This is a genomic window from Microbacterium azadirachtae (assembly GCF_000956545.1).
Taxonomy (GTDB): Bacteria; Actinomycetota; Actinomycetes; order Actinomycetales; family Microbacteriaceae; genus Microbacterium; species Microbacterium azadirachtae.
Genome location: NZ_JYIT01000084.1, coordinates 167,676 through 218,047 on the forward strand (window position 1 = coordinate 167,676; position 50,372 = coordinate 218,047).

Annotated in this window: 45 protein-coding genes, 1 tRNA gene and 1 pseudogene (1 of these 47 only partly in view); 29 read left to right on the plus strand and 18 right to left on the minus strand. The window is 69.7% G+C overall.

Going from position 1 to position 50,372, the window contains the following annotated elements; genetic code table 11:
* From RL72_RS15845 to ilvC, 5 genes are all read left to right on the plus strand, one after another.
* On the plus strand, positions 1-1,254 hold the 3' portion of the coding sequence (locus RL72_RS15845; RefSeq protein WP_045251836.1) for an alpha,alpha-trehalose-phosphate synthase (UDP-forming). Its footprint begins 165 nt before the window's first position; the window shows 1,254 of its 1,419 coding nt (coding positions 166-1,419); the start codon falls outside the window, past its left edge; the stop codon is at positions 1,252-1,254.
* Positions 1,251-2,042: a trehalose-phosphatase gene (otsB, locus tag RL72_RS15850; RefSeq protein WP_045251837.1), complete on the plus strand. Its 792-nt coding sequence runs from the start codon at positions 1,251-1,253 to the stop codon at positions 2,040-2,042. Before RL72_RS15845 ends, otsB begins: the two co-directional genes overlap by 4 nt.
* 424 nt (positions 2,043-2,466) lie before the next feature.
* The gene (locus RL72_RS15855) at positions 2,467-4,269 is read left to right on the plus strand and encodes an acetolactate synthase large subunit (RefSeq protein ID WP_045251838.1); all 1,803 of its coding nucleotides are present in this window, start codon (positions 2,467-2,469) and stop codon (positions 4,267-4,269) included.
* Positions 4,270-4,272: 3 nt separating this feature from the next.
* Positions 4,273-4,782 carry an acetolactate synthase small subunit gene (gene ilvN, locus RL72_RS15860; RefSeq protein WP_045251839.1) on the plus strand — a complete coding sequence of 170 codons (510 nt, stop codon included), beginning with the start codon at positions 4,273-4,275 and terminating at the stop codon, positions 4,780-4,782.
* A gap of 84 nt (positions 4,783-4,866) precedes the next feature.
* The gene (ilvC, locus tag RL72_RS15865) at positions 4,867-5,895 is read left to right on the plus strand and encodes a ketol-acid reductoisomerase (RefSeq protein WP_045251840.1); all 1,029 of its coding nucleotides are present in this window, start codon (positions 4,867-4,869) and stop codon (positions 5,893-5,895) included.
* A gap of 135 nt (positions 5,896-6,030) precedes the next feature.
* Here ilvC and RL72_RS15870 read toward each other — a convergent pair whose 3' ends face one another.
* The 4 genes from RL72_RS15870 to RL72_RS15885 form a co-directional block, all read right to left on the minus strand.
* Entirely contained in the window at positions 6,031-7,155 is a 1,125-nt protein-coding gene (locus RL72_RS15870; protein WP_082072449.1) for an ABC transporter ATP-binding protein, read from the minus strand.
* Positions 7,152-8,804 carry an ABC transporter permease gene (locus tag RL72_RS15875; RefSeq protein WP_082072450.1) on the minus strand — a complete coding sequence of 551 codons (1,653 nt, stop codon included), beginning with the start codon at positions 8,802-8,804 and terminating at the stop codon, positions 7,152-7,154. Before RL72_RS15875 ends, RL72_RS15870 begins: the two co-directional genes overlap by 4 nt.
* A 9-nt stretch (positions 8,805-8,813) precedes the next feature.
* Entirely contained in the window at positions 8,814-9,866 is a 1,053-nt protein-coding gene (locus tag RL72_RS15880) for an iron ABC transporter substrate-binding protein (RefSeq protein ID WP_045251841.1), read from the minus strand.
* Between the two features lie 131 nt (positions 9,867-9,997).
* Positions 9,998-10,861 carry an amidohydrolase family protein gene (locus RL72_RS15885; protein ID WP_045251842.1) on the minus strand — a complete coding sequence of 288 codons (864 nt, stop codon included), beginning with the start codon at positions 10,859-10,861 and terminating at the stop codon, positions 9,998-10,000.
* Between the two features lie 77 nt (positions 10,862-10,938).
* Here RL72_RS15885 and RL72_RS15890 point away from each other — a divergent pair, with 77 nt between their 5' ends.
* Positions 10,939-11,616: a FadR/GntR family transcriptional regulator gene (locus RL72_RS15890; RefSeq protein ID WP_045251843.1), complete on the plus strand. Its 678-nt coding sequence runs from the start codon at positions 10,939-10,941 to the stop codon at positions 11,614-11,616.
* A gap of 23 nt (positions 11,617-11,639) precedes the next feature.
* Here RL72_RS15890 and RL72_RS15895 read toward each other — a convergent pair whose 3' ends face one another.
* Positions 11,640-12,410 (minus strand): SDR family NAD(P)-dependent oxidoreductase, encoded by a 771-nt coding sequence (locus RL72_RS15895; RefSeq protein WP_045251891.1) that lies wholly within the window; start codon positions 12,408-12,410, stop codon positions 11,640-11,642.
* The gene (locus tag RL72_RS15900) at positions 12,407-13,267 is read right to left on the minus strand and encodes a fumarylacetoacetate hydrolase family protein (protein WP_045251844.1); all 861 of its coding nucleotides are present in this window, start codon (positions 13,265-13,267) and stop codon (positions 12,407-12,409) included. Before RL72_RS15900 ends, RL72_RS15895 begins: the two co-directional genes overlap by 4 nt.
* A gap of 168 nt (positions 13,268-13,435) precedes the next feature.
* Here RL72_RS15900 and RL72_RS15905 point away from each other — a divergent pair, with 168 nt between their 5' ends.
* From RL72_RS15905 to RL72_RS15920, 4 genes are read left to right on the plus strand one after another with little or no spacing between them, the layout of a single operon-like run.
* Positions 13,436-14,743 (plus strand): L-fuconate dehydratase, encoded by a 1,308-nt coding sequence (locus RL72_RS15905; protein WP_045251845.1) that lies wholly within the window; start codon positions 13,436-13,438, stop codon positions 14,741-14,743.
* Positions 14,736-15,749: an aldo/keto reductase gene (locus RL72_RS15910; RefSeq protein WP_082072452.1), complete on the plus strand. Its 1,014-nt coding sequence runs from the start codon at positions 14,736-14,738 to the stop codon at positions 15,747-15,749. Before RL72_RS15905 ends, RL72_RS15910 begins: the two co-directional genes overlap by 8 nt.
* A gap of 44 nt (positions 15,750-15,793) precedes the next feature.
* The gene (locus RL72_RS15915) at positions 15,794-16,213 is read left to right on the plus strand and encodes an RbsD/FucU family protein (protein WP_045251846.1); all 420 of its coding nucleotides are present in this window, start codon (positions 15,794-15,796) and stop codon (positions 16,211-16,213) included.
* Positions 16,214-16,249: 36 nt separating this feature from the next.
* Positions 16,250-17,518 carry an alpha-L-fucosidase gene (locus RL72_RS15920; RefSeq protein ID WP_045251847.1) on the plus strand — a complete coding sequence of 423 codons (1,269 nt, stop codon included), beginning with the start codon at positions 16,250-16,252 and terminating at the stop codon, positions 17,516-17,518.
* 26 nt (positions 17,519-17,544) lie between these two features.
* Here RL72_RS15920 and RL72_RS15925 read toward each other — a convergent pair whose 3' ends face one another.
* Entirely contained in the window at positions 17,545-18,708 is a 1,164-nt protein-coding gene (locus RL72_RS15925; protein ID WP_045251848.1) for an ROK family transcriptional regulator, read from the minus strand.
* A 209-nt stretch (positions 18,709-18,917) separates the two neighbouring features.
* Between RL72_RS15925 and RL72_RS15930 the strand changes: the two genes are divergently transcribed.
* From RL72_RS15930 to RL72_RS15960, 7 genes are all read left to right on the plus strand, one after another.
* Positions 18,918-20,177: an ABC transporter substrate-binding protein gene (locus tag RL72_RS15930; protein WP_045251849.1), complete on the plus strand. Its 1,260-nt coding sequence runs from the start codon at positions 18,918-18,920 to the stop codon at positions 20,175-20,177.
* A 64-nt stretch (positions 20,178-20,241) separates the two neighbouring features.
* Positions 20,242-21,186 carry a carbohydrate ABC transporter permease gene (locus tag RL72_RS15935; protein WP_248700497.1) on the plus strand — a complete coding sequence of 315 codons (945 nt, stop codon included), beginning with the start codon at positions 20,242-20,244 and terminating at the stop codon, positions 21,184-21,186.
* Positions 21,176-22,102: a carbohydrate ABC transporter permease gene (locus RL72_RS15940; RefSeq protein ID WP_045251850.1), complete on the plus strand. Its 927-nt coding sequence runs from the start codon at positions 21,176-21,178 to the stop codon at positions 22,100-22,102. Before RL72_RS15935 ends, RL72_RS15940 begins: the two co-directional genes overlap by 11 nt.
* A complete protein-coding gene (locus tag RL72_RS15945; RefSeq protein WP_045251851.1) occupies positions 22,099-23,082 on the plus strand; it encodes an ROK family protein in 984 nt (327 codons plus the stop codon). The genes RL72_RS15940 and RL72_RS15945 overlap by 4 nt, the downstream gene beginning before the upstream one ends.
* 84 nt (positions 23,083-23,166) lie before the next feature.
* Positions 23,167-24,717 (plus strand): M81 family metallopeptidase, encoded by a 1,551-nt coding sequence (locus tag RL72_RS15950; RefSeq protein ID WP_156156824.1) that lies wholly within the window; start codon positions 23,167-23,169, stop codon positions 24,715-24,717.
* The gene (locus RL72_RS15955; protein ID WP_045251853.1) at positions 24,714-26,063 is read left to right on the plus strand and encodes an alpha-L-fucosidase; all 1,350 of its coding nucleotides are present in this window, start codon (positions 24,714-24,716) and stop codon (positions 26,061-26,063) included. Before RL72_RS15950 ends, RL72_RS15955 begins: the two co-directional genes overlap by 4 nt.
* The gene (locus RL72_RS15960; protein ID WP_045251854.1) at positions 26,060-26,791 is read left to right on the plus strand and encodes a copper homeostasis protein CutC; all 732 of its coding nucleotides are present in this window, start codon (positions 26,060-26,062) and stop codon (positions 26,789-26,791) included. Before RL72_RS15955 ends, RL72_RS15960 begins: the two co-directional genes overlap by 4 nt.
* Before the next feature lie 88 nt (positions 26,792-26,879).
* Here RL72_RS15960 and RL72_RS15965 read toward each other — a convergent pair whose 3' ends face one another.
* On the minus strand, positions 26,880-27,884 hold the full coding sequence (locus RL72_RS15965) for a tetraspanin family protein (RefSeq protein WP_248700498.1): 1,005 nt from the start codon (positions 27,882-27,884) through the stop codon (positions 26,880-26,882).
* A gap of 88 nt (positions 27,885-27,972) precedes the next feature.
* Here RL72_RS15965 and RL72_RS15970 point away from each other — a divergent pair, with 88 nt between their 5' ends.
* The 3 genes from RL72_RS15970 (at position 27,973) to serA (ending at position 30,614) form a co-directional block, all read left to right on the plus strand.
* On the plus strand, positions 27,973-28,500 hold the full coding sequence (locus RL72_RS15970; RefSeq protein WP_045251855.1) for a hypothetical protein: 528 nt from the start codon (positions 27,973-27,975) through the stop codon (positions 28,498-28,500).
* Positions 28,497-28,826, plus strand: a complete 330-nt coding sequence (locus tag RL72_RS15975) for a hypothetical protein (RefSeq protein ID WP_082072453.1) — start codon at positions 28,497-28,499, stop codon at positions 28,824-28,826. Before RL72_RS15970 ends, RL72_RS15975 begins: the two co-directional genes overlap by 4 nt.
* Positions 28,827-28,982: 156 nt before the next feature.
* A complete protein-coding gene (serA, locus tag RL72_RS15980; RefSeq protein ID WP_248700499.1) occupies positions 28,983-30,614 on the plus strand; it encodes a phosphoglycerate dehydrogenase in 1,632 nt (543 codons plus the stop codon).
* A 106-nt stretch (positions 30,615-30,720) separates the two neighbouring features.
* Here the strand turns inward: serA and RL72_RS15985 are convergent, their stop codons facing one another.
* Positions 30,721-31,266, minus strand: coding sequence for a TetR/AcrR family transcriptional regulator (locus tag RL72_RS15985; RefSeq protein ID WP_045251856.1), 546 nt, complete (start codon positions 31,264-31,266; stop codon positions 30,721-30,723).
* 67 nt (positions 31,267-31,333) lie between these two features.
* Between RL72_RS15985 and RL72_RS15990 the strand changes: the two genes are divergently transcribed.
* The 9 genes from RL72_RS15990 to RL72_RS16030 all read left to right on the plus strand — a co-directional run bounded on the left by RL72_RS15990 (position 31,334) and on the right by RL72_RS16030 (position 41,915).
* A complete protein-coding gene (locus tag RL72_RS15990) occupies positions 31,334-32,872 on the plus strand; it encodes an MFS transporter (protein WP_045251857.1) in 1,539 nt (512 codons plus the stop codon).
* Between the two features lie 98 nt (positions 32,873-32,970).
* Positions 32,971-34,032 carry a 3-isopropylmalate dehydrogenase gene (locus RL72_RS15995; protein WP_045251858.1) on the plus strand — a complete coding sequence of 354 codons (1,062 nt, stop codon included), beginning with the start codon at positions 32,971-32,973 and terminating at the stop codon, positions 34,030-34,032.
* Positions 34,033-34,083: 51 nt separating this feature from the next.
* On the plus strand, positions 34,084-35,196 hold the full coding sequence (locus RL72_RS16000; RefSeq protein WP_045251859.1) for a branched-chain amino acid aminotransferase: 1,113 nt from the start codon (positions 34,084-34,086) through the stop codon (positions 35,194-35,196).
* Positions 35,197-35,273: 77 nt separating this feature from the next.
* On the plus strand, positions 35,274-36,332 hold the full coding sequence (gene gnd, locus RL72_RS16005) for a phosphogluconate dehydrogenase (NAD(+)-dependent, decarboxylating) (RefSeq protein WP_045251860.1): 1,059 nt from the start codon (positions 35,274-35,276) through the stop codon (positions 36,330-36,332).
* Between the two features lie 26 nt (positions 36,333-36,358).
* A complete protein-coding gene (locus RL72_RS16010) occupies positions 36,359-37,138 on the plus strand; it encodes a fumarylacetoacetate hydrolase family protein (protein WP_045251861.1) in 780 nt (259 codons plus the stop codon).
* Positions 37,135-38,409, plus strand: a complete 1,275-nt coding sequence (locus RL72_RS16015; protein ID WP_045251862.1) for an MFS transporter — start codon at positions 37,135-37,137, stop codon at positions 38,407-38,409. Before RL72_RS16010 ends, RL72_RS16015 begins: the two co-directional genes overlap by 4 nt.
* Before the next feature lie 134 nt (positions 38,410-38,543).
* Entirely contained in the window at positions 38,544-40,094 is a 1,551-nt protein-coding gene (locus RL72_RS16020) for a S53 family peptidase (RefSeq protein WP_156156818.1), read from the plus strand.
* 126 nt (positions 40,095-40,220) lie between these two features.
* Positions 40,221-41,726 (plus strand): glutamate--tRNA ligase, encoded by a 1,506-nt coding sequence (gene gltX / locus RL72_RS16025; RefSeq protein WP_045251864.1) that lies wholly within the window; start codon positions 40,221-40,223, stop codon positions 41,724-41,726.
* Between the two features lie 114 nt (positions 41,727-41,840).
* Positions 41,841-41,915 (plus strand) — tRNA-Gln (locus RL72_RS16030).
* A 640-nt stretch (positions 41,916-42,555) separates the two neighbouring features.
* On the opposite strand, the pseudogene RL72_RS20655 reads toward RL72_RS16030, so the two are convergent.
* From RL72_RS20655 to RL72_RS19940, 9 genes and pseudogenes are all read right to left on the minus strand, one after another.
* A pseudogene (locus RL72_RS20655) lies at positions 42,556-43,824 on the minus strand (recombinase family protein); the annotation flags it as partial.
* A 208-nt stretch (positions 43,825-44,032) separates the two neighbouring features.
* Positions 44,033-44,857 (minus strand): hypothetical protein, encoded by an 825-nt coding sequence (locus tag RL72_RS16040; RefSeq protein WP_156156819.1) that lies wholly within the window; start codon positions 44,855-44,857, stop codon positions 44,033-44,035.
* Positions 44,854-45,153, minus strand: coding sequence for a hypothetical protein (locus RL72_RS16045; RefSeq protein ID WP_045251867.1), 300 nt, complete (start codon positions 45,151-45,153; stop codon positions 44,854-44,856). The genes RL72_RS16040 and RL72_RS16045 overlap by 4 nt, the downstream gene beginning before the upstream one ends.
* Positions 45,150-46,007, minus strand: coding sequence for a replication-relaxation family protein (locus RL72_RS19615; protein WP_082072454.1), 858 nt, complete (start codon positions 46,005-46,007; stop codon positions 45,150-45,152). The genes RL72_RS16045 and RL72_RS19615 overlap by 4 nt, the downstream gene beginning before the upstream one ends.
* A gap of 181 nt (positions 46,008-46,188) precedes the next feature.
* A complete protein-coding gene (locus tag RL72_RS16055; protein WP_052674466.1) occupies positions 46,189-48,351 on the minus strand; it encodes a type IV secretory system conjugative DNA transfer family protein in 2,163 nt (720 codons plus the stop codon).
* Positions 48,344-48,559, minus strand: a complete 216-nt coding sequence (locus RL72_RS19935) for a hypothetical protein (protein ID WP_156156820.1) — start codon at positions 48,557-48,559, stop codon at positions 48,344-48,346. The genes RL72_RS16055 and RL72_RS19935 overlap by 8 nt, the downstream gene beginning before the upstream one ends.
* 192 nt (positions 48,560-48,751) lie before the next feature.
* Positions 48,752-48,949, minus strand: coding sequence for a hypothetical protein (locus tag RL72_RS16060; protein ID WP_045251868.1), 198 nt, complete (start codon positions 48,947-48,949; stop codon positions 48,752-48,754).
* Positions 48,949-49,587, minus strand: coding sequence for an MT-A70 family methyltransferase (locus RL72_RS16065; protein WP_082072455.1), 639 nt, complete (start codon positions 49,585-49,587; stop codon positions 48,949-48,951). Before RL72_RS16065 ends, RL72_RS16060 begins: the two co-directional genes overlap by 1 nt.
* A gap of 183 nt (positions 49,588-49,770) precedes the next feature.
* Entirely contained in the window at positions 49,771-50,154 is a 384-nt protein-coding gene (locus tag RL72_RS19940) for a hypothetical protein (RefSeq protein ID WP_156156821.1), read from the minus strand.
* Positions 50,155-50,372 lie beyond the last annotated feature (218 nt).

Below are 50,372 nucleotides of genomic sequence, written 5' to 3' on the forward strand. Positions count from 1 at the left end.
TGGGCCGGACAGCCTGACCTCGAGCTCAAGCCGTTCACCGAGGACGGCATCCGCCTGCTCCCGGTGCCGCTCTCCGCCCAGGAGGTCGAGGAGTACTACGAGGGCTTCGCCAACGACACGATCTGGCCGCTGTACCACGACGTCATTGCGCCCCCGCAGTTCCATCGCGAGTGGTGGGACGCCTACGTCCGGGTGAACCGGCGCTTCGCCGACCGCGCGGCGAGCGCGGTGTCCGAGGGTGGCACCGTGTGGGTGCACGACTACCAGCTCCAGCTCGTCCCCGCGATGCTGCGCGAGCGCCGGCCCGACCTCACGATCGGGTACTTCCACCACATCCCGTTCCCGGCGCACGGCCTCTATGCCCAGCTGCCGTGGCGCGACCAGGTGCTGCAGGGCCTCCTCGGCGCCGACGTCGTCGGCTTCCAGCGTGCGCAGGACGCGACCAACTTCCTTGCCGCCGTGCGGCGTCGCCTGCGGCTGGACGTCAAGGGATCCACCGTGTCCGTGCCGTACGGCGGCCCGCGCACCTCCGTCGCCCGGGCCTTCCCAATCTCGATCGACACGACGCCCTACGTCGAGCTCGCCGCCCGTCCGGACGTCCGCGCCAGGGCCGCGGAGATCCGGGAGGGGCTCGGCAACCCGAAGAAGATCCTCCTCGGCGTCGACCGCCTCGACTACACGAAGGGGATCCGGCACCGGATCAAGGCCTTCGGCGAGCTGCTGGATCAGGGGCGCATCTCGGTCGAGGACGTGACGCTCGTGCAGGTCGCGAGCCCCAGCCGTGAGCGTGTGGACGCCTACGTGCAGCTGCGCGACGAGATCGAGCTCGCGGTCGCCCGGATCAACGGTGACCACGACACGATGGACCACACGGCGATCCGCTACCTGCACCAGGGCTTCCCCCGGGAGGAGATGGTGGCCCTCTACCTCGCGGCCGACGCGATGCTCGTCACCGCCCTGCGCGACGGGATGAACCTGGTCGCGAAGGAGTACGTCGCCACCCGCGGCGATCACCGCGGCGTGCTCGTGCTGAGCGAGTTCACGGGCGCGGCCGACGAGCTGCGCCAGGCCGTGCTGGTCAACCCGCACGACATCGAGGGGCTCAAGGATGCGATCATGCAGGCCGTGGAGATGCCTCCGCGCGAACAGGCGCGCCGGATGAGGGCGCTGCGCAAGCGGGTGCTGGAGAACGACGTGAACGCCTGGTCCCAGGAGTTCCTGACCGCCCTCGAGAACGTACGGAGCAGCCGATGACGCGCGACTGGACCCCCGCAGGCGAGCCGGATCCCGCCCTTGCGGAGATCGCCCGCACGCCGCGCCTGCTGGTCGCGCTCGACTTCGACGGCACCGTGTCGCCGCACGTCGCAGATCCGATGGCGGCCAGGGCGCTGCCGGCGGCCGTCGCCGCGGTGAAGCGCCTGGCAGCGCTTCCCGAGACGTTCGTCGCGTACGCCTCCGGCCGGAGCCTGCACGACCTGCGCGAGATCACCGAGCACGAGGACGGCTCGCCCATCCTGCTCGCGGCATCGCACGGCGCGCAGTTCTGGTTCCCCGACACCGGGGAGGAGACGGATCTCTCCTCCGAGCCGGCGGACCGGGCCGAGGTCGTCTCCGAGCTGCGGGCGCTGATCGCCGATCTCGACGGCGTGGTGCACGAGCCCAAGACGTTCGGCTTCGGCGTGCACACCCGCACGGCCGCGCCCGGGCAGGAGGAGATCGCGTTCCTGCGCGTCGAGAAGTGGGCGGCCGAGCGGATCCCGTCCTGGCGCAGGCGCACCGGCCACCACCTGCGCGAGTTCTCCTGGCGCGACGAGGGTAAGGACGCGGCGCTCGCGCGGCTGCGCGCGCACGTGCACGCGACCGGGGTGCTGTTCGCCGGCGACGATGTCACCGACGAGGACGGCATGCGCACGCTGGGACCCGCGGACCTCGGCGTGCGGATCGGCACGGGGGAGACCGCGGCGACACTGCGCGTCCCGGATCCGGCCGCGTTCGCCGGTCTGCTCCACGCGCTGGCCGAAGCGCGGGCGGCCGCGCAATAGACTGCTTCCATGCGCGCGCAGCACGGTTCCGGTCGTCCGGTCGTCGCGCGCGCGGGCGTCCAGGGCCGCCGCGATCATGCGTTAGGCTTGATGCACGTTCGATCCGTGATCGGCACAACCGGATCCCGGATGGAACGCAGAGCTTCGGCGGCCTCGCAGGCCGTCGGGCGCGATGGTGATCTGATTCGGGTCGATATCGCGGCTCGCGCTCTCGGCTCACTCGCCGGGACGCCAGAGCCGGGCTCCTTCCGCGACGAGGTTCGTCGCGACGCAGAGCCGACCTCTCCGCGCTGCACCCGAGGCGTTCCAGCCCCCTTTTCCCGACCCGTGCGGCCCGCTCCCGGCGGACCGGGTCGGACAGTCGTCCGCGGCAGGACTCCGTCCTCCCGCTTCCGCCGATCGTTCATCACCGCAAGGAACCTTCATGACCGCTGATACCGCTCCAGCCGTCCCTCGTCCGCCTGCTCGTCCGACGGCGGCCCCCGTTCTCACCGGCGCGCAGGCCGTCGTCCGCTCCCTCGAGCTCCTCGGGGTCACCGATGTGTTCGGCATCCCCGGCGGGGCGATCATGGAGGTCTACGACCCGCTGATGGCGTCGACCGAGCTCCGTCACATCCTCGTGCGTCACGAGCAGGGCGGGGGCCACGCGGCCGAGGGCTACGCGACCGCCTCCGGAAAGGTCGGCGTCACCATCGCGACGTCCGGCCCCGGTGCGACCAACCTGGTCACCGCGATCGCCGACGCCTACATGGACTCCATCCCGATCGTCGCGATCACCGGCCAGGTCTTCTCCCGTCTGATGGGCACGGACGCGTTCCAGGAGGCCGACATCGTCGGCATCACGATGCCGATCACGAAGCACTCGATCCTGGTCAAGCGCCCGGAGGACATCCCCGGCGCCATCGCCGCGGCGTTCGAGATCGCCAGCACGGGACGTCCTGGCCCCGTGCTCGTGGACATCACCAAGGACGCGCAGCAGGCCACGGCACCGTTCGTGTGGCCGCCGAAGTACGACCTGCCCGGCTACCGTCCGGTGACGAAGGCGCACGGCAAGCAGATCCAGGCCGCGGCGACGCTGCTCGCCGAGGCCAAGAAGCCGGTGCTGTACGTGGGCGGCGGCATCATCCGCGGCCGCGCGTCGGAGGAGCTGCTGGCGCTCGCCGAGCTCACCGGCGCCCCGGTCGTGACCACCCTGATGGCCCGCGGCGCGTTCCCCGACTCGCACCCGCAGCACGTCGGCATGCCCGGCATGCACGGCACGGTGCCCGCCGTGCTGGCGCTGCAGGAGGCGGATCTGCTGGTCGCCCTCGGCACCCGGTTCGACGACCGCGTCACGGGCAAGGCCGAGCTGTTCGCGCCGAACGCCAAGGTCGTGCACGTCGACATCGACCCGGCCGAGATCTCCAAGATCCGCACCGCCGACGTCCCGATCGTGGGCGGCGTGCGCGAGGTCATCACCGATCTGGAGGCGGCGTTCCGCGGCCTCACCGGCGGGGCCAAGGGCGACATCGAGGAGTGGTGGGCCTACCTCGACGGCCTGCGCGCCGAGTTCCCTCTCGGCTACACGGCTCCCGAGGACGGCCTGATGTCGCCGCAGCACGTGATCCAGCGGATCGGCGAGCTCACCGGCCCGGAGGCGGTCTACGCCGCGGGCGTCGGCCAGCACCAGATGTGGGCGGCGCAGTTCATCAAGTACGAGCGCCCCAACTCCTGGCTGAACTCCGGCGGCGCCGGCACCATGGGCTACGCCGTGCCCGCGGCGATGGGCGCCAAGGTCGCCGAGCCGGAGCGCGTGGTGTGGGCGATCGACGGCGACGGCTGCTTCCAGATGACCAATCAGGAGCTGGCGACCTGCGTCATCAACGACATCCCGATCAAGGTCGCGATCATCAACAACTCCTCCCTCGGCATGGTCCGCCAGTGGCAGACCCTGTTCTACGAGGGCCGGCACTCGAACACCGACCTGAACACCGGGCACGGCACGATCCGGATCCCCGACTTCGTCAAGCTCGCCGAGGCGTACGGCTGCCTCGCGATCCGGGTGGAGAAGGAGGAGGAGATCGACGCCGCCATCAAACTGGCCCTCGAGACGAACGACCGTCCCGTCGTGATCGACTTCGTCGTGAGCGCCGACGCCATGGTGTGGCCGATGGTGCCGCAGGGCGTCAGCAACAGCTACATCCAGTACGCGCGCGACCACGCGCCCGCCTTCGACGAGGAGGACTGATCCATGTCCACGCATGTGCTGAGCCTCCTGGTGGAGGACACCCCGGGCATCCTGACCCGCGTCGCGGGCCTGTTCGCGCGCCGCGGCTTCAACATCGAGTCCCTCGCCGTGGGCGTGACCGAGGTGCCGGGCGTCTCCCGTATCACGGTCGTCGTCGACGTCGAGGAGTTCCCGCTCGAGCAGGTGACCAAGCAGCTGAACAAGCTGATCAACGTCATCAAGATCGTGGAGCTGGAGCAGAACTCCTCCGTGCAGCGCGAGCACATGCTCATCAAGGTGCGCACGGACAACAACAGCCGCTCGAACGTGCTCGAGGTCGTGAACCTCTTCCGCGCGTCCGTCGTGGACTACGCGCCCGAGGCGCTGGTGGTCGAGGTCACCGGCGACAAGGGCAAGGTGGACGCGCTGTTGAGAGCGCTCGAGCCGTTCGGCATCAAGGAGCTCGCCCAGTCGGGCCTGCTCGCGATCGGCCGCGGCGGCAAGAGCATCACCGAGCGCGTGCTGCGCAGCTGACCCCCCCCGATCTACGAAACCCCGCCGGTCCCTGAGCCTGTCGAAGGGCCCGGCCCCCAGAACCCCAACAAGGAGAAACACACAGTGAGCACCGAGATCTTCTACGACGCCGACGCGGATCTGTCGATCATCCAGAACAAGAAGGTCGCGATCGTCGGCTACGGCTCGCAGGGCCACGCGCACGCGATGAACCTGCGCGACAGCGGCGTCGAGGTCGCGATCGCCCTCAAGGAGGGCTCGCGCTCGATCGCCAAGGCGGAGGAGGCCGGCTTCCCGGTCAAGACCGTCGCCGAGGCCACGCAGTGGGCCGACCTGATCATGATCCTGGCGCCCGACCAGCACCAGCGCGGCATCTACAGCGAGTCGATCGCGCCGAACCTGACCGCGGGCAAGACCCTCGCGTTCGCGCACGGGTTCAACATCCGCTTCGGCTACATCGACGCGCCCGAGGGCGTGGACGTCATCCTCATCGCCCCGAAGGCTCCGGGTCACACCGTGCGTCGCGAGTTCGTCGCCGGCCGCGGCATCCCGGACATCATCGCCGTCGAGCGCGACGCGTCGGGCAACGCCTGGGCCACCGCGCTCTCGTACGCGAAGGCGATCGGCGGCACCCGCGCCGGCGTCATCAAGACGACCTTCACCGAGGAGACCGAGACCGACCTCTTCGGCGAGCAGGCCGTGCTCTGCGGTGGCATGAGCCACCTCGTGCAGGCCGGCTTCGAGACCCTCACCGAGGCGGGCTACCAGCCGCAGATCGCCTACTTCGAGGTGCTGCACGAGCTGAAGCTCATCGTCGACCTGATGTGGGAGGGCGGCATCGCCAAGCAGCGCTGGTCGATCTCCGACACCGCCGAGTTCGGCGACTACGTCTCGGGCCCGCGCATCATCGACGCCGGTGTGAAGGAGCGCATGAAGGAGGTCCTCTCGGACATCCAGTCCGGCGCCTTCGCGAAGCGCTTCATCGAGGACCAGGACAACGGCGCGGTCGAGTTCCTCGCCCTTCGCGAGAAGGAGCAGGGCCACCCGATCGAGGCCACCGGCAAGGAGCTGCGCGCTCTGTTCGCCTGGAAGTCGCAGGACGAGGACTACGTCGAGGGCAGCGCCGCGCGCTGACCCTCGCCTCACCGGAACGGGCGTCCCTGCGGGGGCGCCCGCTCTGTGTCTTCGGGGGAGGGTCTACGCGTTTCGTGTCGGTCGCCTGCGGGCGTCCTCGCTCAACGGCCCCAGAGGGGACCGCGGGGGCCGGGGCTATGCCGGGAACGCCACGCCCTCGCCGACCACGCGCAGCGCGACCCGCTGGCCCGGCCGGGCGAGAGCCGGGTTCGCGTGCCGGATCGTGATGACGGGCGGCACCGGATCCAGGCGCGGATCCGCGTCCGCGCGCGGCTCGAGCCGGATGCGGGCGGAGGTCTCGGATCCGAAGTACACGCCCTCCTCGACCGTCGCGCGGATCGGGGAGTCGGCGACGAGCTGCACCTGCTCCGGACGCAGCATGAGCTGCACCCGGCCCTGCGCCGGGGGATTGCGCACCGGCACGTAGCCGAGCGCGCACGAGGCCAGGGAGCCGTCGAGCCAGGCGTCCAGCACGATCGCCTCGCCGAGGAACTCGGCCACGCCCCGATCGGCCGGGCGGGTGTAGACGACGAACGGGTGCCCGGTCTGCACGAGCCGTCCGTCGCGCATGACCGCGACCTGATCGGCGAAGCTGAGGGCCTCGGACTGATCGTGCGTGACGAGCAGGGTGGTGGTCCCGGCATCGGTGAGGATCCGCGCCACCGCCTCACGCGTCGCCGCGCGCAGGCCCGTGTCGAGCGCAGAGAAGGGCTCGTCGAGCAGCATCAGCTCGGGCTTGCGGGCGAGCGCGCGGGCGATCGCGACGCGCTGCTGCTGACCGCCGGAGAGCTGGTCGGGACGCCGGTCGGCGACGTCACGGGGCAGGGACACCAGGTCCAGCAGCTCGGACACGCGACGGCCCCGCTCCGCGCGGGACAGATCGTCCAGGCCGAAGGAGATGTTGCGCGCGACCGAGAGATGCGGGAACAGGCCGCCGTCCTGCGTCACGTAGCCGATGTCGCGACGGTGGACGGGAACCCAGGATCCGGGCCCGGCGACGGTCGTGGATCCGAGCACCACCTCGCCGCCCGAGGGGCGCTCGAAGCCGGCGATGATGCGCAGCAGCGTCGTCTTGCCCGAGCCCGACGCGCCGACGACGGCCGTGATGCCGCCGTGCTGCACAGCGAGGTCCACGCCGTGCAGCACCCGGTGCCCGCCGTAGGACGCGGTGACTCCGGCGATCTGCAGGTGCGCGGTGGGGAGCGGTCCGGTGCCGGGCGAGGGCACGGCTCCGAGGGATCCGAGGTTGCGCGCGGTCATGTGGTCTCCGCCTTCGAGGATGCGGTGGTTTCCGGTTCGACGGCGGCCGGGTCGGCGGCGCGCCCGGTGGACAGGACGGCCGACTGCCGGAAGAGCAGGTACGTCATGGGTGCGGACAGCACGATCAGCAGTGTCGCATAGGGGGCTGCGCCGGCGAAGTCGATCTCGCTCGACAGGCTCCAGAACCGGGTGGCGAGCGTCTGCACGCCGATCGGCGAGAGCAGCAGCGTCGCGGTGAGCTCGCCGGCGACGGCGAGGAACACCATCGCGAGGGCGGCAGCGGTCGCCGGCGCGACCAGGCGCAGCGTCACGCCCAGGAACGCGCGCGCCGGACGCCGGCCCAGGGCCTGCGCCGCCTCCTCGAGGCTGCGCGGCGCCTGCGCGATGCCCGCCTGCAGCGGCACCAGCGCGCGGGGGAGGAAGAGCAGCGCGTACGCGATGAGCAGCAGCGCCGTGGTCTGGTACAGCGCGGGCACGAAGAAGAGCGACACGGTGACGAGTGCCAGCGCGAGGACGATGCCCGGCATGGAGCTCGTCACGTAGTTGGTGCGCTCCAGCAGCCGGCTGAACGCACCGGGCCGGCGCACCGCGAGCCAGGACAGCGGGAAGGCGGCGAGGACGGTGACCACGCCGCCGCCGAGCGCGAGACCGAGGGTCTGCAGCAGCGTCGGCACGAGATCGGGCGCCGTCCAGACCCCCGCGCCTCCGTACGCCAGCCACCCGCCGATCACGACGGCGGGCACGCCCAGCGCGGCGATCCCGAGCGCGAGCAGAGCCAGCTGTGCCGGGATCTGCCATCCCCGCAACCGGATCCGGCGGGGCGGTGCGGCGGTGCCGGATCCGATCCGCGCGTAGCGGGCGCGTCCGCGGGCCCGGCTCTCCAGGAGGAGCAGGGCGAAGCACAGCAGCATCAGCACGCCCGAGAGCATGCTGCCCGCCGAGCCGTTGAACGTGGAGCGGTACTGGTCCATGATCGCGGTCGTGAAGGTGTCGAACCGGATCAGCGCGAACGCGCCGTACTCGCTGAGCAGATGAAGGCCCACGAGCAGCGCCCCGCCCAGCAGCGCGAGCCGCAGCTGCGGCAGCACCGTGCCGAAGAACACCCGCACCGGACTGCGCCCGAGGCTCGCCGCGGCCTGCTCGAGTGCGGGATCCAGCCGGGCCAGTGCCGCACGCACCGGCAGATACACCAGGGGGAAATACGACAGCGTCGCCAGCAGCACACCGGATCCGAGTCCGGCGAGCGACGGGATCGCCGACACCCACGCATAGGAGTTCACGAAGGCGGGGATCGCGAGCGGCATCGCGAGCACCGCTCCCCAGGCGCCGGCGCCCGCAAGCGACGTGCGCTCCACGAGCCAGGCGCCGCCCACGCCGATCACCGCGCACAGCGGCACGGTGATCGCGACCAGCAGCACGGTGTTCGTCAGGAGCTCGCCGACGCGGGGCCGCAGGATCAGGGACGCCGATTCGGCCCAGCCGATCTGCGCCGCTGTGGTGACCACGAAGATCAGCGGCAGCAGGGAGAGCGCCGCGACCACGACGCCCGCGGCGATGACGAGCCACGATCCGGTGCTGCGGGAGACGCCGCGGGGCGGCCGGAGCCGTTGCGCTCCGGCCGCCCGTCGGGAGGTGGTCGTCGTGGTGATGTCTGCGCCTTAGAGCAGGCCCGCCTGGGTCATCAGATCGGTGACCTGCTTGGAGTTCAGCGTAGCCGGGTCGATGGTCGGCGCCTGCAGGTCCTTGAGCGGGACGAGCTTCGGGTTGGCGGCGACGCCGGATCCGACCGGGTACTCGAACGAGGTGCCCGTCTGCAGGATCTTCTGTCCCTCGGGGCCCGTGACGAACGCCAGGAACTTCTGCGCCGCGGCCTGGTGCTTGCTCGACTTCAGGACGCCGCCGCCGGACACCGACACGAACGCCCCCGGATCCTGGTTCTTGAAGTAGTGCAGCTGCACGTTCTTCGAGTTCTCGCCGGTCGCCGCCTGATCGCCGAACCAGTAGTAGTGGTAGATGACGGCGCCGTCGATCTCGCCAGCGTTGACCGCCTTCATCGCGGTGGAGTTGCCCTTGTAGGCGACCGAGTTCGTCTTCATGGCCTTCAGCCACTCCTCGGCGGCGTCGGCGCCCTTGAGCTGCACGAGCGCCGAGACGATGGCCTGGAAGTCGGCGCCGGAGGGCGATGCGGCCCAGCGGCCCTTCCACGACGGGTCGGCGAGATCCATCAGGGACTTCGGCAGCTGCGCCTCGGTGAGCTTCGACGTGTTGTAGGCGAACACGGTCGAGCGGGCCGCGATGCCGACCCACTTGCCGGAGGACGGACGGTACTCGGTGGGGACGTTCTTGAGCGCCTCCTCACCCGGCGAGGTGAACAGCCCTGCCTTCTCGACGGCCGACATCGAGGGCGAGTTCTCGGTGAGGAACACGTCGGCGGGGGAGCGGTCGCCCTCCTGGATCAGCTGCTGGGACATCTCGGTGTCGTCGCCGTTGCGCACCTGGACCTTGATGCCGGTCGCCTTGGTGAAGGCGTCGATCCAGGACTTGGTGAGCTCCTCGTGCTGGGCGTTGTAGACCGTGATGGTCTGCCCGGCGAGGTCGTCGCCCCCGGAGGTGCTGGACGTGGGCGCGGAGGAGCCGCTGCACGCGGTGAGCGCGAGGGCGAAGGCGGAGGCCGCAGCCGCGGCGGAGAGCAGTCGGAGGGAACGGTTCACGGGGAGTCCTTCAGGCGGGAGTGGTGCGAGAGTCGCGACTCACATCATAGGTAAGGCAATCCTCACCCGCCAATCCGGTGACTTTCCTGTGAGACCCGCATCGCGGACGGCGAGAGCGCCCGTGAGGGCGATCACGTCAGGCCGTAGAACCGCGCGGCGTTGCCCCAGAAGAGGTCGTCGGCGTCCAGGTCGCGGTGCGCGGCCCAGTCCTCGACCGTCCGCGCCCAGAGCTCGCGGCGCTCCGGCCGGTAGCCCGCGGCGCCGGCGGCGACGGCGGAGACGGGCCAGTCGCTGCCCCAGAGCAGCCGATCCGGTCCGAAGGCCTCGGCCGCCGCGTCGAGGAACGGGTTGACCTGCGCGCCGTCCCAGTCGCCGCCGGACTCGGCAGGGAGGCCGGAGAGCTTCACCGACACGTTCGGATGCGCGGCGAGCTCACGGATCCCGCGCATCCACGCCGCGTCGGGCGCCTGGGGTCGCGAGGGGGTGCCGACCGCGGGCTTGCCGAGATGGTCGAGCACGATCGCCAGGTCGGGCACGGCCGCGGCGAGAGCCGACACGTCCGGCAGCTGGGGGGCGCGCACGCACGCGTCGAAGCGCAGTCCGCGCGCCGCGAGAGCCTCGGCCCCGGCGAGGAAGGCGGGTGTCGTCGCCGTCGCGAGAGGCTCTCCCTGCAGCAGATGACGCACGCCGACGACGAGCGCGGTCTCCGCGAGGGCGTCGAGGTGCTGGATCGTGGCCTCGCCGCGATCGAGTCGTGCGCCGGCCACGATCCCGATGACGCCCGTGTCCGCGGCCGTCTCCGACACCCAGCGCACCTCGTCGAGGAACTGGGCCTGCACGCACTCGGCCTGCACGAAGACGGCGGCCGTCTCGGTGCCCGCCGGCGCCTGCGCGAGCTCGTCCGCGGTGAAGCGGTTCGCGAGAGGACCTTCGAGCCAGTCGTAGTCGAGCCGGGACGGATCCCACAGGTGCAGATGGGAGTCGAGGACGCGCATGGTCACATCCTTCCGCATCCCGGTCCTCGGCGTGCCGTAGACATCCGATGAATGCGCGAAGCGCATAGGATGACGCCATGGCAGTGACCGACGAGGCGATCGAGAAGATCAAAGCGATGATCGTGTCGGGCGAGCTCGGCCCGGGAGATCGGCTGCCGCCCGAGAAGGAGCTGGCCGAGCGCCTCGGACTCTCCCGCAACTCGATGCGCGAGGCCGTCAAGGCCCTCGAGGTCATCCGCGTGCTCGACGTGCGCCGCGGCGACGGCACCTACGTGACCAGCCTCGAACCGCACCTGCTGCTCGAGGCCATCACCTTCGTGATCGACATGCACGACGACGACTCCCTGCTCGAGCTCTTCGCGGTGCGCCGGATGCTCGAGTCGCAGGCGACGGGGCTCGCGGCCACGCACGGCGATGCCGAGGCGATCGCCGCGCTGCAGGCCGAGATCGCCGGCGTCGACTCCGGCGTCTCGATCGACGACCTGGTCGCGCACGACATCCGATTCCATCGGGAGATCGTGCAGATGACCGGCAACGCCTACCTCGCGAGCCTCATCGAGAGCCTGTCCAGCCAGACCATCCGCGCGCGGGTGTGGCGCGGCCTCACCGAGCAGGGCGCGGTGGAGCGCACGCTCTCGGAGCATCGTGCCATCGCCGATGCGATCGCCCAGCACGATCCCGCCCTCGCGACGTCGCTCGCGACCGCCCACATCGCAGGCGTGGAGCGCTGGCTGCGCCAGGCCGCCCAGGCCTGAGACCGGCACCACGCGCCGGCAGCCTACTCGGCGCGCAGGCGGAGCTGCGCCATGCCGCCGTCGACCTCGATCGACGTGCCCGTGGTCGAGCCGGAGGCCGGGCTGACCAGGTACGCGACGGCGCCGGCGACCTCGTCCGGCGACACCAGCCGGCCATGCGGCTGACGTGCGTTGAGAGCGGCCCGCTCGGCCGCGGGGTCGGCGGCGGCGTCCAGCAGACGACCCACCCACGGGGTGTCGGCGGTGCCGGGGTTGACGGCGTTCACGCGGATCCCCTCGCGCAGGTGATCCGCGGCCATCGCACGGGTGAGAGCCGACACGGCGCCCTTCGACGCCGAGTAGAGTGCGCGCTGGGGAAGGCCTGTGGTGGAGGCGATCGACGCGGTGTTGCAGATGGCCGCCGCGGGGGACCGGCGCAGCCACGGCAGCGCCGCCGCCGACACGCGGGCGATGCCGGTGACGTTGATCGACAGCACGCGTGCCCACTCGTCGTCGTCGTTGGCCGCGACGTCGCCCTGGGCGCCGATGCCGGCGTTGTTCACGAGGATGTCGATCCGACCGAAGCGCTCGCCGATCGCGGCGACGGCGGCGTCGACGCTCGCGCGGTCGGACACATCCGCGGTGAAGGCGGCGAAGTGCGGATCCGCACCGGCGACGTCGCGGTCCAGCACGGCGATCTGCGCACCCTGCCCGTGCAGCTGCGTCGCGATCGCCGCGCCGATGCCGGACGCGCCGCCCGTGACGATCGCGACGAGCCCCTCCAGCGGCGCTCCCTGAGTCTGTCGAACGGTCATGCTCGTGCCTCCCATGCGGTGAATTCCTGACGCTGGCTGCCCAGCCCCTCGATGTCGATCTCCACCACGTCGCCGGGGCGGAGGTAGGGGAACCTGCCGCCGAACGCCACGCCCTGCGGCGTGCCGGTGAGGATCAGATCGCCCGGCTCCAGCGTCATGTACTGCGAGATGTGATGCACGATTTCGGCGACGGAGAAGATCATGTCGCTCGTCGACGAGTCCTGGCGGGGCTCGCCGTTCACGAAGCTGCGCAGACGCAGGTTCTGCACGTCGACCTCGTCCGGGGTGACCAGCCAGGGGCCGGTCGGGTTGAAGCCGAAGGCGGCCTTGCCCTTGGACCACTGTCCAGCGGACACCTCCATCTGGAACGCCCGCTCGGACACGTCGTTGCACACCACATAGCCGGCGATGTGGGCCGCGGCCTCGTCGGGGGAGTCGAGGTATGCGGTGCGTGCGCCGATCACGACGCCCAGCTCCACCTCCCAATCCGTCTTCTCGCTGCCGCGCGGGATCGTCACCGCGTCGTCCGGGCCGACGACCGTGTTCGGGGTCTTCAGGAACAGGATCGGCACCGCAGGCGGCTCCGCCCCGGACTCGCGGGCGTGCGCCGCATAGTTCTGGCCGACGCAGATCACGGCGCTGGGCCGGACGATCGGCGCGCCGATGCGCAGGTCCTCTGCGCCGGCGAGCTCGGGGAGGCGGCCCGAGGCCAGCGCGGCCTGCGTGCGCCCGACCGGGTCGGCGGCGAGGAAGTCACCGTTCACATCGGAGGTCACCGGCCTCAGATCGTAATGGCGGCCATCGACGATGACGACGGGGATCTCGGATCCGGGATCGCCCAGACGCGCGAACTTCATGGTTCTCCTGCCTTCTCAGGGGGACGGGCGGGAGCCGGCGCGACGACGAGTCTGCGAAGGATCCCTGCGTTGACAGTATAGACATCGGATGTTTACACTCCAACTGTCACGCAGTGCCCGGTCATCCGAGCCGGCGCTCCGCGACACCCGGCCCAGAACAGGAGAACCGTGAGCCGTATCGTCGCGCTGGAGACCAGCGACATCCGCTTCCCCACGTCGCTCAGCCTCGACGGCTCTGATGCGATGAACCCCGATCCCGACTACTCTGCGGCGTACGTGATCGTGCGCACCGACGCGGAGGACGGGATCGAGGGGCACGCGTTCGTGTTCACGATCGGCCGCGGCAACGACGTGCAGGTCGCGGGCATCGACGCGCTCGCCGGGCATCTGGTCGGACGCGAGGTCGAGCCGCTGCTCGACGACATGGGCGGCGTCTTCCGCGAGCTCATCGGCGACTCGCAGCTGCGCTGGCTCGGCCCGGAGAAGGGCGTCATGCACATGGCGATCGGCGCCGTGATCAACGCCCTCTGGGACATCAAGGCCAAGCGGGCGGGCCTGCCGCTGTGGCAGCTGCTGAGCAGGATGACCCCCGAGGAGATCGTCGATCTCGTCGACTTCCGCTACCTCACCAACGCACTCACCCGCGACGACGCGCTGGCGATCCTGCGCGCGGCGGAGCCCGGTCGCGCAGACCGCGAGCGGGAGCTGCGGGCGACCGGCTACCCCGGGTACACGACGAGCCCCGGCTGGCTCGGCTACTCCGACGACAAGCTCGAGCGGCTGGCGCGCGAGGCCATGGCGGACGGCTTCACACAGATCAAGCTCAAGGTCGGCGCGGACCTCGACGACGACATCCGTCGCTTCCGCAAGGCCCGCGAGGTCTGCGGCCCCGACTTCCCGATCGCGATCGACGCGAACCAGCGCTGGGAGGTGTCCGAGGCCATCGCCTGGGTCAACGCGCTCGCCGAATTCCACCCCGCCTGGATCGAGGAGCCGACGAGCCCCGACGACGTCCTCGGGCACGCCGAGATCGCGCGCGGCGTCGCGCCGATCCGCGTCGCCACCGGCGAGCACGCGCAGAACCGCGTCGTCTTCAAGCAGCTGCTGCAGGCCGAGGCGATCCAGGTGATGCAGATCGACGCCGTGCGCGTCGCCGGCGTCAACGAGAACATCGCGAACCTGCTGCTCGCCGCGAAGTTCGGCATCCCGGTCTGCCCGCACGCGGGCGGTGTGGGACTGTGCGAGGCCGTGCAGCATCTCTCGATGTTCGACTTCGTCGCCGTCTCCGGCAGCCGGGAGGGGCGCATGATCGAGTACGTGGATCACCTGCACGAGCACTTCGTGGTGCCGACCGACATCCGCGGCGGCTCGTACACGGCGCCGATCACGCCGGGCAACGGCATGGAGATGAAGAGCGCCAGCCGTGCCGAGTACGCCTGGACCGGCGAGCACCGGACGGAGGGTGTCCATGTCTGAGCGGCCGACCGCATCCGGCACCCTCTCCGCCGACTCCCGCCGTTCCGCTTCCCGCACCGGCGTGGCGGCCCTGGGCTACGGGGCCGCGAACGTGGGGAACCTGTTCCGGCCGCTGACCGACGAGCAGGCCTGGGCAGTGCTCGACGCGGCCTGGGAGAGCGGCATCCGTGCCTACGACACCGCCCCGCACTACGGCCTCGGACTCTCGGAGCGGCGGCTCGGCGCGTTCCTGCGCACCAAGCCGCGCGACGAGTACGTGCTCTCCACCAAGGCCGGCCGCCTTCTGCGTCCCAATCCCGACCACGTCGAGGGCGGGCTCGACACCGCCAACGACTTCTTCGTGCCCGACGAGCTCCGCCGCGTGTGGGACTTCTCCGCGGACGGCATCCGCGCCAGCCTCGACGAGTCGCGCGAGCGCCTCGGGATCGAGCGGATCGACATCCTGTATCTTCACGACCCCGAGCGCCACGATCTGGATCTGGCTCTCGCCGAGGCGTTCCCCGCCCTCGAGGCGCTGCGCGCCGAGGGGCAGGTCGGCCGCATCGGCATCGGGTCCATGACGGCCGACGCCCTGACGGCGGCCGTCCGCTCGGCCGACCTCGACACGATCATGGTCGCGGGACGCTACACGCTGCTCGAGCAGCCGGCCGCCGCGGAGGTCATCCCCGCGTGCGCCGAGCGGGGCACGCGCATCGTCGCGGCGTCGGTCTTCAACTCCGGCCTCCTCGCGCAGGACGAGCCGCAGCGCTCGGGGCGCTACGAGTACGGCGCCCTGACGGAGGAGCTGTGGCAGCGCCTGGTGCGGATCGCCGACGTGTGCCGTGCGCACGGCGTGCCGCTGCCCGCCGCCGCGATACAGTACCCGCTGCAGTCGCCGGTCGTGGAGGCCGTCGTGGTCGGCGGCAGCCGGCCGGAGCAGCTCCGTCAGAACGCCGAGCTGGCGGCGCTCGAGATCCCCGCCGGCCTCTGGCGCGACCTGGCCGACCAGGGCCTCATCCCGGCCTGACGCAGGCCGCGCAGCGACAGCAACCGCAGGACGAGAGGAAGCGCATGCTCGAAGGAATCCACCCGCTGCTCACCGGTGAGCTGCTGCTGCATCTGGACCGGATGGGTCACTCCGACGCGGTGGTCGTCGCGGACGCGCATTTCCCGGCGTGGGCGCTCGGCGCGCGCGTCGTGGATCTGCCCGGCACGACGACGCCCGCCGTGGTCGCGGCGATCCGCTCGGTGCTGCCGCTGGACGATGTGCCGGGCATGGACCTGATGACCTCGGCCGACGGCGTCGTGCTGGACGTGCAGCGCGAGCTCATGGATGCCGCAGGCACCGACGAGGACAGCACGCGCTTCGTGGAGCGCTTCGCCTACTACGACGTCGCCCGCGGCGCGTACCTGGTGGTGCGCACGGGGGAGACCCGCAAGTACGGCAACGCCCTGCTTCGCAAGGGCGTCGTCGGCCACCCTTCCGCCTGAGCGGATCCGCCGAGGATCAGAGGAGAACGAGCAGAGATGCGACAGCAGTGGTTCGATGAGGCCCGGTTCGGGATGTTCGTGCACTTCGGCCTGTACAGCGGGGCCGCCCGGCACGAATGGGTGCAGAACTACGAGCGCCTGACCGCGGAGGAGTACCGGGTGTACTTCGACCATTTCGACCCCGACCTGTTCGACGCCGTCGCGCTCGCGCGTCGGGCGAAGGCGACCGGGATGGGGTACGTGGTCCTCACCACCAAGCACCACGACGGGTTCTGCCTGTGGGACTCGGCGCTGACGGACTACACGTCGGTGACCGCCTGCGGCAGGGATCTCGTCCGCGAGTACGTGGACGCCCTGCGCGCCGAAGGCCTTCGCGTGGGCCTCTACCACTCGCTGATCGACTGGCATCACCCGGACTTCACCGTCGACGCGAACCACCCGCGTCGGGACGACGCGGTCGAGCACGAGCGCAACGCCGGGCGGGACATGGCGCGTTACCGCTCCTACCTGCACGGGCAGGTGCGGGAGCTGCTCACCCGGTACGGCGACATCGACTACCTGTTCTTCGACTTCACCTACCCGGAGGGATCCGGCGGGTGGGCCGGCAAGGGCCCGCAGGACTGGGATGCGGATGGGCTGCTCGCGCTGTGCCGCGAGCTGCAGCCGCAGATGCTCGTGAACGACCGTCTCGGCATCGCCGCCGACTTCGTCACGCCGGAGCAGTATCAGCCGACGGCGCCGATCGTCGTGGACGGGGTGCCCCAGGTGTGGGAGGCATGCCAGACGATCAACGGCTCGTGGGGGTACCACCGCGACAACCACGACCAGAAGTCCGCGGTGCTGCTCGCGCAGATGCTGGCCGATTCGGTCTCGATGGACGGCAACATGCTGCTCAACATCGGTCCCGACGGACGGGGGAGCATCGCGCCGCGGGACGAGGCCGTGCTCGCCGAGCTCGGCGAGTGGATGCGCCTGCACCGCTCCGCGATCGTCGGCGCCGGTCACGCGGCCTACCCTGCTCCCCGCGAAGGGGTCTACACGCGCCGCGGCGACCGCCTCTACCTGCACCTGTTCTCGTGGCCGCTCGGCTATGTGCACCTCGAGGGGCTCGCGGGCCGCGTCTCCTACGCCCGGCTGCTGAACGACGGATCCTGGCTGAAGACCTCGGTCACGGATCCCGAGCAGCAGGCGACCCTGATGACCCCGGCGGGGGAGGCCGAGGGCACGCTGACCGTGCACCTGCCGGTGCGCCGCCCCGACGTGCTGATCCCCGTGATCGAGCTCACGCTCGCGCCGGGGGCCTGAGCGCCCCCGGTCACGCCGGCGACGCGTCAGGCGACCGGGTCGACCAGTTCCATCGCCAGGCGCGCCGCTCCGTAGAGCGCCGCGTCGGGACCCGTCCGCGCGGACTCGATACGCAAGGTCTGGGTGGCGAGCGGATGGCACGCCTCGTACACCCGGCTGCGCACCGCGGCGAGGAAGGGTTCGCTCGCGCTCATGCTCCCCGTGAGGAACACGGCGTGCGGGTTGAAGAAGTTGACCACGCCGGACAGCACCTGGCCGAGGTGCGTACCGGCCGTGCGCACCAGCGTGGTGGCGATCGGATCTCCGTTGCGCGCCAGCTCCAGCACCTCGGCGGCGCCGGCGGCGGCCACGCCGCGCTCGCGCATCTGCCGGACGAGGCCCGCCCCGCTCGCGATGGTCTCCAGACAGCCGTGGTTGCCGCAGGAGCAGGGGATGTCCGCGGCTTCGGCGACGCGCGTGTGGGTGATGTCGCCGGCCGCGGACGTGGCACCGCGGTGCACGGCACCCGCCACGATGATGCCGCTGCCGATGGCGGTCCCCGCCTTGACGGTGATGCTGTGCTGGTGGCGAGCGAGGCTGCGATGGTGCTCGCCCAGGGCCATGAGGTTCGCATCGTTGTCGACCACGGCGGGAACGCCGAAGCGCTCGGCCAGCGCGTCGCCGACGCGGAATCCTGGCCAGCCCGGCATGCGGGAGGGCTGATCCACGCGGCCGGACTCGAAGTCGACCGGCCCGGGGAGCGCCATGCCCACTGCTCGGATGTCTGCATCGTCGGCGAGATCGCGCAGACCGGCCTCGACGAGCGCGAGCGTCGCCTCGGGACCGTCCGCGATCGTGATCGGAATCGTCGCCGTCCGGTCGAGGTGGCCGCCGAGATCGAGCAGTCCGAGTCGGGCGTGCTCGCCGCCCAACTCCGCGGCCAGTATGCGATGCGGCGTGCCGCCCAGGGAGAGACGGCGTGCGCGGCGTCCTCCCGAGGACTGAGCCTGACCGTTCTCCCTCAGGACTCCGGCGTCAACGAGCTCCTGGACTCGCAGGGAGACGGTCGACGGGGCGATTCCGAGCAGTCGGGCGAGGTCGGATCGTGACAGTGCTTCGCCGCGCGTCACCAGTTCCACGATCTGCCGGGCGTGGTCACCAGACGCTGCGGGTTCGCGGCGGTCCGTGGACCGGTCTGCGGACTGTGTCATGACACTTCCTTCGAGGTCGAATGAAGATCACTCTAGCGGAGTGTGTCCATCGTGCCGGGAATCATCACGGAAATCTCACGATCGAGTGCAGACATCCGATGTTCGGATGGAGTTTCTCGCGTTCATCTGACAGGATGAAGGCACAACCCCGAATTACTTCGTTCGAACTCAAACGAAGCAAGATCTGTTCGTGCCTGAGGAGGCATTCAATGAAGAAGACGCACCTCGTCCCTGTGGCGGCGTTCACCGTGGGCGCCGCCCTCGTCCTGACCGGCTGCGGAGGTTCGAGCAGCAGCGCCGGCGGCGACGACAAGACCGTCGTGGTCGACATGTGGGCCGGATCCGCCGACGACACCAAGGCGCTGCAGGCGCAGGTCGACGTCGCCAAGAAGCAGAACCCGGATCTGAAGATCGAGCTGCGCACCGCCCCCTGGAACGACTTCTTCACGAAGCTCACCACCAACATGGCCTCGGGCAACATGGCGTGCGTCACCGGGATGAACAGCGGCATGCTCTCCAGCTACACCTCCGGCTTCCAGAAGCTCACCGCGGACGACCTGAAGGCCGCCGGCCTCAAGGAGAGCGACTTCGCCGCCGGCACGACCGAGATCCTCAAGAACAAGGGCGAGCTCTACGGCCTGCCGTTCGACACGGCCACGATGCTCGTCTACTACAACGCGGACCAGCTGAAGGCCGCCGGCGCCGCCGAGCCCAAGCCGGGCTGGACCTTCGACGACTTCGAGAAGACCGCCAAGGCGGCCACCCGCGACGGCAAGCAGGGCTTCGCCGTCGGCATGGGCGACTTCCAGTGGCAGGCGCTGCCGATCGCCAAGGCGGGCGTGCAGCCCGCGACCAAGGACGGCAAGCTGCAGCTGACCGACAAGAAGTTCTCCGACGCCGCCACCTGGTACGCGGGCCTGGTCACCGACCAGAAGGTCGCCCTCCCGGTCGCCAGCGCCTCCGACGGCGGCTGGGGCGAGGACCAGTACTCCAACGGCAACGCCGCGATGGCCGTGGACGGCACCTGGAACGCCGTGAGCTACCTGAAGAACCAGGCGGGCTTCACCGCCGGCATGGCGCCGCTGCCGGGCGAGGGCAAGGACTCCCTGAGCCTCATCCTCGGCTCGGGCTACGGGATCTCGAAGACCTGCAAGAACAAGGACGCCGCGCTCAAGGTGCTCGGCTCGCTGCTCAGCAAGGACTCGCAGGACTACATCGCCTCCTCGGGCCGCAGCTACCCGGCGCGCACCGAGAGCCAGCCGCTGTACTTCCAGTCCATCGACGAGAAGTTCCGCCCGCAGGTGGAGGAGGTCTTCAAGGCCGCCTTCGCGAACGTGCAGGGACAGTACGTCACCGACAACTGGTCCAAGGTCGGCAGCTACATCCAGCCGCAGCTGGTGAGCGTCTACAACGGCCAGACCCCCATGTCCGAGGTGCTCAAGAACGCCCAGGACCAGTTCGGCAAGTGATCGACTCCCGGCCCGGCGGATCCGTCCGCCGGGCCGGGACACCATCCCGGAAGAAGGAGGAACGGTGACCATCGCCGCATCCCGCCGCCGCGCGTCGCAAGGCCGTCGCGGTTCCTCGCCCCGTCGCGGCTCCCTGAGCCGCACGGAGGGCCGTCAGGCGCTCGGCTTCGCGAGTCCCGCCCTGATCGGCCTCGCCGTCTTCACGGTCGTGCCGGTCGTGCTCTCCATCGTGATGAGCTTCTACAACTGGCCCACCTTCGGCGACAAGACGTTCAACGGCGTGGGCAACTACATCAAGCTCTTCACCGCCAGCCCCGACTTCTGGCCGGCGATGCGCAACACGGCGGTGTTCACCCTCGTCTACGTGCCGCTGAGCATCGTGTGCTCGCTCATCCTCGCGATGGCGCTCGGACCCCGGATCCGCGGCCGCGGTGCCCTGCGGGTGCTGTTCTTCATCCCGGTCGTGACCCCCATGGTCGCGAGCGTGCTGGTGTGGAAGATGATGCTGCAGCCGCAGGGGCTGTTCAACGGCATCGCGCAGGGCTGGTTCGGCATGAAGCTCCCGAACTTCCTGGCCGACCCGTTCTGGGCCATGGCGATGGTGATCATCATGAGCGTCTGGCAGGGACTCGGCTACAACATGCTGATCTTCTCCGCGGCGCTCGAGCAGCTCCCGGAGTCGGTGATCGAGGCGGCCAGGATCGACGGCGCCTCCGGATTCCGGATGCAGTGGAGCGTCGTGGTCCCGATGATCTCGCCGTCGATCTTCTTCGCGACGATCATGACGATGATCACATCGCTGCAGGTGTTCGCCCAGCCGCAGCTGCTCACCGGCGGCGGGCCGGGCAACGCGACGCAACCGCTGGTCCAGTTCATCTACAACCAGGGCTTCAAGTTCCAGGACCTGGGCATCGCCGCCGCGGGAGCCTGGATCCTGTTCGCGCTCATCATCATCATCACCGCGCTGCAGTTCGGCGCGCAGAAGAAGTGGGTGCACTATGAGCACTGACCTGCAGCAGGCGGCGATCGCCGATTCGACCGAGGCCGTGGTCGTCCCCGCCGAGGATCGCGTGAAGCGGCCGAAGGCGCCGTTGTCCGGCGGCGAGCGCACCCGCCTGATCATCGCCCACGTGTTCGTCTACCTCGCCGCGCTGATCTTCGTGTCCCCGCTGGTGTACTCGTTCTTCTCGGCGCTCAAGCCGAACAACGAGATGTTCTCCATGCCGCCCAAGCTCATCGGATCCGAGATCCGGTGGTCCAACTTCGCGGACGTGTTCGCCTACGGTCCGTTCCTCACCTACATCGGCAACTCGTTCTTCGTCGCGATCGCGGGCACCCTCGTCGTGCTGATCGTGTCGACGACTGCGGGGTACGCCTTCGGACGGCTGCGGTGGAAGGGGCGCGACGCCGTGTTCGTGCTGTTCCTCGCGACGCTCATGGTCCCGGCCGAGGTGCTCGTGATCCCGATGTTCCAGGTGATGCAGTGGCTCAACTGGGTGGACACGTACCAGGCCCTCATCTTCCCGTTCGCGTTCACCGCGTTCGGCACGTTCCTCATGCGCCAGTTCTTCCGCGGCATCCCGTACGAGCTCGAGGAGGCGGCCCGGGTCGACGGCGCCGGGCCCGTGCGCTCGTTCCTGCAGATCATCCTGCCGCTGGCGAAGTCCGCGGTCGCGGTGCTGTCCGTCTTCACGTTCCTGTCCTTCTGGAACAGCTACCTGTGGCCCCTCATCGTCACGGTGGACTACAACGCGCACGGCACGCTCCCCGTCGGCCTGGCGACGTTCTCGGGTCTCACCGGCACGCGCTGGGATCTGCAGATGGCCGCGGCGATCATCTCGATGGTGCCGACCACGGCGCTCGTGATCGTGCTGCAGAAGCACCTGGTCAAGGGCATCGCGATGGCGGGGCTCGGCGGACGATGAGCGATCACGCAGGAACCCGGTGCGCCGCGCCCGGGAGCGCCGTCGCGCCCGCGATCGCGGGCATCGACATCGGCGGGACCAAGATCTCTGCGGTGCTGACCGACGCCGAGGGAGCGCTGCTCGCGAAGGGCGTCGTGCCCGCCCCGGCGTCGGAGGGCGGGCCCGCGATGGCCGACGCGGCCGCCGACCTCGTGCTGCGGCTGTGCGACGCCCTCGGCGCGTCGCTTGCCGGCGCGGGGGTGGGGGCGGCGGGGGTGATCGACCAGGAGCGCGGCGTCGTCGTCGCCGCCTCTGCGACCTTCACGGGCTGGACCGGCTTCCGGCTCGCCGACGAGCTCGTGGCCCGCCTCGATGTCCCCGTGTGGATCGAGAACGATGTGAACGCCTTCCTGCTCGGCGAACTGCGCTGGGGCGCCGCGCGCGGCGCGAGCGATGTGTTGGGGATCATGCTCGGCACCGGCGTCGGCGGGGCGATCGCCCTGCACGGCGCGCTGCACCACGGCACGCACGGGGCGGCCGGGGAGATCGGGCACACGCCGGGGTTCAGTGCTCTGCGCTGCACCTGCGGGCAGACCGGCCACCTCGAGACGCTCGCCTCCGGCACCTCGATCGCCCGCCGCTATCGCGAGGCCACCGGGACCGAGGCGACGACTCCCGAGATCGCGGACCGCGCCCGCGCCGGCGAGGCGTCGGCACGCGCCGTGTTCGACGACGCCGCCCGGGCGACCGCGCTCGCCGCCTCCACCACGGCATCGCTGCTCGACCTCGATCTCGTGGTCGTCGGCGGCGGTGTGCACGCCGCGTGGGACCTGCTCGAACCCGGCATCGCCGAGACCCTCCGCAGCGACGGCCCGGTCTCCGGCATCCCGCTGCGCGTGGTGCCGGCGGAGATCTCCGCCGACGCCGTCGCGCGCGGGGCCGCGGCCCTCGCCGCCGCCCGGCTCGCCGACCCCGAGACGACACCGCTCGTCGCCGTCTGATCCGTCCGCATCCCGAGAGGAAGACACCCGCCCATGACAGCGTCCACCGCGCCGCACCCCCGCCCCGAGGCCGACACGGTCTGGATGGGTCCGCTCCCCGTGGTCGAGGAGGGCGGTCTCGCGCGGCCCCGGATCGGCATCGCGGGGATCTCGATCGAGTCCAGCACGTTCTCGCCGCACGTCTCGGGCGACGAGGCGTTCACGATCCGCGAGGGTGCGGAGCTCCTCGGCTACTACCCGTTCCTCGACGAGGGACGGGAACTGCGCGAGGCCGCGGAGTGGGTGCCGGTCCACCACGGTCGCTCCCTGCCCGGCGGGGCGGTGGCACCGCAGACCTATCAGCGGATGAAGGACGCGATCCTCGACGGCATCCGCGCCGAGATCGAGTCCGGCGGGCCGTTCGACGGCTTCTTCTTCGACATCCACGGCGCGATGAGCGTCGTCGGGATGCAGGACGCGGAGGGGGATCTCGCCGCAGCCGTGCGGGACGCGCTCGGCGACGACGTGCTCGTGTCGACCTCGATGGACCTGCACGGCAACGTCTCGGAGGTGCTGCGGGACGCGCTCGACCTGCTCACCTGCTACCGGATGGCGCCGCATGAGGACTGGATGAACACCAAGGAGCGCGCGGTCTGGAACCTCCTCGCTCGCCTGCGGGGGCGGCACGGATCCGATCCGCTGCAGCGTCGTCCGTTCAAGGCCTGGGTGCCGGTGCCGGTGCTGCTGCCGGGGGAGAAGACGAGCACGCGGCTCGAGCCGGCGCGTGGGATCTACGCGCAGGTGCCCGACGTCGAGGCGCTCGACGGCGTCGTCGATGCCGCGATCTGGGTGGGCTACGCCTGGGCCGACGAGCCGCGCAACATGGCGATCGTGATGGTGACCGGCGACGACCGCGAGGTCATCGCGCGGGAGGCCGAGCGCCTGGCCCGGCGGTACTGGGACGCGCGCGCCGACTTCGTCTTCGTCGGGCCGACCGCGACCCTCGGCGAGGCGCTCGACCGCGCCCTGGCCCCCGAGGCGGCGCGCCCCTGGGTGATCTCCGACTCGGGCGACAATCCCACCGCCGGCGGCGCCGGCGACGTCTCCTGGACGCTGGGCGAGCTGCTCGCCCGTCCCGAGCTCGCCGAGCCGGGCCGCGTCGTCGTGCACGCCTCGGTCTTCGACCCCGCGGCGGTGGCGCAGGCGGCGGCCGCCGGCGTCGGCGCGACCGTGAGGCTGGAGGTCGGCGGCAGAGCGGATCCGGGTCCGCGCGGGCCTGTGACGATCACCGGCGAGGTCTTCTCCGTCACGGACGGCGACCCCGAGGCCGGCACCCAGGTCGTGATCCGCGCCGGCAGCGTGCACGCGATCGTCACCGAACGGCGCAAGCCCTTCCACCACCTCGACGACTTCCGCATGCTCGGCCTGGATCCCGAATCCGCGGATGTCGTGATCGTGAAGATCGGGTACCTCGAGCCCGAGCTCTACGACCTCGCCGCGGACTGGACGCTCGCCCTCACGCCGGGCGGCGTCGATCAGGACCTGCTGCGCCTCGGCCACCACCGGCTCGCCCCCGGCGTGTTCCCGTTCGACACCACCGGCACTCCCGCGCTCACCGCGCATGTGAGCCGCCGCGGAGAGGAGCTCCCCGCATGATGAACTTCGAGAAGCGCACCGGCCCGGATCTCGGCGCGGACGCACCCGTCTATCCCACGCAGGGCGTGCCGGACTGGTACCGCGACGCCAAGCTCGGCTTCTTCGTGCACTGGGGCCTGTACTCGGTGCCCGCTTGGGCGGTGCAGCACGGGGAGGGAGTGAACATCCCGACCGAGGACGCCTACGCCTGGCACCAGTACGCGGAGTGGTACGGGAACACCGTGCGGATCGCCGGAAGCCCGACCTGGGAGCGCCATCAGCGTCTGTACGGGCCGGGCACCTCGTACGAGGACCTCGCGGACCTGTGGGACGCGTCCTCCTTCGACCCGGACGCGTTCGTGGGCGAGCTCGTGGACGCGGGCGCGCAGTACATCGTGCCGACCACCAAGCACCACGAGGGCTTCTGCCTGTGGGGCACCGGCACCACCGGGTTCAACGCCGTCGCCCGCGGGCCGCGGCGCGATCTCATCGCCGAGCTGCACGACGCGACCCGACGGGCCGGGGCGCGCTTCGGGGTGTACTTCTCCGGGGCGCTGGACTGGCACGCGAGCGACTTCCCGCCGATCGAGTCCGACACCGATCTGTTCCGCCACCGACGCAACGACATCCCCTTCTCCCGTTACGCCGCCGCGCAGCTCGACGAGCTGGTCGAGCGCTTCTCGCCCGATCTGCTCTGGAACGACATCGAGTGGCCGGACGGCGGCAAGGGACGCGACGACTTCGCGGTCGCCGCGCTGCTGCAGCGCTACTTCGCGCAGGTGCCCCACGGGGTCGTCAACGACCGATGGGGCGTGCCGTACCACGGCTTCCTGACGCGCGAGTACACGCACATCCCCGGGATCCTCGATGCGCCCTGGGAGTCGACGCGCGGTCTGGGCTACTCCTTCGGCTACAACCAGGCGGAGGACGAGCGGCAGACGCTCTCCGGGCCGGATCTGATCCGGATGCTCGTCGACGTCGTCTCCAAGAACGGCAACCTGCTCATCAACGTCGGCCCCGATGCGGCTGGGCGGATCCCGGAGCTGCAGCGCCGCACCATGCGCGAGCTGGGGGCGTGGATGCGCACGAACGGCGACACGATCCGCGGCACCCGGCCGTGGCTGCGCTTCGGGGAGGAGTGCGGGGAGCCGCGCCGGTACACCCGGTCGGCGTCCGGCGTGCACGTGCATGCGCTCGATCCGCGGTCCGGAGAGATCCGGCTTCCGGCGGAGCTCTCCACCGGAGATGCGCGCTGGGCCGACGGCTCCGCGGCGGAGTCGGCCGGGCTGGACGACGGCGTGCGCGTCGTGCGGGTCCCGGACGCCCTCCGCGCCGAGCCGGTCGCCACGCTCACGGTCTCGCCGTGACGGCGGCTGCTCTCGAGATCGCCGTCGACGGTCCCGCGGGCGCGCGGACCGCGTTCGCGGCAGGGGCGGACCGGGTCGAGCTCTGCCAGGCGCTCGCGGCGACGGGAGGGCTGACGCCGTCCGCCGCCACCGTCGATGCCGTGCTGGCCGCCGCGGGCGCCCCGGAGCGGGTCGCCGTGCTCGTGCGACCGCGCGGCGGCGGCTTCGTGTACACCCCGGAGGAGGTCGCGCTCGTCGCCGAAGACATCGCCGAGGTGGTGCGCCGCGGCGCGGGCGGCGTGGTGGTCGGCGCGCTGACCTCCGACGGCGCCGTCGACCTGCGCGCCCTCGACCGGTGGCGACAGGCCGCCGGTGACGCCGAGCTCGTCTTCCACCGGGCCATCGACGCCATCGCGGAACCCGCGTCGATCGTCGAGGATCTCGTGGTCTGCGGCGTGCGGCGCGTGCTCAGCAGCGGGCGCGCGGCCCGCAGCATCGACGGGCGGGCCGCTCTGCGCGCGCTCGTCGCGGAAGCGGGCGGGCGCCTTCAGATCATGGCCGGGGGAGGCGTGCGCGTCGAGGACATCGAGGCGCTCCTCGCCTGCGGCGTCGACGCGATCCACCTCTCCGCGCGGCAGCCCTCGGGCGACGACGCGCCGAGCGGCCCCGGCGGCGGGGTGCCCGGTTTCGACGTCACGGACGCCGATATCGTCCGCCGTGCGGCGGCGGCGGTGCACGCCCGGTCGTGAGTCCCGGCCGCTGCCCGGAAAGACGAGAGCGCGACGCCCCGTGTGCGGACGTCGCGCTCTCGTCGTCTCGGCGGTCAGGCCGGGTCGCTCACGGCGTGGTGGTCGGCGCGGGCGTGGAACCGGACGAGGAGGCGTCGGGCACCGAGATCGGCGCCTGAGTGCCGTCGGCCCACACCGGAGCCGGCAGCGTGGTGCCGGTCTTGCCGTCTCGGATGGCACGCAGCGCATCGGCGATCGCGGGCGAGTTCTCCGGCACGGGGAGTCCGCACTTGCGCAGCTCCGAGGCGAACTCGAGGGTCAGACGCGTCTTGCCTGCCTCGACGGCCTGCGCGGTCGTCCCCGTGCGCTTGTCGCTGCCGGTCTGGATCGCCGGCACCTCCTCGCAGACGTGGTAGACCGTGCCGCCGTCGACCCAGACGACCTGGTCCTTGCCGAGCAGCTGGATCACGGTCGACTGGTCGGCGGTGTACTGCTCGACGGACGGTGGTGTGAAGTCGATGCCCAGCACGACGGCGAGGGCCGCGAGCGCGATGCCCACGATGCCGGCGATCGTCTTCTGGCCCTTGTCCATGTCCTTGTTCAGGAACACCAGGATGATGAGCGGCACGAAGGCGATGATCGCGATGATCGCGCCGAGCTGGTTCTGCACGAAGAACCGCACGGTGTCCGAGCGGCGGGCCGGGTCGAGGCGATTGGCCTTCTTCCACAGGAAGGATCCGGTGATGGAGAGCGCGGCGATCACGACGAACAGCACGAGCAGCGTGATGAACGCCCACTGCGGGAAGGTCGTCGTCGCGCCCTGCTGCTCGAGCAGACCCGTGTCGGGGTTGCGGACGTACTGGCCGTCACCGCCGGTCACCTGGCGCTGCCGGAGCAGCCAGAAGATGCCGACGGCCTCGGCGGCGATCGCGACGACCCAGAGCACCACGGCGATCCAGCGCAGGCGGGTCGCGGTCGCCTTGGCCTCGGGAGTGGGCGTCCAGCCGGCGGGCGGATCCGCGGGGCCGTCGGCCGGGGCGGCGGATGCCGCCGCGGCGGGTGCGGGTTTGCGCGCCGCGCTGCGGGCGGGCTTCTTGCTGCTGTTCTCAGGCACGGTGGTCCTTCCCTTCCCCCTGATGCTGGACCTGAGCCTAGCGGCGGCGACGCCGCGCGCGGGGGATATCGCTCGCTACGCTGGACACATGACGAGCGATCCGGACGACGCGCTGCGCTGGGAGGGCGACGAGCCCGAGGCGCCGACCGCCCCCGCGGCCCGCACTCCTGCTGCCGCCGCCCCGCCCGCACCGGTCGCAGACGAGGCCGCGCACGACGAGGCGCCCGCGACGGAGGCGGCCGCCGACGCGGGGGCGGCGACGGTCGCCGAGCGCTCGGCGGCACCGGGCGACGCCGAGGAGGAGGCGGACGAGCCCGCCGGCGTCGGCAACGCGGCGCTCGTGTTCTACGGCATCATCGGCGGCGTCTACCTGCTCTTCGCGGCGGGCTGGATCGTCGGCGGCTTCCGGCTGCGCCCGCGCGCGTCGCTGCTGCTGGGAGACTGGACCTACTTCCCGTGGATGTGGCTGGCCGCCCTCGCCCCGGTGCTCTGGTTCGCGGCGACCTGGGCGCTGACGCGCGGCAAGGCCTCGTGGATCCGGATCCTGGCCTTGGTCGCCGGCGCGGTGCTGCTCGTGCCGTGGCCCTTCGTGATGTTCGGGACGGTGGGAGCATGAGCGCCGAGACGATGACGACCCTGGATCCGCGCCGACCCCGCTGGATCCTCTACACGCTCCTGGGCGTGTTCGGGCTGCTCTACGCATACGCGGTCTGGAACGCGGTGGCCTACATGATCCCGCTGGTGGGGATGGCGCTCGACGCGACGACCTGGGTGGCGCTCGTGCTCGCGATCGCGATGCCCGTGATCGTGTTCGTCCTGGCGGTCGCGCTCACGCGGCGCCGGGGGCTCGGCGCGGTCGCCCTGGTGCTCCTGGCCGGGCTCGGCGTGGTGGCGGTGTTCTGGCTGGACGTGGTCGGGTACACCCTCTCAGGCGGGCACTGACCTTCTCAGGCGGGGACTGACCGTCTCGGGCGGGGGTCGACCGACGGCGTCACACGGTCCGGGGGCGCGTGCGCACTCCGGTAGAGTGTTCGCACCATCGCGCCCCGACGGTGCGGCGCATCCGGATCCCCCTTCCCAGCCCCGAAGGATCTCTCTGTGCCCGAGAACGCCGTGAACACGTCCGCCCGCAAGCCCGTCGTCCTGCTCGCAGAGACGCTCTCGCCCGCCACGGTGGACGCACTCGGTCCCGACTTCGACGTCCGCTCCGTGGACGGCACCGACCGGGAGGCGCTGTTCGCCGCGCTGGTCGACGCCGACGCGGTGCTGATCCGCTCGGCAACCAGGATCGACGCCGAGGCGCTCTCGCACGCGCCCGTCCTGAAGGTCGTCGCCCGTGCCGGCGTGGGCCTGGACAACGTCGACATCAAGGCGGCCACCGCCGCCGGCGTCATGGTCGTGAACGCGCCCACCTCGAACATCGTCTCGGCCGCGGAGCTCACGGTCGGTCACATCCTCAGCCTCGCGCGGCGCATCCCCGCCGCGCACGCCTCGCTGTCCGCGGGGGAGTGGAAGCGCAGCTCCTACACCGGCGCCGAACTGTTCGAGAAGACGGTCGGCATCGTGGGCCTCGGCCGCATCGGCGCCCTGGTCGCCGCGCGCCTGGCGGCGTTCGACATGCGCGTGGTCGCGTACGACCCGTACGTCACCAGCGCGCGGGCTCAGCAGCTCGGCGTGCAGCTGCTGAGCCTCGACGAGCTCGTCGCAGAGAGCGACTTCCTGACGATCCACATGCCGAAGACGCCGGAGACCACCGGGATGATCGGCGCCGAGCAGTTCCGCGCCATGAAGCCCACCGCGTACGTCGTCAACGTCGCCCGTGGCGGCCTCATCGACGAGGAGGCGCTGCTGGTCGCGCTGCAGAACGGCGAGATCACCGGCGCCGGCCTGGACGTCTTCACCTCCGAGCCGCCGGTGGAGGGATCCGCGGCCCGCGCGCTCACCGCGCAGCCGAACGTCGTGGTCACCCCGCACCTGGGCGCGTCGACCGACGAGGCCCAGGAGAAGGCCGGCGTCTCGGTCGCCCGCTCGGTGCGCCTGGCGCTCGGCGGCGACCTCGTGCCCGACGCGGTGAACGTGGCCGGCGGCGTGATCGACCCCTACGTGCGTCCCGGCATTCCGCTCACCGAGAAGCTCGGCCAGATCCTCTCCGGCCTCGCCCAGTCGCCGCTCACCAGCCTCGACGTCGAGGTGCACGGCGAGCTGAACGGGTACGAGGTCGGCGTGCTGCGTCTCGCCGCGCTCAAGGGCGTCTTCACGCCGATCGTCAGCGAGACCGTGTCGTACGTGAACGCGCCTCTGCTCGCGGAGCAGCGCGGCGTCGCCGTGCGTCTCGTCCAGGACGACGTCAGCGAGGAGTATCGCAACGTCATCACGCTGCGCGGCGCGCTCGCCGACGGCAGCCAGGTGTCGGTCTCGGGCACGCTGACCGGCCCCAAGCAGATCGAGAAGCTCGTCGCGATCAACGGCCATGCGGTCGAGCTGCCGATCGAGAAGCACCACGTCGTGATGCTCTACACCGACCGCCCCGGCATCGTCGCGGTCTACGGTCAGCGCTTCGGCGACGCCGGGATCAACATCGCCGGCATGCAGATCGCGCGTGAGACCGCGGGCGGCCAGGCGCTCAGCGTCCTGACCCTCGACTCGCCCATCCCCGAGACGCTCCTCGACGAGGTGCGCGAGGCGATCGACGCCGACCTGTTCCGCCAGATCGAGCTCGTCGAAGCCTGACGACCCCGCCCGCGAGCGGAGCGAGTCGAAACGCGGTGCCCTTGCGAGGGTGCCGCGTTTCGTCTCGGTCGCCTGCGGCGTCCTCGCTCAACGACCGGGGGCGAGGTCAGCTCGCCACCGACCGGAGCACCAGAGCGACGAGCGCGTCCAGCTCGGCGCCTGAGGGGACCACGTCGTCGGATCCGTCCGCATCCACGGCGTTGTTGAAGAACAGCCCGTCGCTCAGCAGCATCACGAGGTCGAGCGCGGCCTGATCGCGCACGTGCGGGCGGATCGCCTCGGCCGACTCCTCGCGCATGCGGTGCAGCGCCTCGGTGGCGGCGGTGCTTCCGCCCTGCGCCAGGCGCGTCGCGGCGATGATCGCCCGGTCGAGGTCGTCGTCCATCATCACCGAGGTGCGCAGGTAGTGCTCGACCGGTCCTTCCGGCGCCGTGCGGATCCTCTCGACGTCCTCGATCCCGAGCCGCTCGAGGCGCGCGATCATCGCTGCCGCGAGCTCGTCCTTCGAGGCGAAGTGGTACAGCAGCCCGCCCTTGGAGACGCCCGCGGCGCGAGCGACGGCGTCGAGGGTCGCGGCGCGCTCTCCGTCGGAGATCAGCATCGCCTCGTAGGCGTCGAGAACGCGCTCGCGGGCATGCGGAGGTCTGGCCATGTCTGTTACTATACCAGCTGGACGGTTAAGTTATCCGTCGCCACATCGAAGAACCGAGAGGTGCACCATGTCCGCAACAGCGTCGATCTCCCTGCCGGGGACCGAGGAAGGCCCCCGCGTCGGCGCACGCGGCTGGGCGGCGCTGGTCGTGCTCATGCTGCCTGTGCTGCTCGTCTCCGTCGACAACACCGTGCTGTCGTTCGCGCTGCCCGAGATCTCCACGGCCCTGCGGCCGAGCGGTGTCGAGCAGCTGTGGATCATCGACGTCTACCCGCTCGTGCTCGCCGGCCTCCTGGTGACCATGGGCACGCTCGGCGACCGCTTCGGTCGTCGCCGTCTTCTGCTCATCGGCGCCACCGGATTCGCTCTGGTCTCCGCTCTCGCGGCCTTCGCTCCCACCGCGGCCCTGCTGATCGCTGCACGCGCGGCACTGGGCTTCTTCGGCGCGATGCTGATGCCCTCCACCCTGTCGCTGCTGCGCTCGGTGTTCCAGAACCGCGACCAGCGCCGTCTGGCGATCGCGATCTGGGCGGCGGCGTTCTCTGCCGGCTCCGCGCTCGGCCCCATCGTCGGAGGCCTGCTGCTGGAGCACTTCGCGTGGGGCTCGGTGTTCCTCGTGGCGGTGCCCGTGCTCATCCCGCTGCTCATCCTCGCGCCGATCCTCGTGCCGGAGAGCCGCGACCCGAACCCCGGCCGCATCGACCCGATCAGCATCGCGATGTCGATGGCGACCATGGTCCCCGTCGTCTATGCGATCAAGGAGTTCGCGGTCCACGGCATCACCCCGCTCGTGGTGATCCTGGTCGTGCTCGGCGTCGGCGTGGGCGTGCTGTTCGTGCGCCGTCAGCTGCGCGCGGAGACCCCGATGCTCGACATGGCGCTGTTCCGCCGGGGGATGTTCAGCGGCGCGATCCTGGTCAACCTCCTCAGCGTCGTCGCCCTCGTCGGCTTCCTGTACTACGTGTCGCAGCATCTGCAGCTCGTGCTCGGGCTCAAGCCCGTGCAGGCGGGACTCGCGCTCATCCCGGGTATGGCCATGATGATCGTCTCCGGTCTGATCGTCGTCCCCATCGCGCGCCGGGTTCGGCCGCAGGTGCTCGTACCGGCGGCACTCGTGTTCTCGCTGGCCGGCTACCTGGTGGTGGCCTTCACCACGCACGCGCACGGCGTCGCGCCCCTGATCGTCGCGTTCGTGCTGCTCGGCATCGGAATCGGTGCCGCGGAGACGGTGTCGAACGAGCTCATCCTGGCGGCGGCCCCGCCGGAGAAGGCGGGAGCGGCGAGCGCCGTGTCCGAGACGGCGTACGAGCTGGGCGCGGTGCTCGGCACCACGATCCTCGGCGGCATCATCACCGCGTTCTACCGCAACTCCCTCGTCGTCCCCGACGGGGTGCCGGAGGCTGTGGCCGCACGTGCCACCGAGACCCTCGCGGGGGCGTTCTCGGCGGCCGCGCAGCTGCCCGACGCGCTCGGGGCGGCGCTGCGGCAGGCGGCGGCCGAGGCGTTCGGCACCGGCGTGATGGTCACCTCGCTCATCGGCGGACTGCTCGTGATCTGCGCCGCGGTGATCGCGGCGCTCACGCTCGGCCGCCGCCTCGGCCGCTGAGCGGGGTTCCGCGCCGCGGATCCGCGACATGCGTGCATGGGGGATCCCGCGCGCCCGATAGCCTGGGATCCTCCACCCGCAACGATTGAGGAGCGTCCGTGTCCGAAGCCTCGTCCCGTGTCGTCAAGCTGGCCGTCATCCCCGGTGACGGGATCGGCCCCGAGGTCGTCGCGGAGGCGGAGAAGGTGCTCGACGCGGTCGTCGCCGACAGCGGCGTGACCTTCGAGAAGACGCGGTTCTCGCTCGGCGCCGGCCGGTTCCTGGAGACGGGCGACACGCTCACCGACGAGGACCTGGATGCGATCCGCGCGCACGACGCGATCCTGCTCGGCGCGGTCGGCGGGCAGCCGGGGGACCCGCGCCTCAAGGACGCGAACATCGAGCGCGGTCTGCTGCTCAAGCTCCGTTTCGAGCTCGACCACTACGTGAACCTGCGTCCGTCGAAGCTGTACCCGGGGGCACCGGGTCCGCTGGCGGATCCGGGCGAGATCGACTTCGTCGTCGTGCGCGAGGGCACCGAGGGTCCCTACGTCGGCAACGGCGGGGCGATCCGCAAGGGCACTCCGCACGAGGTCGCGAACGAGACCAGCGTCAACACCGCGTTCGGTGTGGAGCGTGTCGTGCGCTACGCGTTCGCCCTCGCCGAGAAGCGCCGCAAGAGGCTCACGCTCGTGCACAAGACCAACGTGCTCGTGCACGCCGGGGCGATCTGGAAGCGCGTCGTCGACGAGGTGGCGCGGGAGCACCCCGATGTGGCCGTAGACTACCTGCACGTCGATGCGGCCACGATCTTCCTGGTCACCCACCCTTCGCGCTTCGACGTGATCGTCACCGACAACCTCTTCGGGGACATCCTCACGGATCTGGCCGGCGCCGTCACCGGTGGCATCGGCCTCGCCGCCTCGGGCAACATCAACCCCGACGGCGCGTTCCCGTCGATGTTCGAGCCCGTGCACGGCTCGGCACCCGACATCGCGGGTCAGCAGAAGGCCGACCCCACCGCGGCGATCCTCTCGGTCGCCCTGCTCCTGGACCACCTGGGGCTCGGCGCACAGGCCGCGCGCGTGCAGCGCGCGGTCGAGGAGGACATCGCCTCGCGGGAAGGCACCCGCACCACCGAACAGACCGGCGCGGCGATCATCGCCCGGCTCCAGGCGTAACCTGAAGTCACGCGCACGACGCCGTCCCCTTCGACCTGTCAGGACACACTCATGACCATCGAACTCCCTCTTCAGGCACCGTCTCCCGCCGGACTCATCTGGCGGGTCACCCGCAACGAGGAGCCGCGCTCGGACGCCGAGCGCGAGACGATCTTGCAGAACCCCGGATTCGGGCAGTACTTCACCGACCACATGGTCGACCTGTGCTGGTCGGAGAAGGGCGGGTGGCACCGCCCCCGCGTCTCGCCGTACGGCCCGATCGAGCTCGACCCGGCCGCCGCGGTGCTGCACTACTCGCAGGAGATCTTCGAGGGCCTCAAGGCGTATCGTCACGCGGACGGATCGGTGTGGACCTTCCGTCCCGACCGCAACGCCGCCCGCCTGCAGCGCTCGGCCGCGCGCCTCGCGCTGCCCCCGCTGCCCACCGAGCTGTTCATCGAGTCCCTCAAGCAGCTGGTCGCCGTCGACTCCTCGTGGGTGCCCAGCAACCCCGAGGAGAGCCTGTACTTCCGCCCCTTCATGTTCGCGAAGGAGGCGTTCCTTGGCGTGCGCGCGGCGAAGAAGGTGGCCTACTACCTGATCGCCAGCCCGGCCGGCGCCTACTTCCCCGGCGGCGTGCAGCCCGTCAACATCTGGCTGTCGCGCGAGTACGCGCGCGCCGGACACGGCGGCACCGGCGCGGCCAAGACCGGCGGCAACTACGCCTCGAGCCTGCTTCCGCAGGAGGAGGCGTACAAGAAGGGCTGCCAGCAGGTGCTGTTCCTCGACGGGGACTACATCGAAGAGCTCGGCGGAATGAACCTCGTGCTCGTCACGCGCGACGGCAGGCTGCTCACGCCCGCGTCGGACTCGATCCTCGAGGGCATCACCCTGGCGTCGATCCTGGAGCTGGCGAAGGATCGCGGACTCACGGTCGAGCAGCGCAAGCTCTCGATCCAGGAGTGGCGCGACGGCGCCGCATCTGGCGAGATCGTCGGCGCGTTCGCGTGCGGCACCGCCGCGGTGGTCGTGCCGATCGGGAAGCTCCTGGCCGACGACTTCGAGATCGTGCACGAGGGCCCCGAAGCGACCGAGCTCGCGATGTCGCTGCGTGAGGAGCTCACCGACATCCAGTACGGCCGCCGCGAGGACACCCACGGCTGGCTCGTCCGCCTGGACGCCTGAACCCCGGCACGACGCACGCCGCTTCCGACGCGGAGGCGGCGCACGAACCGCGATCCCTGACAGGAGAGGACCCTGCTATGAAGCTGGCCATGGTCGGACTCGGACGGATGGGGGCGAACATCGTGCGCCGCCTCATGCGCGGAGGGCACGAGTGCGTCGTCTACGACGTCAACCCGGATGCCGTCGCCGCCCTGGTCGCGGAGGGGGCGATCGGCGCGACCGACTACGCCGATCTCGCGGCCAAGCTCGACGGCCCGCGCGTCGTCTGGCTCATGATCCCCGCCGGGCTCACCGGCCGGGTCGTCGACGAGCTCAGCGAGGTGCTGCAGCCCGGCGACATCCTCATCGACGGCGGCAACTCGAACTACCGCGACGACGTGCGCCGGGCCAAGGCGCTGCGGGAGAAGGGGCTGAACTACGTCGACGTCGGCACCAGCGGCGGCGTCTTCGGCCTCGAGCGCGGCTACTGCCTCATGGTCGGCGGCCCGGACGAGGCGTTCGCGACGATCACGCCGATCCTGAAGACGATCGCGCCGGGAGCCGGCGAGATCGAGCGCACGCTCGGTCGCACCGGCGAGCTCACGGACGAGGAGCTCGGCTTCCTGCACTGCGGCCCTTCGGGGGCCGGGCACTTCGTGAAGATGGTCCACAACGGCATCGAGTACGGCGTCATGGCCGCCCTCGCCGAGGGCCTGAACCTGCTGGAGAACGCCGACGCGGGCATCCGCGAGGCGGAGCACTCCGCGGAGGTCGCGCCCCTGGAGGAGCCGGAGTACTACCAGTTCGACATCGACACCCCCAAGGTCGCCGAGCTGTGGCGCCGCGGATCCGTCATCTCGTCCTGGCTCCTCGACCTGACCGCAGCCGCGCTGCAGGGCAACCCCACGCTCGACGGCCTCGCCGGCCGCGTGTCCGACTCGGGCGAGGGGCGCTGGACGGTCAAGGCCGCGGTCGACGTCGGCGTGCCGGTCCCGGTGCTCGCCGCGTCCCTGTTCGAGCGGTTCGCCTCGCGCGACGAGGATCTGTACGCGAACAAGGTGCTCTCGGCGATGCGCCTGCAGTTCGGCGGGCACAAGGAGCTTCCCGCGGGCGACGTGCTCGAGGCGGGCGGCAACAAGGCCGAGACGACGAGCTGATCGCGCGCCGTCGCTAGGCTGAGCCTGTGAAGATCGCACGGTTCAGCCACAACGACGGCATCAAGTACGGGATCCTCGACGAGGCGGAGCTGGTCGTGCTGGCCGGCGATCCGATGTTCGCGGGCTACGAGACCACGGGGGAGCGCGTGCCGCTCGTGGACGTGGCGCTGCTGGCGCCCGTGATCCCGCGCTCGAAGGTGGTCTGCGTCGGCAAGAACTACCACGACCATGCGGCCGAGATGGGCGGCGAGGCTCCGGCCGAGCCGCTGCTGTTCCTCAAGCCGAACACGTCGGTGATCGGCCCCGGAGACACCATCGTGCGCCCGACCGCGCTCTCGGAGCGCACCGAGTACGAGGGCGAGCTCGTGGTCGTGATCGGTCGCATCGCCAAGAACGTGTCCGCCGAGAACGCGCACCAGTACGTCTTCGGGTACACCGTCGGCAACGACGTGACGGCCCGGGATCTGCAGCGCAAGGACGGCCAGTGGTCGCGCGCCAAGGGCTTCGACACCTTCTGTCCGCTGGGTCCGTGGATCGAGACCGAGTTCGACCTCGACGCCGCGGAGCTCACCACCCGGCTCAACGGCGAGGTGCGCCAGCACGCGCCCCTCACCGACATGATCCACTCCGTCGCCGACGTCATCGCCTACGCCTCGGCCGTGTTCACGCTCCTGCCCGGAGACGTGATCATGACCGGCACCCCGGCCGGGGTGGGCGCCTTCGAGGCGGGCGACGCGGTCGAGGTCGAGATCAGCGGCATCGGCACGCTCCGCAACGCCGTGCGCGACGCGCTTCCTGCGTCGTGACCGGCGTCGTCCTGTCGCAGGCCGACCGGATCAGGATCCAGCGCCGCACGGTCGGCATCCTGTCCTTCGGGCAGGTGCTCGGCGGGGTCGCCTTCGGCGCCACGGTGTCTCTCGGGGCGCTCCTGGCGAAGGACATCTCCGGCAGCGACGCCCTGTCGGGGCTCGCGACCGCATCCGTCACGCTCGGTGCTGCGCTCGCGGCGATCCCGCTCGCGCGTCTGGCGAGCACCAGAGGGCGCCGCTTCGCGCTGACCGCGGGAAACCTGCTCGCGCTCGTCGGTATCGCGATCGTGATCTCGGCCGCCGCGGTGCGCTCGTTCCCGCTCCTGCTCACCGGCATCGTGCTGATCGGCATGGGCAACGCCGGCAACCTGCAGTCGCGCTTCGCCGCGACCGATCTCGCAGACCCTGCGCATCGCGGGCGCGACCTGTCGATCGTCGTCTGGGCGACCACGATCGGCGGCGTCGCCGGACCCCTGCTGCTGGGCGCGGGGGAGCAGCTGGGGCGCGCGATCGGCATGCCGGTGCACACCGGGTCCTACCTGTTCTCGCTCGTGGCGCAGATCGCGGCCTTCACGCTGTATCTCGTCGCGCTGCGGCCGGATCCGCTGCTCGTCTCCCGCGAGCTCCCCGAGACCGCATCCGCCGACGGGGTCGTCGAGCGCGTCGATCGTCCCCTCGCCGCGCGCTACGCGATCTTCGCCGTCGCCGGCTCGCACGTGACGATGGCGTCGGTGATGGCCATGACGCCGGTGCACCTCGTGAACATGACGATGGCCGGCATGGACCACGGCGCCGGATCCCTGGGCTCGCACCCGATGGCGGACGTCGACGTGACGGTGCTGGTCGGGGTCACGATCGCCCTGCACGTCGCCGGGATGTACGGCCTCTCTCCGGTGTTCGGCATCCTCGCCGACCGGTGGGGCCGCCTGCGCACGGTGCTGCTCGGACAGGCGCTGCTGGTCGTCTCGCTGTGCTTCGCGATGTTCGCGGGGGAGACCGCGTGGGGCGTCATGGTCGCGCTGATCCTGCTGGGGCTGGGCTGGAGCGCGGCGACCGTCGCCGGCGCCGCACTGCTCACCGAGGCCTCGGCGCCTGCGCTGCGCACCCGCCGTCAAGGACGCAGCGACTCGCTGATGAGCCTGAGCGCGGCGGGCGGCGCGGTGCTCGCCGGCGTCATCCTGCAGAGCTTCTCCTACGCGGGGCTCGCGATCGCCGCGCTCGTCGTGGTGGTCGCGATCGTCGTCCTGTCGCCCTTCGGCCGGCGCTGAGACGGCAGGTCTCGAGCCGACCTTATGAGACGGCTGAACATCCGGTAGCAGCGCGCTGATGCGGGTGTAGCGTCTTGCTCGGTCCCGGCGCGCCGACCCCGTGCGCCGGGTGATCCGTCAACAAGGAGGTTGGCATGTCCCGAATGAGGACCCTCGGCGCCGTACTCGGCGTCTCCGCGATGGCCGGCGCGACCGCGCTCGCCCTCTCACCGGTAGCCTCGCCACCCCCGGCGGCCGCGGCAGTGGTTCCCTTCGCCGCGCAGGCGCCGGATTCGGCCTTCACATCGCAGGCCGATGCCGGAGGACCTGCCGCCTGCACCAGGCCGGCTCCCGACAACCGCGTGTCCACGACCATCCACTGCTACACGCCCGACCAGCTGCGCGCGCACTACGGCCTCGGCCCGCTCGCCTCCAGCAACGACGGCGCCGGTCAGACGATCGTGCTCGTCGACGCATACGGCAGCCCGACGGCGGCCGACGACCTGAACTTCTTCGCGCAGACCTTCGGAGGTCCCGCCCCCGACTTCGAGGCCGTATCGCCACTCGGCACGCCCGACTACAAGAACCCGACGGGGAAGGGCGTCGGCCAGTCCGGCCCGAACTCCGCCGCCGGCTGGGCGGGGGAGGCCAACCTCGACGTGCAGTGGGCGTACGCGATGGCCCCCAAGGCGCACATCGTGCTGCTGTCGACGCCGCCGGCCGAGACGCAGGGCGTGCAGGGCGTGCCCAACCTGATGAAGGCCATCGACTGGGCGATCCAGAAGTACCCCTCCGGCACGGTGTTCTCGATGTCGTTCGGCACGGACGAGCAGACCTTCGGATCCGCGTCCGCGGCGAAGAGCCAGTTCGCCAAGTTCGACCAGACCTTCCAGCGCGGCCTCGCCAAGGGCGACACGTTCTTCGCCTCCTCCGGCGATGACGGATCCACCGGCTACGTCCGCTCGCACCGTGCCGGCACGGTCGGCTCCACTCCCGAGGTCAGCTACCCGAACGTCTCGCCGTACGTGACGTCGGTCGGCGGCACCCAGGTGCAGTCCGGATGGACGTGGAACCCCACGCAGGACGTGCCGTATCTCGCCGACGGCGCCCGCAACCCCGCGTACTGGGCCTGGAACGCCGGGGGTGAGAGCGAGGCCGTCTGGAACGAGGGCGGCTTCCAGATCGGCACCGGCGGCGGCCTGTCGACCGTCTACTCCCGTCCCGCGTTCCAGGACGGCGTCGCGGGCGTGGTCGGCACCGCGCGCGGCGTTCCCGACCTCGCGTGGAACGCGGCGGTGAACGGCGGCGTGCTCGTGTTCCACTCCTACTTCCCGAGCACCGAGGGCCCCGCGGCCTGGGGCGTCTACGGCGGCACGTCGGCGGCCTCGCCGCAGGCGGCGGCGGCCACGGCGATCGCCAACCAGGCGCGCGCCGCCGCCGGGAAGGGCCCGATCGGCGACCTCAACAAGGCGCTGTACAGCGGATCCTTCGACAAGTCCGCGGCGTTCGGCGACATCGTCCCGCTGCAGTACGGCACGACGCCGAGCGGCGACCTCGCGAGCAACCGCATGTGGGCACTGGCCGATGACGGATCCCTCACCCCGAACGCCGTGCCGGGGTACGCCACCACAGGCGGCTACGACCTCACGACCGGCTGGGGCGCGCCCCGGATGCCCGGCTACGTGGATCAGCTCGTCGCGCAGTAGCGCCACCCTCGGTTTCGAGGAACGATGTCCGCTCCGACCTCGTCCGATCCCGGACGGACATCGCTCCTCGAAACCAGGATCCGCCGTCAGGGGGAGCCGGACGCCCGCAACTAGAATCGAAGGGCTATGGCTACTCCCGATCCCCGCACCACCACTGCGTCCGGTGCCGACGTCCGCGTCCGCTTCTGCCCCTCGCCGACCGGTCTGCCGCACGTCGGCATGGTCCGCACCGCCCTCTACAACTGGGCGTACGCCCGGCACACCGGCGGCAAGCTCGTGTTCCGCATCGAGGACACCGACGCTGCCCGGGACAGCGAGGAGAGCTTCCGGCAGCTCGTCGACGCGCTCACCTGGCTCAAGATCGACTGGGACGAGGGCGTCGAGGTCGGCGGCCCGCACGGGCCCTACCGGCAGTCCGAGCGCGGCGACATCTACCGCGAGGTGATCGAGAAGCTCGTCGCGTCTGGAGCCGTGTACGAGAGCTACTCGACCGCGGAGGAGATCGACGCCCGCAACGAGGCGAACGGGCGGGCCAAGCAGCTCGGCTACGACAACCACGACCGTGATCTGACCGACGAGGAGCGCGCCGCGTTCCGCGCCGAGGGCCGCCAGCCGGCGCTGCGCCTGCGCGTGCCCGACGAGGATCTGACCTACGTCGACCTCATCCGCGGCGAGGTGACGTTCCCGGCCGGATCCTTCCCGGACTTCGTGGTCGTGCGTCCGAACGGCGCCCCGCTGTACACGCTGGTGAACCCGGTCGACGACGCGCTCATGGGGATCACCCACGTGTTGCGCGGCGAGGACCTGATGCCGTCGACCGCGCGCCAGCTCGCGCTCTACGGCGCGCTCATCGACGCCGGCGTGACGACGTTCGTGCCGCGCTTCGCGCACATGCCGCTGGTGCTGGGGGAGACCGGCAACAAGAAGCTCAGCAAGCGCGACCCGCAGGCCGACCTGTTCCTGCACCGCGAGCGCGGCTTCATCCACGAGGGTCTGCTCAACTATCTCGCACTGCTCGGCTGGTCGATCGGTCCCGACCGCGACGTCTTCTCCCTCGAGGAGTTCACGGCGGCGTTCGACATCGTCAACGTCAACCCGAACCCGGCTCGCTTCGACCAGAAGAAGGCCGAGTCGATCAACGGCGACCACATCCGCCGGCTCGAGCCCAAGGACTTCGCCGAGCGGATCCTGCCCTATCTCGCGGCCGCCGACGTGTTCGACGGCGAGCCCACTCACGAGCAGATCGTGCAGGCGTTCCGGGCTGCGCCGCTGGTGCAGGAGCGCGTGCAGCTGCTCGGCGAGGTGCCGGGACTGCTCGGCTTCCTCTTCGCCGATCAGGTGTCGTACGACGAGGACGCGCTGAAGGGCCTGCCGGACAACGCGGCGGAGGTGCTGACGGCGTCCGCCGCGGCCCTCGAGCCGCTCGAGACGTTCACGCCCGAGGCGATCCAGGACGCGCTCTCCGCGGCGCTCGTCGACGAGCTGGGCCTCAAGCCGCGCGTCGCCTACGGCCCGCCCCGCGTCGCGCTCACCGGCCGCCGCGTGTCGCCGCCGCTGTTCGAGTCGATGGAGCTGCTCGGCAAGGACGAGACCCTGCGCCGCCTGCGCGCGCTGGCCGAGTTCCTGGGCTGAGAGAGTCCGGATCGGGGCGGGGGAGCGCGACGCGCGCGGGATCCCGCCCCGGTTTGGATCCCGGGATGAGCTCGGGTAAGCTTGACTCTCGGTGCGAGGCCCAGGTTTCGCCCTTGGGGTATGGTGTAATTGGCAACACGGCTGATTCTGGTTCAGTTGTTCTTGGTTCGAGTCCAGGTACCCCAGCCATACGAACGTTACTCGAACCATGGTCAAATGAACTGGCCATGGTTCGTTGATTTTCTGAGCTCCTCGCGATTTCGCGGGGAGCTTTTCCGTTCTCCGAGCCCTGTGTGCCCGGTGCGGGCTGAAGCTGCCGCACGCCGACGTTCGCGGCGTTTCGCTCACCTACGACCCGGATCTTGTTGCCTTCCACACGAAGCACGAGACGCTCGAAGTAGGCGGTCAGCAGGTCGCGGCGCACGGTGTCCGAGGCGCGCTGGTAGAGATTCCCAGGATCCTGAAGAAGGTCGATGTAAGCCATTGCTGTATCGGCGCTGTACTGCAGACGGTCGATCGTGACGTCGAGCTTCTCGCGGATCGCTTCTTTCTGGAGCGTGGTGTGCTCGATGCGTTCGCGGATCTTCGCGATTGGGAGCGATCCGGTCGCGGCGAGCTCGATCAGTCGTTCTTCTTGAGCTTCCAGCTTGTTGAGCTGCTTGCTCAGCTGTGCTTTGGCCTCGCGGTCGGATGCGAGCAGGTTGTTGATGGCGTCGGTGACGTCGGCTCGCATAGCGTCGATGACCTCGGCGCTGAGCCGTTCGCCGTTCACGGCGGTAGTAACTTCACCTTCGATCTGTTCGACGCGGAGCCACGGCGTGGTGCACTGCTTGTGCTGCCGTGCGGCGCAGACGAGGTACTCGTAGGTGCCGCCATTGCCAGCGTTCTGGCTGTAGACCATGCGGCTGGTGCGCCCGGCGTCGAGACACTCGCCGCAGTAGACGAGCCCCTTGAGGTAGTGGAAGTGGACGATGTCGCGATCACCTTTGCGATTGCGGTGATCGAGTACTTCCTGCACCTCGAGGAAGGTCTCCTTCGAGACGAGCGCTTCGTGGCGGCCGACGTAGAGCTTGCCCTTGTAGCGCATCACACCGGTGTAATACGGGTTGCGGAGCATGAGAGCAAGACGGCTGCGGCTGATCTGCTGGGCCGGCCTGGACGGCGACGGTCGGGTTGTGAATCCGCGTTCGTCGAGAAGATCCTTGAGCTGGCTGATCGAGTATCGTCCGGTGGCGTATTGCTCGAAGGCCCAGGCTACGAGCGGCGCACGTTCGTAGTCCACATCTATGGTGTTGACGAGGCGTCCGCTGAACTCCTTGCGGACGTTGAGATAGCCGAGCTTGGCACGTCCGACGGTGCCGCCTTGCTCGACCTTGTGCGCCATCTTGACCTTGACGTCCTCGCCGTTCATGCGGACTTGGACTTCGTTCATGATGTCGGTGATGGCTTCCATGGCGTCTGCCATGTAGCCCTCGCCGAATTCTTCCTTGGCCGAGATCAGGCGCACGCCCTTCTCGAGGAGCTGGCGCTTCGTGATCGCGGCGTCGGTGAAGTTTCGGAACACGCGTGATCGCATGTAGATCACGACGTACCTCACCTCGGGGTGGTCGTCGATGTAGCGCAGGAGCTTCTTGAACTCGGCGCGCTTCGAGATCGTCTGAGCGGACTGGCCCGGCTCGACGAATTCCTTGACGACGGTCGCGCGTAGTTCGCGCACCTTGCGCATCGCCTCGACGCGCTGGGTGGCGATGCTGTTGCCGTCTTCGTCGAGGTCGGCGGCGGTGTGTAGCTGACGAGGTGTCGAGACGCGCAGATAGGTCACCGCCTGTGCGACTGCGACCTGTTGGGCGGCTTCAAGGCTGTCGGTCGGCGATGAGAGCAACTGCTCGAGTCCGTCGAGTGAGTTGGGTGGCGCTATATCAAGAACGCCAGTGAGTTCGTTATCCATGGGTGGGGTACCTCCGTTACGGTCCTCCGGATTAACCCTCTCTTCACCCTGGAAGTCCAGTCCTGCGGCGCGGTTCAGGGGTTCTTCAGCGCCTCCGACCGGGGTGCCGTCTGCGATGTAGAAATCACCTCGTTCATCGGGCTTTATCATCGGGTTCTCCTCGCGTTCCAGGCCGTTGATCTACTCGGAGTCGGTCGACTCGGTCGGGCGAGCTTCGTAGCGTTCTTGAGCGAGTCGAAGGAGCGCGCGCCCCAAGTTGTGGGTATCGATCTGCGCACGCCGCACGCCGTGGATGCGAATGTTGCGGTTGGTTTGCAGGCTGGCACCTCGACGTGGAGGGCGCCGGGAGCCGCCTGGCCTACTTCTGGAAGACATGGAGCTCTCCGTTCTGCTCGACGACGTCGAAAATGTCGCGGACTCGGTCGAGCAACCAGTCCTCGTTCGGCGTGAGCGCGTCGACGAAGAAGCCGCGTTCGTTGGCGTACTCGTAGATCTCTGTTTGCCATTCCTCCATATCGAGTAGAGCGTGAATCGCCGTCTCAGCGTCGGCGAAGGTGCCGACGAAGTTCTCGTGGAAGCCCTCCATGAGCATCGGTGCGTTCGCATCAACGTCCGGCAGGGTCAGGAAGGCCTGCAGCGCTGAGTCGTCGTGGATCGACAGGCGAAGTAGCTCCTCGATCAGCATGTCGGTGTCGCCGGAGTCCAAGGACGCTGGCAGGTGCACCAGATAGTTCCGGCCCTGCACCGACAGCTCGGTGCGCACGAGCAGGCGCTCGAGGTTGGGCTGCTGGTACTCGTTCATGTAACGGCGTTTGCTGCCAACGTTCTCCTGCTGGACGAGGAACGTCCCGAACCAGTCAATCCACTCTTTGGTGATGGCATCGGCGTCGGCGGCGGCGTAGATCGTCAGGTACTCGTCGCGAAGCGTCAGGTAGTTGCCTTCCCCGGTTCGGCCGTACTCTGAGAGCGCGGATTGGGCTCCGTAGGCGCGGCCGAGGACGTGGGCGATGCAGCGGGCGGTGTCGCCGTCGATCTCGTTGCGAGTGGCCATGGCTTCGGCCAGGCCGTCGGCCACGCGGCCTATCCAATGATCGCGTGCGACTTCGAGGCGTCGGAAGTCTGGTTCGTCGCGATAAGTCGCGGGTTGCGCTTCGGGCTGGCGCTGCGGTTCGTGCTCGTTCACGATCGGGCTCCGCTGGTGACGATGTGCTTGCCGAGGGCGTCCACCCAAGGCTCGCTTTCGAGGGGAACGACAAGGTCGTTGAGTTCAGAGAGCGCGGATTCGGGATCGAGCTCGCCTGTGGCGGCAAATCGTTCGAGAGCCGTAGCCGGGCCGCCGTGGATGCTTCCGGCGATGAGCCGCGCCAGCGTCTCGCTGCGCGCGTCCGGATCGAGTGCGAGTCCGAGTTCGATCAGGTGTCTCGCCTTCTCGGTTTCGTCGAGCTTGGCGCTGAGCGTGATGTGTATTGATGAGTTCATAGGTTTCCTCCTTTCGGGTTGGTGGTGATGTCGCCTACGGAGTTGGTGGGCGGGGCGTACGGCGCGAGGTGATCGAGCGCCTGATCGGTCGTGGTGATCCAGAACAGGTCGGCGTCGAGATCTCGGGCAGCTTTGATGGCGTCTTGGATGGCGCGGGCGCGTGCGGTCGTCGGGACGAGCCAAACGACGGCCGGGAACAACCCATGACGGGCTTGCTCTTCTCCGGCGCGGTAGCACCGCTGGTAGGTCCGGCATTTGCGCAGCACGGCGGGCAGGTGCTCGGTGCCGAGATCGACCTCGATGAACGAGTGCGTCTCGGTGGTGTGATCGGCGGTGATTACGAACAGGTCCGGCTTGAGCGTGATGGCACTGGATCCGACTGTGAAGGTGCGCCAGCAGGCGGGTTCGGTTGCCAGGTCGAGGATCTCGAACCATCCTGCGCCGGCGTGCTCGCCGAGCATCACAGCGACCTCGGCGATGGCAAGCATGTGGCTGGCAAACTGTCGTCCAGGCTCCAGATACTGAGCGCGGGCGGTTTCGCCTCGTCTCTGACGGAGATAGCGCTCGCCGGAGTACCCGAGTTGCCAGATCGTCAGGGCGGAACCGTGCTCCTGTCCGCCGATGCGCCGCTCGAGCCGTGCGACGGCTTTGAGGCGTTCGAGCCTAGTGAGGATGCGTGTCGTGCCGCGGGTGGCGGCGCTGACGGTGGCGTGGTCGCCGTAGGGTTTCGCGGGCAGATGAAGGCGTTGGATCTGACGTGTTGTTAGGAGCCGGAAGCGTTCCAGATCTTCTAGGACGCGGATGTCGCGATCGGTGAGGTGGAAGCCGAGGTCTCGTGTGTGCTTGGAGCTCATCGGGCCGTCTCCGAGGAGCTGCGAGTATCCGCTGCGACGCAGCGGGAGTCCCTTGCTGAAAGTGGCGGAAGTCGCCGGACTGCGGGGACGGCTGGAGGTGGGTGCTCCTGGTGAAGCGAACACCGAACGGAACACCGACCGGACGATCGCTCACACTTCTCCATCGTCATCAACGCGACGTTCATCGCCGCCTCTCCTTCTGATGCGATCGCCGCATGGGCAGTGGGTGACCCACTTGGTCGTGTTCCTTGGGTGACCTCTGCTGTGGTGGCGATAGTTCGGGAGCTGCGGGCCGTGCGCCGTACTGTTCGCGGCTGGCTTCCCGGATGACGTCGGCTGCGCGCAGGTTGGGCTCGGGAGGCAGCACCGCGGCAGAGCACCAGTCAGTGGGAACGCCACCCGCGACGAGACGCGCGTAAACCTGGTGCTTCGGCAGCGTTTCGAAGTCCGCGGCAGTGAGGTCCGGTGCGCGCTTCGCCATCGCTCCGGCGTCGTCGCTGTCGAGGGCAAAGCAGATCTTGGTGCGGGCGTTGGCGTCAAGGCCGCTGCGCATCCCGGCTGGCAGCTGGTCACGGTACTGATGGGCGACGTGCAAGCCGACGCCGTAGGAGCGGAACACGCTCATGGCGTTCTCGACGCTGGTCGGCAGATGGAGATAGTTCTGGACTTCGTCGATGAAGATCATGCCGGGACGTTTCATCGGTTCCTTTTCCGCTGCGCGTTCGGTGGTGGCAAGGAACAGTTCGGCGACGATGAGGCTGCCGAGCAGCTTGGAGGCGCCCTCGCCGAGGAGCGCGTCGTTGAGCGGCACCAGCACGGTCTTCTTCTCGCGGAAGATATCCCGCAGGCGGTAACGCGGCTGGGACTGCCCGAGCACCCGCACGAGGGGTTTTCGCATCACGATCTTTCTCAGCTTGTTGAGTGGCGATGCGATGACCGCAGCCCGCTGCGCCGGGCGCATGTCTTCGAACTCCGCCCAGAAGGCGCTAAGGGTCAGGTCGTCCTGTACCGCGGCGATGACGGGGCGACGGAACGCGGCGTCGGTGAGGAGTGTCGGCAGGTCGATGAGTGTGAATGGGATGCCGCGCTTCTGCCCTGCCCTCGCCAGTGACAGCAACGCGCCCTGCACCAGGTACTCCGTGCGCGGCCCCCAGCCCTCGTGGAAGACAGCACCGAGCGCAGCAAGGATGCCGTCGACGACGATGTGCGGGTCGCGGTCACCGACGTCGAGAGGATTAAACCCGACTGGTGCGTCGGTATCTGTTGCGTCGAGCACGACGATCTGCCCCGCGGCTTCGGCGGGTGCCGCGTCGAGTATGCGCTCAACCAGCTGGGCCTTGGGTTCGATGACGCAGCAGGCCCGTTTGGCGGCGATGTCGGCGAGGATCAGGTGCTCCAGCAGAGTGGACTTTCCGGAGTCGGTCGGCCCGAGCGCGATGAGATGCCGTAGGCGGCTCTGCGGGTCGAGCCCGATGGGTCGCTTGGGGCCGGGCGCGGTCCCGATCGCGAACACGGACTCGGTGCGAGAAACGATCTCCGGCACCGGCAGGAGCCGCGGGTGCAGCGCCGGAACACCGGCATAGTCGCCGTCGCCGAGCGGCCACCCGAGGAGCGGGACGAGTTCGCTGGTCGTGAGGCGCAACCTCGTGCCCGGGCCTGCCTGCGCGCTCTTCCACCGGGCCGGAGCATCACGAACGAGGGAGAACCGGACGCCGGGACTTTCCAGCGACTGCAACGCGCCGAACACTTCCCAGATCAGAGCATGGCGGCGCTTGGCCGTATCGGCGGCGACTCCGATCCGCAGGACGGTATCGATCCTGGCTTGCGCGATGTGGGTGTGCATGCGCTTGCGGGTGTCGGTAGGTGCGGGGCGGATGCCGTCGAGGAGTCGGGATCCGAGCGGCTGCAGCGGGTCCAACGCCGTCGCGCGGAGTTCCTGCGGGCGGTGGGCTCGTCCCAGGAGGAGCTGGACGCCGAGCACCTCCTGGCCACGCCGGGCAGCCAGCGCCTGGTGGATTCCGGCGACGATACGCTCGGGCTCGACGTCGGCCAGGGGGAGCCCGCCTGGACGAGCGGTGAGGCGGCTGACAGCGGCCACGTCTGGTCTCGTGGCGGTCCCAAACCCGACCCCGGGCAGTAGGCCCGTCAGGAGCCGTTTCAGGCGGTGAACCGCCGTTGGCGCACACCCGAGAACCGTCGTCACGCCATCGGCGCTGGCGAGGATCTCCAGGGACAACGGTCTCGGGATGTCGCTGCCGAGCAGCCGGGTCAGGAGTGTGTCGAGCGTCTGAGCTCCGATTGGGCGCGGCAAGTAGAGACGGGTGAAGACGAATGCTTCAGGCATGACCGACCTCCTTCGGTTTCCTGGCATCGGTGCGGGCAACTTCAGCCTGGGCGGAGGCTTCAAGCCGAGCCTGCTCCAGGCCAGCCGCAGTGAAGGCCTTCGAAGTGTGCTGAGGGCGAAGACCGTGGTTGACATCGGAGAACACCCGGGCACGCTGTCCGGAGCTCTTGTGGTTGCGGCGGCGTGCGCCGTGGGCATGACTACTCATGCGGAACCTCCTTCCCACCTCTGCTTTGGGTTTGCGTAACGGTCGCGGAAGGACGCTGGGATCGCTCGTAGGCATAAGCCCGATGAGCACGATGGCGCTTGTTATGAACTCGAACGCTTGAATTGTCAAGCGGAATGGCGCGCCGTTGTCCATTCCACAACGACGTGACAGAGGTGAACGTGCTTGTGCTTTTCATCGCCCACCCCACCAGTAGCGGTAGGCGTAGACCGCGGCACACAAGACGAGCACGATCACGCTTATCAGCAGGATCCAGCCCCAGAACTGGGCCAGGAGCTCCAGCGCGATCCACAGCGCGAGGATGCCGCCGAGGATGAGCAGGCAGGCGCGGAAGAAGCGTTGCACGATCGTGGGTGGCTTTGGATCGGACATCACGCATCTCCGTTCTCTCCTGCGTCCGGCGTCGTGTGCCGGGTGAAGTCGGAGGGCACCGGGTAGCCGGGGACGGTGATGTCGGAGTCGATCTCGTTGCCCCACACTGACCAGTCCGCGTGGCTGTTCGGGCGCTGCCGGGCGAACAGTTCGAGGTACGGGCCGTCCAGCACCCTCTCGATCAGTGGAATCATCTCTTCGGGCTTGTGCGAGTGGTCTTGGCGGGGGAACAGGAGCGTCGAGCGTTGGCCGCGGAACTTGAACGGGGCCTTGCCGCGCACCCCGTGGAGCAGGATTTCGTGGGTCGAACGAAAGTAGTTCCCGAGACCGAGGTAGTACTTGTCCCAGATGGCGTTCGTCTTGTACTCGAAGCCCCAGGCCTTCATGACCTCCAGCGCGCCGGGGAGCGCGGCGTTCGTCGTCCACAGCAGCAGCGTGGCGTTGTCGGCGGCGAGGTCGGCGACCGGCATCCGTTTGATGCGGTCGAGGGTCATCAGGTCGTAGTGGTTGATCGCGCCGCGCTTCCCCTGCTGGGCGATGTCCCAGGGTGGGTCGGCGTAGACCACGGCGAAGCGCTTCGCCTGCCCCTTTCGGGACGACGCCGCATCGGTCCGGTTGATGTTGCTGCTGCTGATCATGTCGAAGTACTCCTCTCTCAGGCCCGCAAACGTTTGGCGGGTTGTGGCGATGACTGGTTATGCGCCAGGTGGCGCGAGTCGTCAATGTTCTGGTCGGGGTCGTTGCGAAAACCACAACGACGAGATGGGCGGGATATCAGGGGCGGTCGCGCCCGCCGTTCACACGTCGGGCGCGACCTGACCTCACTCGTCGCAGAACATCAGCTGCGTTCCCTGTGTCTCGAGTGCGGAGATGTGTACCTCACGGTCATCGAGGGTGAGGTCCGCGAAAACGGAGCTGGGAACGAAGAGTTCTCTGGTCGGATGCTGAGCCACGAACTCCAGGAGCTTGACGATTCGCATGCTCGCCCAGAGCGTTTCGGGGACGTGCGTACAGAACAGGTTGTCATCGCCCAGCGTGACGCCCTCTTGTTCGGCGCACGCGTTCATGTCATCCAGTTGCTGTCGCCACGTTGCTCCGCCAAACGCCGCGGGAGCTGCCATCGGGACGGCTCCTGTGCTCGTGATCCACAGGAGCCCGGCAGCCGACAGCGCCTCCCTCTTCCTAGCGTTGGTGTTGTTGGTCATGTCGCCCCCTTTCATGAGGTCCGGCAGCCGTTCGGCTGCCTATTCAGTTGTTGGTTCCTCACCTACTGGTGAGGTCTGGTGCCCGCTCTTGTCCGGTCGCTTGGTATGCATCGGTCGGGAGCGGAAGTCAATGTTCTGGTCGCGGTTGTCGTGAAGATCACAACGACCGACTCGGGAGGGTGGGCCTGTCGGCTGCCGGGCTCCTGTGGATCACGAGC

What these genes read in the sequence shown, in the direction of transcription:
- RL72_RS19940 (WP_156156821.1), bottom strand. Translation starts at nt 50,154, where the DNA reads ATGACCAACAACACCAACGCTAGGAAGAGGGAGGCGCTGTCGGCTGCC.
- RL72_RS15940 (WP_045251850.1), top strand. Translation starts at nt 21,176, where the DNA reads ATGAGCACTGACCTGCAGCAGGCGGCGATCGCCGATTCGACCGAGGCC.
- gnd (WP_045251860.1), top strand. Translation starts at nt 35,274, where the DNA reads ATGAAGCTGGCCATGGTCGGACTCGGACGGATGGGGGCGAACATCGTG.
- gltX (WP_045251864.1), top strand. Translation starts at nt 40,221, where the DNA reads ATGGCTACTCCCGATCCCCGCACCACCACTGCGTCCGGTGCCGACGTC.
- RL72_RS15915 (WP_045251846.1), top strand. Translation starts at nt 15,794, where the DNA reads ATGCTCGAAGGAATCCACCCGCTGCTCACCGGTGAGCTGCTGCTGCAT.
- RL72_RS15890 (WP_045251843.1), top strand. Translation starts at nt 10,939, where the DNA reads ATGGCAGTGACCGACGAGGCGATCGAGAAGATCAAAGCGATGATCGTG.
- RL72_RS19935 (WP_156156820.1), bottom strand. Translation starts at nt 48,559, where the DNA reads ATGAGTAGTCATGCCCACGGCGCACGCCGCCGCAACCACAAGAGCTCC.
- RL72_RS15920 (WP_045251847.1), top strand. Translation starts at nt 16,250, where the DNA reads ATGCGACAGCAGTGGTTCGATGAGGCCCGGTTCGGGATGTTCGTGCAC.
- RL72_RS15855 (WP_045251838.1), top strand. Translation starts at nt 2,467, where the DNA reads ATGACCGCTGATACCGCTCCAGCCGTCCCTCGTCCGCCTGCTCGTCCG.
- RL72_RS15925 (WP_045251848.1), bottom strand. Translation starts at nt 18,708, where the DNA reads ATGACACAGTCCGCAGACCGGTCCACGGACCGCCGCGAACCCGCAGCG.
- RL72_RS15895 (WP_045251891.1), bottom strand. Translation starts at nt 12,410, where the DNA reads ATGACCGTTCGACAGACTCAGGGAGCGCCGCTGGAGGGGCTCGTCGCG.
- RL72_RS16020 (WP_156156818.1), top strand. Translation starts at nt 38,544, where the DNA reads ATGTCCCGAATGAGGACCCTCGGCGCCGTACTCGGCGTCTCCGCGATG.
- RL72_RS16060 (WP_045251868.1), bottom strand. Translation starts at nt 48,949, where the DNA reads ATGTCCGATCCAAAGCCACCCACGATCGTGCAACGCTTCTTCCGCGCC.
- RL72_RS19615 (WP_082072454.1), bottom strand. Translation starts at nt 46,007, where the DNA reads ATGAGCTCCAAGCACACACGAGACCTCGGCTTCCACCTCACCGATCGC.
- RL72_RS16065 (WP_082072455.1), bottom strand. Translation starts at nt 49,587, where the DNA reads ATGATCAGCAGCAGCAACATCAACCGGACCGATGCGGCGTCGTCCCGA.
- RL72_RS16045 (WP_045251867.1), bottom strand. Translation starts at nt 45,153, where the DNA reads ATGAACTCATCAATACACATCACGCTCAGCGCCAAGCTCGACGAAACC.
- RL72_RS16000 (WP_045251859.1), top strand. Translation starts at nt 34,084, where the DNA reads ATGACCATCGAACTCCCTCTTCAGGCACCGTCTCCCGCCGGACTCATC.
- RL72_RS15950 (WP_156156824.1), top strand. Translation starts at nt 23,167, where the DNA reads ATGGGTCCGCTCCCCGTGGTCGAGGAGGGCGGTCTCGCGCGGCCCCGG.
- RL72_RS15975 (WP_082072453.1), top strand. Translation starts at nt 28,497, where the DNA reads ATGAGCGCCGAGACGATGACGACCCTGGATCCGCGCCGACCCCGCTGG.
- otsB (WP_045251837.1), top strand. Translation starts at nt 1,251, where the DNA reads ATGACGCGCGACTGGACCCCCGCAGGCGAGCCGGATCCCGCCCTTGCG.
- RL72_RS15985 (WP_045251856.1), bottom strand. Translation starts at nt 31,266, where the DNA reads ATGGCCAGACCTCCGCATGCCCGCGAGCGCGTTCTCGACGCCTACGAG.
- RL72_RS15910 (WP_082072452.1), top strand. Translation starts at nt 14,736, where the DNA reads ATGTCTGAGCGGCCGACCGCATCCGGCACCCTCTCCGCCGACTCCCGC.
- RL72_RS16055 (WP_052674466.1), bottom strand. Translation starts at nt 48,351, where the DNA reads ATGCCTGAAGCATTCGTCTTCACCCGTCTCTACTTGCCGCGCCCAATC.
- ilvN (WP_045251839.1), top strand. Translation starts at nt 4,273, where the DNA reads ATGTCCACGCATGTGCTGAGCCTCCTGGTGGAGGACACCCCGGGCATC.
- RL72_RS15870 (WP_082072449.1), bottom strand. Translation starts at nt 7,155, where the DNA reads ATGACCGCGCGCAACCTCGGATCCCTCGGAGCCGTGCCCTCGCCCGGC.
- RL72_RS15990 (WP_045251857.1), top strand. Translation starts at nt 31,334, where the DNA reads ATGTCCGCAACAGCGTCGATCTCCCTGCCGGGGACCGAGGAAGGCCCC.
- RL72_RS15885 (WP_045251842.1), bottom strand. Translation starts at nt 10,861, where the DNA reads ATGCGCGTCCTCGACTCCCATCTGCACCTGTGGGATCCGTCCCGGCTC.
- RL72_RS15930 (WP_045251849.1), top strand. Translation starts at nt 18,918, where the DNA reads ATGAAGAAGACGCACCTCGTCCCTGTGGCGGCGTTCACCGTGGGCGCC.
- RL72_RS15955 (WP_045251853.1), top strand. Translation starts at nt 24,714, where the DNA reads ATGATGAACTTCGAGAAGCGCACCGGCCCGGATCTCGGCGCGGACGCA.
- RL72_RS15900 (WP_045251844.1), bottom strand. Translation starts at nt 13,267, where the DNA reads ATGAAGTTCGCGCGTCTGGGCGATCCCGGATCCGAGATCCCCGTCGTC.
- RL72_RS15970 (WP_045251855.1), top strand. Translation starts at nt 27,973, where the DNA reads ATGACGAGCGATCCGGACGACGCGCTGCGCTGGGAGGGCGACGAGCCC.
- RL72_RS15945 (WP_045251851.1), top strand. Translation starts at nt 22,099, where the DNA reads ATGAGCGATCACGCAGGAACCCGGTGCGCCGCGCCCGGGAGCGCCGTC.